Source organism: Kitasatospora sp. NPDC094028 (assembly GCF_049543595.1).
Classification (GTDB): Bacteria; Actinomycetota; Actinomycetes; order Streptomycetales; family Streptomycetaceae; genus Kitasatospora.
In genome coordinates, this window is the sequence record NZ_JBMVFA010000001.1 from 74,838 (window position 1) to 131,109 (window position 56,272).

Sequence of the window (56,272 nt, forward strand, 5' to 3'; positions counted from 1 at the left end):
GCCGGACGGCGCGGCGGGCGGGGTCGGGGGGGTGGCGGGCGGCGGCAAGGGTGCTCCCGGGGGCGCGTGGCTGGCGGCGTGCTCCACCTGTCGACACGAGGTCGGCACGGAGTCGACACGCGGTCGACGTGGTCGGCGTGGCGGGAATCACCAACCCTGGCTCCTGAGCGGAAGCTACGGGCCGGTATCTTCGAGGTCTCTCATTGTTCACACGGTCGATGACGAGTTCCACAGCCACTGAAACCTGATCTACTTTAGCGACCGGCAGCACAGGCCGGGAGTACCGACCGAAACGCCGACGGACGTACCGGCGGCAGCACAGCAGCCAGAGATGAGGGCCCAGGATGACCGCGCAGCCGCTGCGGATTGCCCTGTTGTCGTACCGCGGGGACCCCTTCTGCGGCGGTCAGGGCGTGTACGTACGGCACCTCTCCCGCGAGCTGGCCCGGCTCGGCCACCACGTGGACGTGATCGGCGCCCAGCCGTACCCCGTGCTGGACGAGGTCGACGGCCCCGGCTCGGTGCGCCTGGTCGAACTGCCCAGCCTGGACCTCTACCGCGCCGACGACCCCTTCCGCACCCCCGCCCGCGAGGAGTTCCGCGGCGCGGTGGACGCCCTGGAGTACGCCACCATGCGCACCGGCGGCTTCCCCGAGCCGCTGACCTTCTCGCTGCGCGCCCGCAGCTACCTGGCCGCCCACAAGGGCCGCTACGACGTGGTGCACGACAACCAGACCCTCGGCTACGGCCTGCTGGGCCTGGCCCGGCACGGCTTCCCGCTGGTCACCACGATCCATCACCCGATCACCGTGGACCGGCGGTTGGAGCTGGACGCCGCCACCACCCGGGTCAAGCGCCTCTCGCTGCGCCGCTGGTACGCCTTCACCCGGATGCAGCGCCGGGTCGCCGCCCGGCTGGACCACGTGCTGACCGTCTCCGGCACCTCGAAGCGCGAGATCGCCGAGCACCTGGGCGCCGCGCCGGGCGCGATCTCGGTGGTGCCGATCGGCGCGGACACCCGGCTCTGGTCGCCCTCGGACGGCGTCGAACGGGTGAAGGGCCGGATCGTCACCACCTCCAGCGCGGACGTCCCGCTCAAGGGCCTGGTGTACCTGGTCGAGGCGCTGGCCAAGGTGCGCACCGAGCGGGACGCGCACCTGGTCGTGGTCGGCAAGCCGCAGAAGGGCGACGGGCCGGTGGCCGAGGCGGTGCGCCGGTTCGGGCTGGCGGAGCACATCGAGTTCCGCACGGGCCTGAGCGACGCCGAGCTGGTCGACCTGTACCGCTCGGCCGAGGTGGCCTGCGTCCCCTCGCTGTACGAGGGCTTCTCGCTGCCCGCCGCCGAGGCGATGGCCACCGGTACCCCGCTGGTCGCCACCACCGGCGGCGCGATCCCCGAGGTGTCCGGCCCGGACGGCGAGACCTGCCTGGCCGTGCCGCCGGGCGAGGCGGACCTGCTGGCGGCCGCGCTCGGCCGGCTGCTGGACGACCCGGAGCTGCGCGCCCGGCTCGGTGCGGCCGGCCGGGAGCGGGTGCTGGCCCGGTTCACCTGGGAGCGGGCCGCCGAACTGACCGCCGAGGCGTACCGCGCGGCGATCGCCACCGGTGTCGGTGCCCGGGCCCGCTCGGGGCCGGGGTGGCGGTACGTGGCCTGAGCCGCCGCTCCGGCCGCGCCGTCGTCCACCGTCCTCAGAGTCCTTCATCGTCCCTCACCGTCTTCACCGTCTTCACCGTCCTTCACCGTCCTTCACCGTCGTCCACCGACCGACCGACCGCCCGGTCCCGAGCCCGAGCCCCGAGCCGGAGCCCGGTCCCGGGCCGAGAGCTCAAGTCCCACAACGTGCGCACGACCTGACGAACCGTCAAGAGCGCCTGGTAGCAGTAGGAATGGGAGCCCCGCAGTGCTGACCGTCGATTTCTCGCGCTTCCCGCTCGCCCCCGGCGACCGGGTGCTCGACCTGGGCTGCGGCGGGGGCCGGCACGCGTTCGAGTGCTACCGCCGCGGTGCCAACGTGGTCGCCCTCGACCAGAACGCCGAGGAGATCGCCGAGGTCAAGAAGTGGTTCGCCGCGATGGAGCAGGCCGGCGAGGCCCCCGAGGGCGCCTCGGCGGTCGCCATGGAGGGCAACGCGCTGGCGCTGCCGTTCGAGGACGGCTACTTCGACAAGATCATCATCTCCGAGGTCATGGAGCACATACCCGACGACCGGGGCGTGCTCGCCGAGATGTTCCGGGTGCTCAAGCCGGGCGGCCTGCTGGCCGTCACCGTGCCGCGCTGGCTGCCGGAGAAGATCTGCTGGGCGCTGTCCGACGAGTACCACGAGGTCGAGGGCGGCCACATCCGGATCTACCGGGGCGACGAGCTGCTCGGCAAGCTCAAGGACGCCGGCCTGGAGCCGTACGGCACCCACCACGCGCACGCGCTGCACTCGCCGTACTGGTGGATCAAGTGCGCGGTGGGCGTGGACAACGACAAGGCGCTGCCGGTCAAGGCCTACCACCAGCTGCTGGTCTGGGACATCGTCGGCACCCCGGTGATCAGCACCCTCACCAAGGCCGCCGAGAAGGCGCTCAACCCGGTCATCGGCAAGAGCTTCGTCGCCTACGCGTCCAAGCCCCAGCAGCCGAAGGCGACGGCATGACCGCCGCCGTCCCCGAGGCGCTGCTGCTCGACGGGGTGCTGGACGCCGAGCAGGCCGCCGACACCGTCCGCAGCATTCTGGCCGAGCAGCGGCCGGACGGCGCCATCCCGTGGTTCGCCGGCCACCACCTCGACCCGTGGGACCACACCGAGGCCGCGATGGCCCTCGACACGGCCGGCGAGCACGCCGCCGCCGAGGCCGCCTACCGCTGGCTCGCCGCCGCGCAGAACCCGGACGGCTCCTGGTACGCCGCGTACACCGACGGCGCGGTCACCGACCGGGCCAAGGAGAGCAACTTCTGCGCGTACATCGCGGTCGGGGTCTGGCACCACCACCTCAGCACCGGCGACGACGCCTTCCTGGAGTGGATCTGGCCGGCCGTCCGGCGGGCGCTGGACTTCATCGTCGGCCTGCGGCTGCCCGGCGGCCCGATCGCCTGGCGGGTCGACGAGGACGGCGCCGCCACCCAGGAGGCGCTGCTCACCGGCTCGTCCAGCATCCTGCACGCGCTGCGGTGTGGCCTGGCCATCGCCGAGTACCTGGAAGAGCCGCAGCCCGACTGGGAGTTGGCGGCCGGGCGGCTGCGGCACGCGATCGCCCACCACCCCGAGCGGTTCCTCGACAAGGACCGCTACTCGATGGACTGGTACTACCCGGTGCTCGGCACCGGCCTGCGCGGCGACGCGGCGTTGGCCCGGATCGACCGCGACTGGGAGCGCTTCGTCGTCCCCGGCCTCGGCGTGCGCTGCGTCAGCGACCGCCCCTGGGTGACCGGCGGCGAGAGCGCCGAACTCGCCCTCGCGCTCTGGGCGATCGGGCAGTCCGACCGCGCCGTGGACATCCTGCGCTGGATCCAGCGGCACCTGCGGCACGAGGACGGCTCGTACTGGACCGGGTACGTCTTCGAGGACGACGCGATCTGGCCGGAGGAGCGCACCACCTGGACGGCCGGGGCGCTGCTGCTCGCGGTGGCCGCGCTCGGCGGGGACCCGGCCACCGTCGCGGTCTTCGGCGGTGAGCAGCTGCCCGCCGGCCTGGTGGTCCAGGACTGCTGCTGAGCCACGGCGCACGGGAACGACGAAGGGGGCGGGACCGGAGAGATCCGGTCCCGCCCCCTTCGCGCGTTCCTGCTCGGGCCGATCGGGCGTCAGCCGCGCTGGATGCCCGAGGTGTCGGCCAGCACGCCCTGGGTGCCGTCCTGCAGCTGGGCGACCAGCGCGGCGCCGCGCTGCTCGACCGCCAGGTACCAGGTGCCCGGCACGACCTCGCCGACCGGGGCGCCGGCCGGGTTGTCCTTCGGCGCCAGCGGGCGCGGGGACGGCACGGCGAACCAGAACGGCTGGAAGTCCGCCGCCGGAGCGGTCGGCTGCGGCTGCTGCGCGGCCGGGGCCGGCTGCGGGGCGGCGCTGTCCTGCGGCTGGCCGGGCTGCGCCGGCTGGCCCGGCTGCGGCTGGCCGGCACCGGGGTAGCCGTAGCCGCCGGCGGCGGGCTGGCCGCCGAACGCCGGGTCGTGGCCCTGCGCCGGGTAGCCGTACTGGCCGGGGGCGCCCGGAGCACCCGGGTGGCCGGGCTGGCCCGGCATCGGGTAGCCGCCCTGGTAGGGCGCGGCCGGACGGTCGGTGGTCAGCGGCGCCTTCAGCGCGGGCACCAGCGGCGAGGCCGCGGCCGCACCGGCGAGCACGATCAGCGAGATGAAGCCGAGCCAGGCGCCGAAGCCGTGACCGAAGGCGTTGCTGTTCGGGCCGCCGCCCAGCGACCAGACCGAGGTCCAGAGCGCGGCGACGGAGAAGCCGATGCCCCACTGGTCCAGCCGGAGGCCGAGCACCTGCCGGGTGGCGGCGGCCGGGCCCTGGAAGCGCTGCACCAGGATCAGCACCGCGGCGAGGATGCCGAGGAGGTAGATCGAGGGAAGGACGGGGAACAGCTCGGTGCTCCACGCGTTCAGCGAAGAGGGGCAGTACGGGCTGCCGCCGCAGTCGACGGTGCGGTACGGCAGGAAGGAGGCGATGAAGAGCAGGACGGCCCCGCCTGCGACGGCGGCGTCTCCCCTGGTGAGAGCGCGCAGATTCACTTACGTTCCCCTCGTTGACGTGTCGTGGACGGCGATTCGCGCGGTCGGGCTGACCGGCAGAAACCCCCGAACGGACCAGAAGCCTAGGCCCAACCGTCCCGCCGGTGCACGGCGGGACCGGGAACGGGGCGAATTCGTTGCAAACCGCGCGGGCCGGGGGCGTCCGCGCCCCGCGGCCGCGCGGGCCACGACTGCCCTACCGGGTGGTCAGAAAAGCCGTCAGAGCGTCGGCGATCCCCTCGGCCGCCTGCTGGCGCCACTGAGGGTCCGTCATCCGCTTCGCGTCCGTCGAGTTGCGCATGTTACCGCACTCGATGAACACCTTGGGGACCGCGGAGAGGTTGAGTCCGCCCAGGTCCGAGCGGATGTCCAGGCCCTCGTTCGCGGTGTAGTCGGCGTAGGGCTCGCCGGTCGCGGCGCGGAAGTGCTCGCGCAGCAGCAGGCCGAGCCGGTGCGAGGGTTCGACGATCGCGGAGTTGTCCGCCTTACCCGCGGTGACCTTCGCGGGCAGGATCACGTGGAAGCCGCTGCCGCTCGCCGGACCGCCGTCGCCGTGCACCGAGACCGCGGCGTCGGCGTGCGCGTCGGCGCCGGCCCGGGCGCGCTCGTCGATGCACGGGCCCCACGGGCGGTCGCCGTCCTGCACCAGCACCACCTTGGCGCCCCGGGCGGCCAGCAGGTCGCGGGCCCGGCGGGACACGTCCAGGGTGTACTCGGCCTCCGTGTAGCCGGAGTCGGTCTCGGTGCCGGTGGTGTCGCACTCCTTGCGGGCGTTGCCGATGTCGACCTGGCGGTTGATCTCGGCGGGGTGGGAGAAGTTGCCGGGGTTGTGGCCGGGGTCGAGCACGACGGTGCGGCCCGCCAGGGGCGCGGTGGCGGTGGCGGTGGCGGTCGGGGTGCCGGTCGGCGTCGGCGGCTGCGCCGTGGTCGTCGCCGCGGCGGGGGTGCCGCCGGCCGGCGGGGGAGCGGCGGGCGGGGAGAGCGGCGCGGTCTCGACGGCGGTCGCCCCGGCCGTGGCGCCGGTCGTGGTGGCCGCCGGGCCGGAGTCGTCCAGGGCCCGCCAGCCCAGCCAGCCCGCCGTGCAGAGCGGAACGACCGCGGCCACCACGGTGGTGAGCCGCAGCAGGGCGGAGCGGCGGGGCTGGCGGGAGGTCGGGCCGGTCACGGTGGATCAGATCCTGTCCTGGGTCGGCACGGTGAAGCCGTAACTGGTCGCGATCGGCTTCCACTTGTTGGTGAGGAAGTCCGTCTTCGCCTTGCTGGCCTGCGAGCTGAGGGAGTCGGCGCGGGTCCTGTCCGGGGTGGTCGGCGCCCTGTCCGAACAGCCCTGCTGGGCGATGGCGTGCGCCCACGCCGCGTACGCCTTGTCGGCGTCGGCCGACAGCTGCCAGACGGACTTCAGCGAGTTCACCGCGTCCGCGCCGCCGGGCAGGTCCGTGACGCTCAGCTGGGAGAGCTTGGTGAGCAGCGTCTGGCGCTGGCTGGCGCCGGTGTCGAAGTCCTTCGCCGCGTTCTCGATGTCCGCCTTCGACGGGCAGCTGATCACCTTGGCGAGCGCGCTGCCGATCGGGGCCTTCGCGTCCTCGCCCTGGCCGAGCAGGTCGTTCAGCGCCTGCGCCTGGGTCTGGGCCTGCGGACCGGCGGTGGTCGCGGTCGGGGACGGCGTCGCGCTCGGCGCGGCGGGGGTGGTCGCGGCGCCGGTCGGCGCGGCGTCCGTCCCGGTCGGGGCGGGGGCCGGCTGCGGGTTGCCGCCCGCGGGGGCCGCCGTGGGCGCGGGGGCGGCCTGGCCGTTCTTGTCGGCGTCGTCGCCGTTGGACGCCAGCAGCAGGCCGCCGCCGATCGCCAGCACCAGCAGCACCGCGAAGCCGATCAGCAGCGGGGTGCGGCGGTTGGCGGGGCGGTCCTCGTCCTCGGGGTCCGGGTGGCCGGTCGGGTAGTCGGCCGGCTGGTCGGGCCGGGCGTCGTAGCCGGGCGGCGGGGCGTCGTACGGGGGGCGCGGCGGGCCGGCCGGGGGCGGCGGCGGGGTCGCGTGCGCCGGGAACGGCGCGGCGGGCGCGGCCGGCGGGAAGTCCGCGGTCGGCGGGTCGTAGCCGGGCGCGGTGGCCAGGTAGGGGCGGGCGCCCAGCGGCGGGCCCTGGTCGCCGACCTCGCCCGGGGCGGGCGGCGGCGCGACCGGGCCGGGGGCGGCCTGCGGAGCGGGCTGGGGTACGGGCCGGGGCGTGGCGGGCGGGGCGGCATCCTGGGCGGGCCCGGCGCCGGCCGGCTGCTGCGGGCCGCGCACCCAGCCGCCCGCACCGCCGCGCGCGGTCGGGTCCCAGACCGCCGGTGCGGTGTTGTGCTGGTCCGTCATGTGCCGCTAGCCCCCACCGTCCGCCGATGCTCTGCCTGGTGCTGCGCCGCCACCGTACCGTTCGAACCCCCGCCCGACAGCCCCGGCACGACGTTAGAGCATCGGCGCGGGGCCGTGGGGCCGATCGGGTGAGGCGGTGCCGCGGTCGGGCTCGCGGTCGGGCTCGCGGTCGGGCCCGTGGTCGGGCCCGTGGTCAGGCGGCGGCCCGGCGCAGGACCCGCAGCGAACCGGTGACCGAGACCTCCTCGAAGCCCTCGGCGAGCGCCCGCAGGTAGACCCGGTACGGGGCCTGGCCGCCGTCCGCCGGGTCCGGGAACACGTCGTGCACCACCAGCAGGCCCTCCGGCGCCAGGTGCGGCGCCCAGCCCTCGTAGTCGCCGGTGGCGTGCTCGTCGGTGTGCCCGCCGTCGATGAAGACCAGGCCGAGCGGCCGCCCCCACAGCGCGGCGATCCGCGGCGAGCGGCCGACCAGCGCCACCACGTGCTCCTCCAGCCCGGCCGCGTGCAGCGTGCGGCGGAAGCGCGGCAGGGTGTCCATCAGCCCCACCTCCTGGTCCACCAGCGTCGGGTCGTGGTACTCCCAGCCGGGCTGCTGCTCTTCCGAGCCGCGGTGGTGGTCCACCGTCAGCGCGACCGTGCCGGTCTCCCGGGCCGCCGCCGCGAGCAGGACCGCCGAACGGCCGCAGTAGGTGCCGATCTCCAGCACCGGCGCCCCGGTGCGGCGCGCCGCCGCCACCGCCGCCGCGTACAGCGCCAGGCCCTCGTCCACCGGCATGAACCCGGTGGCCGCCTCGAACGCCGCCAGCACCTCGGGCGCCGGGCGGGCGCTCTCCAGCAGGTCGGACATGCGGTGCTCCTCGGGGTCGTGCGGTCGGACGGACGTGCTCGGACCCTACTCGACGGTAGCGCCGCCCGTCCCCGCGGCCCGGGCGCCGGGAGCTCCCCCGCCGGGCCGCGGCCGCGGCTCAGGCGTTCAGCAGCGCGGCGGCGATCCGGGCGCGGTGCGGCGCGAGTTCGGCGGCGATCGCCGCGGTCTCGGCCGCGTCGGTGGTGACGGCGGCCTCCCGGGCCGGGGCGCGTTCGACCAGCGCGAGCCGCAGGTGGGTCGGCGGGTGGGTGGCGTCCACGGCGGCGCGCTCCCAGGCGCTGCAGCGCCGCAGCCGCTCGTGCTCGGTCGCGGGGACGGAGGCGAGGTGCTCGCGCAGCCGCTCCCAGAGCGCGTCCGGGGCCGTCGCCGCCGCGGGCGTTCCGGCGCCCGCCCGGGTCCGGACGGGCCGGCGCCGGCCCTCCGCGCGGAACCGGCTGACGGCGATGCTCACGGAGCCGTCGAGGAGGAGGGCGGCGAGCACGCCGCGGGCCGCCTCCGTCCCGCCGGCCCGGGCGGCGAGGGTGTCCGCGTGGTACTCCGCCTGGTGGCCGGCCCGCGAGGTGAGCCGGTCGAGCAGCAGCACCACCCGGTGCAGCAGCCAGGCGACGCAGGTCATCAGCGCGTTGGCGATCATCTCGCCGATCAGGATGAACAGCGGGGCGCCGGGGCGGCGCAGGCGGCTCGGGCGGGCCAGGTGGTACCAGGCGACCAGGGTGCCGATCGCACTGCCGAGCAGCAGCGAACGGCGGTGGTCGCCGTTGACGCGGTGGCCGAACTCGTGGCCGAGCAGGGCGATCCGCTGCTGCTCGTCGAGCGACTCCCAGAGCGGCAGGCCGAGGGAGAGGACGGACCGCCGGCGCAGGCCCACCAGCCCGAACGAGGCGTTGAAGTCCGCCTCGACCCGGATCACGTCCACCGGCGCCGCGCCGACCTCGTCGGCGACCCGGTCGGCGAGGCCGTACAGAGCCGGTGCCTCGGCGCGCGTGAGCACGCCGGAGTCGCGCGGCACCCGGCCGAGCCGCGGGCGCAGCAGGACGACGAGCCCGAGGGCGGCGGCTCCGATGCAGCGCAGCGGGGTGTTCCCGGTGACGAGGAGCCAGAGCCCCCAGCAGAACAGGGCGATGGTGCTGAGGTGGACGAGGGCGGCGACCGAGGAGGCCAGCAGCCAGTCGCGCCGTCCGGTGGCGCCGGCCCGCCCCTCCGCGAGCTCCTCGAACAGCCGGTCGGTGCGCTCGACGGCGGCCCGTTCGCGGCGGCCCGCGGTGACGGTCTCCCGGCTCGGGGCGAGGTTCCAGTCGCAGGCCGGGCACCAGGCGGTGAAGCGCGGGTCGGAGGTGAGGGGCTCACCGCACGAGGGGCAGGGCGCGGCATGGACGGCGGCGGGGGCGGGAGCGGGGGCCGCGGCGGGTATGTCGGTGGGCACGACCAGGGATGATGCCAGCGGGCCCGGGCGGTGTCATCACCCGACGAGGGCCGGTCGCCCGGGAGCACGGCTGCGCTGGAACGCGTTCTAGTCGGGTTCCGCCCGCCGTGCCAGAATCGCCCCGACCGTCGATCCGAGGCCCACGAACCACCCCGGGAGCAGCCCCATGCGCGCAGCCGTCCTGCACAAGACCGGCCAGGACACCCTCGACGTCCGCGACGACGTCACGGCGGTCGGCTTCGGCCCGGGCGCCGTACGGGTCCGGATGCGCGCCGCCAGCCTGTGCCACTCCGACCTGTCCGCGATGAGCGGCGTGCTGCCGCAGCCCGCGCCGTTCGTCCCCGGGCACGAGGGCGCGGGGGAGGTCGTCGAGGTCGGCGAGGGCGTCACCGGGCTCGCGGCCGGGGACCGGGTGGTGCTCTGCTGGATGGCCCCCTGCGGCCGCTGCGCGCACTGCGGGCAGGGGCGGGGCCACCTGTGCGTCGCCAGCCTGCGGCGGCTCGGCGCGCCCGGCTTCCGGCTGGAGGCGGACGGCACGGAGGCCTCCGGCTTCTACGGGACCGGGGCCTTCGCCGAGGAGGTGGTGGTCGCCGCGGACGCCGTCATCAAGGTGCCCGCCGACCTGCCGTACGAGGCCGCCGCGCTGATCGGCTGCGGGGTGACCACCGGCATCGGCGCGGCCGTCAACACGGCCCGGGTGGAGCCCGGTTCCTCGGTCGCGGTGATCGGCGCGGGCGGGGTCGGGGTCGCGGCCGTGCAGGGCGCGCGGGTCTGCGGGGCCGCGCGGATCACCGTCGTCGACCCGGTGGCCTCGCGGCGCGAGCGGGCGCTGGCCTTCGGGGCGACCGAGGCGCTCGCCCCCGAGGAGCTGAAGGCCGTCGCGAAGGGCCTGCCGGGCGGCGGCTTCGACTACGTCTTCGAGGCGGTCGGCCGCTCGGCCACCGTCCGGGCCGGCTACGACGCGGCCCGGCGCGGCGGCGCGGTGGTCGTCATCGGCGCGGGCGCGCAGGACGACCTCGCGCAGTTCACCATGGGCGAGCTGTTCTTCAACGAGAAGCGCCTGCTGCCCTCGCTGTACGGCGGGGCGCCGGTGGCGCGCACCATCGGGCTGGTCGTGGACCTGTGGCGGGCCGGGCGGATCGACCTGGCCGGCATGGTCACCCACCGGGTGGCGCTGGCGGACGTCAACCAGGCGCTCGCGCAGATGCGCAGCGGCGAGGCGCTGCGGACGGTCGTCACGCTGGGCGACTGAGCCGCGGAGCGTGCGAGGGCCCGCCGAGCTGTCGCTCGACGGGCCCTCGGCCGTGTGGCGGTGCTACCGGGATCAGACCTGCTGCGCGGCGGCGCGGTGGCGGCCGTGCGGGTCGGACTCCGGGGCCTCGTCGGCGGCGGAACGGCCGCGGTGGCGGCCGTGCGACGCGGTGTCCGCGGCCGTCTTCTCGTCGGCGTCGGTCCCGGTGGTCGCGGGTCCGGTGGTGTCGGTGAGGGTGTCGGACATCAGAATCGTCTTCCGTTTTTCGGTGCGAAGGGTGCAGGTCATCGACGCCCGGCCGGCGCTGTGGGGCGCGCGGCCCGGTCCCCGATCGGGCGCTCGGTACGCGCCCACAGCCGGTGATCGCGGCCCTGACCCGGCCACCATAACCGCCGGGTCGGACGAGATCCTATCGAGATCGTGGCGCCGGGATCATGGCGCCGGGGGGCCGCCCTGGGCCGATGGACCGGGCCCGACCCGAGCCAGTGGCCGACCAACTCCCGGTAGAGCGGGGACAGCACCTGCAGGTCGCCGTGCCGGGCGAGCACACCCCGCCCGCCGTCCACCAGCAGCACCCGGTCCGCCCGCAGCGCCGAACTGATCCGGTGCGCGATCACCACGAGCGTGCCCGGGCGGGCGGCGAAGGCCCGCTCGACCCGCTCCTCGGCGGCGGCGTCCAGGTGGCAGGTCGCCTCGTCCAGCACGACCACCGGGGCGGGGGACAGATAGGTCCGGACCAGCGCCAGCAACTGGCGCTCCCCGGCCGACAGTTCCCCCGGGTCGCGGAGCGTGCCGGCGAGCCCGCCGAGGCGCGCCACCAGCGCGTGCGCGCCCAGCCGGACGACGGCGGCGTGCAACTCGGCGTCCGGGACGGTCTCCGGGGCCGCGGGGTGCGGCCAGCACAGGTTCTCCCGCACCGAGCCGGGGAACACGTACGCCTCCTGCGGGAGCAGCGCCACCTGCCCAGGGCCGGCCGGCGGTGCCCCGTCCACGGTCACGGCGCCGCCGGTCGGCGCCAGCACCCCGGCCAGCAGCGCCGCCAGCGTCGACTTGCCCGCGCCGCTCGGCCCCACCACCGCCACGTGTTCCCCGGCGCGCAACGCCGCGTCCAGCCCGTCCAGGACGGGGGCGGCGGCGGGGCCGTGACCGTACCGGACGGCCCGCAGGCGGATCTCGCCGCCGCCCCGGCGGGCCGCTGCCGGGGGCCCGTCCGGGCGGACCGGCGGCGGCGCCGTCGTGACGGCCAGCCGGTCCAGCACCACCGCGAGGTTGAGCAGCCAGCCGCCGACCGTCCCGGCCAAGGTCCGTACCGCCGGGTCGAGTTGCTGCAGCAGGTAGGTGCCGACGCCCAGCAGCTCGCCCGGCGTCAGTGCGCCGTGCGCGAGCAGCCACGGCGCGGCCGCGAGGACGGCCAGCACCGGCAGCCGGCCGCCGAGCGCCACCACCAACGCGCGCAGCGCCGACGCCCGGCCCAGCGCCCGGGACGCGGCGGCACTGGCCTCGGCCGCCCCGGCCAGCGACGCGGCCACCCGCTTCCCGGTGCCCGTCGCCTGCACGTCCCGCAGCCCCTCCAGCGCGCGCCCCGCCTGCGCCGCCAGCCGCTCCTCGGTCAGGACCACCGCCCGCCGGCGCGCCACCATCGGCCGCAGCAGCCGGACGAACAGCACCCCCGCCGCCAGCAGCGGCAGCAGGACCAGCGGCAGCACGGCCGGCGCCAGCAGCGCCAGCCCCACCAGGGCCGCCGCCAGGGTGACCCCGACCCCGCGCAGGGTGCGCAGCAGGGTCGCGGTCAACTGCCGCGCGGACTCCACCTGTTCGGTGAGGCGGGCGATCTCCGCCGGATCCGCGGACGGCCGGGCCAGCGCGCTGCGGACCACCCGCTCCACCAGCGCGTCCCGCAGCGGCTCCACCACCCCGGCCAGGTACGGGAAACCGGCCCGCGAGGCGTACGCCCGTACGGCCGTCACCGCCCCGAAGCCGCCCAGCCACGCCACCCCGACCCCCGGCCGGCCCGCGAGGAACCCCTCGTCGACCGCCGCCGACACGAACAGCCCGGACAGCAACGGCGGCAACGCCTCCACCCCGGACCACACCGCCAGCCGCACCAGCGCCACCCGCGTGACCGCCAACTGCCGCCCCAGCAAACCCCACCCGGGCCCCACCCGGCCCCGCGCCCGATGCCTGCGCGCACTCACCGCTCCACCACTCCTCACACCCGCTCCCATCCCTTCGTCGCCCCGCCCCGGCCCCGGTCCCGCGGGCGAGCGGTGCGCAGGAAGTCGGCCTGGCCGACTTCCTGCGCGCATCCGCTGCTGCGACCTTCATCGCCGCCGATCTCCCGGCGCCCTTGGGCCCCGCGTCGCCCACCGCGTACCTCCTCTCCCGGCGGCCCCTGGCCGCGCGGTGCGCGAGAAGTCGAACCGGCCGACTTCTCGCGGAGACATCCCTCCGCACGAGCCGCGCGCAGAGAGTCCCGCGCAGGAGGTATGCGGCTCAGGGGCACGGGCGTCAGGCCGTTGCTGCTCGGAGGGCGGTGTCGGAAAGGGCGGCGCGGTAGTCGGGGTGGGGGAGCAGGTCGGCATGGGGGGCGAGGGCGCGGAGGTGGCCGGCGTCGAGCCAGGCGACGAGGTCGGCGCGAGCGGCGGCAGCGGCGCGGTGGGCGACGATCAGCCGGGTGCGGCCGTGGGTGGCGTGGTCGAGGGCCCGGGTGACCTGGTACTCGGTGGCGAGGTCCAGCCCCGAGGTGGCGTCGTCGAGGACGACGACCCGGGCGGGCTGGGCCAGCAGCCGGGCGAGGCCGAGGCGTTGCAGTTCGCCGCCGGAGAGCCGGAGTTCGTCGAGCGGGGTGTCCCACCCGGCGGGCAGCCGCCGCAGGAAGCCGTCCGCGCGGGCGGCCGCCGCCTCGGCCTCGCCCGCGCCGGCCAGGGCGTCGCGGACGGTCCGGCCGACCAGGGCCGGACGGCCGAAGGCGTAGCCGACCGCGTGCCGCAGCTCGGCCGGCGCGAGCGCGTCCACCGGGACGCCGTCGATCAGCACCTCGCCCTCGTCCGGGTCACGCAGCCGCCCGGGCAGCGCGGCGAGCAGGGACTTGCCGGAGCCGGAGCGCCCGACGAGCGCGACCGTGCGGCCGCCGGGGACGGTGAGGTCGAGCGGCCCGAGCAGCACCCGGTCGCCGTCGCGCACCACGACCGCCCGGAACGTGACCTCCCCGGGCCCGCCCGCCGGGAGCGCGGCCGTACCGGCGGGGGACGGCGCCAGCGCGAGCAGTTCGTCCGCCCGGGCCTGCCCGGCCCGTGCGTGCGCCACCCCGACCAGCGCCTCGACCTGCTCGAACAGTCCCGCGCCGAGCGCCGCCCAGCCGGCCGCCGCCGCGAGTGCCCCGGGGGCGAGGGTGCCGTCCGCGAGCAGCGCCCCGGCGGTGGTGAGCACCAGCACCTCGACCAGGGCGATCAGCAGGGTGGCCTGCCAGGCGGTCCGGCGCTGCGCCTCCCACAGTGCGTGCCCGGCCGCGGACAGGTCCGGCAGTGGCGCCAGCACCCGTGCGGCTTCGCGCTGTTCGGCGCCGGCGGCGCGGATGCTGGGCAGCCCGGAGAGGGCGCCGCCGAGCCGGGCGGCGAGGTCGGCCTGCACCTCCTGGTAGCGGGCGAACACCGGGCCGGCCTGGCGCAGGAAGAGCCGGATCAGCACCACCCCGGGCACCACGCCGGCGAAGAAGGCGAGCGCCAGCCAGGGCGACAGCAGGGCGAGCCCGAGGATCGCGCCCGCCGAGGTGAGCAGCGCGGTGGCGGCGCCGAGTACGGCGGGCAGCCGGCCGCCGGCGTCGCCGGCCGAGCCGAGCAGCCGGGCGGCGAGGTCCCCGGGCGGCGGTCCGCCGCGCAGGCGGCCGCCGGGGCCGAGGGCGAGCAGGTGGCGGACGAGGCGTCCACGCAGGTCGGCGGCGGCTTCGGCGGAGCAGGCCGGACCGGCCGCGGCCGCGACGGCGTTGGCCGCGGCGGCCAGCCCGAGGACGAGGGCGAGCAGCAGGGTGGCGTGGCCGGGCCGGTGGCCGAGGGCGGCGTCGACGGCTCCGGCGAGGGCGGCGGGCAGCGCGAGCGTGGTGGCGGCCTCGACGGGCAGGGCGAGGCCGAGCGCGAGGGTCCAGCCGGTGGGTCGCCGGGGCACGTCGGGGCTCCAGTTCAGCGGGTTCGGTGGGGAAAGCGGTGCCGTCCCCGCCTGTCCGGACAGGCGGGGACGGCACCCGGGGCTACTGCGCGATCAGCTGTTGGTGAAGATCAGGCAGGTCAGGATGAGACAGGTGTACTGGCAGCCGCTGCCGTGCCCGGTCAGCTCCACGGACTCGGTCTCCGGCAGGTCCTGCAGCGCCGCGAGGTCGGTCTCGAAGTCCACCATGTTCTCCATGATCGGGTTCCTCCCCTGGGGTTCGCCCGCGGCGATCTGCGTGCGGGCGTGGGGTGTTGCTCCCCGGGCGGCCTCCATCCGCCGCACCGGGGTGGTGCCCCGGGCCGTCGTGGGCCCGGGAGTTCGTGAATTCGGCCGAAGCGGCCGGTCAGCCCGGCCGGCCGGTGCGCAGGAACGCGGCCAGCAGCTCGTGCAGGACGGCGCCGCCCTCCTCGGCGAGCACCTCGTGGCCGGAGCCGGCCGCCTCGACGTACCGGAAGTCCGCGCCCTCCGTCCGGCCGATCCGCAGCAACTCGTGCCGCAGCGACCGGGACTGGCTGACCGGGACGACCTCGTCCCGGTTGCCGTGCACGACCAGCAGGGGCGCGGTGAGCCGGTGCGCGAGCTGCAGGACGTCGCGCGGGCCGCGGGCGTCGGCGATCGGCTCGCCGCCGCCGAGCCGGGTGGTCAACGCCCGTACGGGGGGCGCCGCTTCGGCCAGCAGGCGGGCGCCGGACAGGAACGGTGCGACGACCGCGCAGCGGGCGACCTGCCCGGTGGGCGCGTGCGCGGTCGCCAGCAGGGCCAGGAACGCGCCGTAGCTGACCCCGAACAGGGCCGGCGGTTCCAGCCCGAGTGCCGCCCGCTGCCCGGCGATCCCGTCCAGCAGGTACAGCGCGTCGTCCAGGTCGGGCCCGCCCCAGGCGCCCCGGATGGCCAGCGCGTGCGCCACTCCGTAGCCGGTGGAGCCGCGCTGGTTGGGCGCGACCACGGCCAGGCCTTCGGCGGCCATCCGCTGCAGGGCCGGGTCGAACTCCAGCCGCCAGGCGTCCGCCGGGCCGCCGTGCAGGGCCAGCACCAGGTGCGGGCTGCTCAGCCAGGCGTCCCCGCCATACACCACGGCCTCCAACGGGCCTGCCGGGCCCGCGAGTTCGAGGCTCTGTGCGGGCTGCCAGCGGCCGCCGTCGCCGGGTGGGGTGCTGCCGTCCAGCCGCCAGCCGGCGACCCGCGTCCCGGGCGGCGCGGTCCGGGTGGCGGGCGCCCCGCCGGGCTGCCAGGGCAGTACGGTGTCCCGCCAGGGGCCCGGCAACCCCGAGCCCAGCGGGGCGAGTTGGAGTGGCAGTGGCATCGGTCCGGCGGTGGCCGGGGCCGGGCCGTGGGCCAGCAGCGCGTCCACGTCCAACGTGGCCAGTGCCGCCGGATGGTCGGGGGAGGAGTAGGGCAGCCGCAGCCCCGCGGTGCTCCAGTGCCCGACCGCGCCGAGCCGCCCGGGCGGCACCGGCAGCGGGTCCAGCCGCCCCAGGTCGGGCCGCCACAGGGCGAGCGCCGAACCGGCGCCGTGGTCGATCTGCACGGCGACCCGCGGGCCGTCCGCCGCCTGCCGCAGCGCGACCGGCCGCAGGACCATGCCCGTCACGTGCAGGCACTCCGGGAAGCGCAGCGGCTCCCCACCGCCGAGCACGCCCCAGCCGAGCCGGTCGGTGCCGGGCGCGTCGCTGCGCACCATCGCGAAGCGGCTGTCCGGGTCGAACAGCACCAGCCGGTCGTTGCTGCGCTCGCCGATCTCCAGCAGCGGGGTGACGGCGCCGCTGCGCAGGTCGAGCACCACGCTGCGGACCAGTCCGGCGTTCACCCGGTCCAGCGCGAGCAGCGCGCCCGCGTGGTCCAGCCAGGCGCCGCCGCCGTGCAGCCCGGGGAACTCGGCGACCCGCTCGGGTTCGCTGCCGTCCGTCCGGATCAGCCAGGCGGTGGTGGCCGGACGGGTGTCCGTGCCGAGTGCGACCGCCACCGGCGCGCGCGGCCCGGCGCCGGGCTGGGCGGGGAGCGCGATCAGGCGCAGCCCGGGCATCCGAAGCGTCGCCAACTGCTGCTCCACGGCGGTCGGTTCGCCGTACGAGAGGCGGACCAGGTCGTGCCGCTCGCCGTCGTGCCGGCAGACCAGCACCGAGCCGTCCGGCAGGGCGAGCAGTTGCGAGTGCAACTGCTCCGAGCGGTTCCCGGAGAGCGGCAGTGCGAGCGGCGCGGCCGGCCCGCCGTCCGCCGGGAGCCGCCAGCTCTCCACGTACCAGCCGCCGTCCGCCGCCGAGGCGAGGCAGGCGGCGTGGCTGCCGTCCCCGGCGAAGCCGAAGCTCAGCCGGCGCAGCGCCTGGGTGTCGGTGCCGATGACCACGTTCACGCCCCGCTCCCCCCGCTCGACGCGCCCGCCTCGCACGGGAGCCGGCCGGCGGCGGGCGGCAGCGCGTCCAGCCAGAGCCGGGGGCCGCCGTGCCGCAGCCGCAGCAGGAAGGCCAACGCGCCCGCGGTGCCCGTCCCGTAGCCGGCCGCGCAGCCGGTGCCGGTCTCGTCGGGCAGCACCAGCAGGCCGTCCCGCCGGGCCGACCGGGCCGCGATGAGGTGGGCCAACTCTTCGGCCCCGGTGTGGAATTCGGGCTCCCCGGTGGCCTCGGCGAGGTCCAGCAGGTACTCGCCGTCGCCGGCCAGCCCGTGGCAGGCGCTGACCCCGCTGTGCCAGCGCCCGGCCAGGACGGCCCGCCCGGCGGCGCAGGCCAGCTCCCGGACGGCCGGGTCGCCGGTCGCCTGCCAGAGCCGGAGCAGGAAGCCGCCCGCGCCGGAGGAGCCGCTGCACCAGTGCGAGAGGCGCACGTGCTCCGGGTCGCCCGCGCTCTGCGGCCACCAGGCGGTGTCGCCGGGGCCTCGCCGGACGGTCGCGGCGAGCGTCCGCCCGGCCTCGACGGCGGCGGTGAGCAGCGCGTCGTTCCTCGGCGAGCTGCCCTCCGGCGCAGCGCTTCCCGGTGCCGCGGCCGGCAGCCGGTCGGCGGCGGCCAGCAGGAAGGCGCCCACGCCGGCCGCGCCGTGCGCGAAGCCGAGATGGGTGATCCCGGCGAGCGCGGAGTCGAAGTCCGCCGGCACCGGCCACACCGTTCCGCCCGGCTCGCGGCGCGCGGCGCCGAGCAGGGCGTCGGCGCAGCGGGCCGCGCGGTCGAGGAAGGCGGACCGCTCGTGGACCAGGAACTCGTCGGCGGCGAAGCGGAGTTGGGTGAAACCGGAGCCGGCCGTGCCATGGCAGACGTCCGGGTTGGGCCACTCCAGCGGCAGTCGGCGGGCGAGCCCGGCGGCCCGCCCGGCCAGGCCGGCGTCCTCCAGTGCCCGGGCGGCGTCCAGCAGGGCCCAGGCCGCGCCGGCGCGCCCGAAGTGCAGGCCGGGGAGTATCAGCGGTTCGGCGGCGATCCGGCGTTCGATCCACCCGGCGGCGGTGCGCGCCGTCCGCGCGGCCTCCTCCCGCACCTCGCCGGGCAGGCCCTCGGCCACCACCGCCCGCGCCAGCACGGCCAGTACTCCGGCGGCGCCGTGCTGCACGTTGCACGGGTCCGTCCGCTCCCCGGCGGGCACGGCCGGCCAGAGCCGGTCCCGGCGCTCCGGTGTCGCGGTCGCGGTGAGGTGCCGCAGGCCGTCCTGCAGGACACGGTCGAGCGCCGCGCCGCCGGACGGCGCGCCGCCGGACGGCGTGCCGCCCGGCGCCGGGCGCGCGAACCGGTCGATGTCGGAGGAGCCGCCGCCCGGCCGGGCCGGGGCCTGCCACAGCCGCGTGACCACGGCCTGCCGGGGCCCGGCAGGGCCGCCGCCGAGGCAGGCCCGTACCCGGGCGAACCCCCAGCGCCGCTCGGGCTCCTCGGCGCGCAGCCCGAGGATCGCGGGCGCGAGCCGGCGCGCCGTTTCGCCCGTCCGGGCGGCGAGGTCGAGCCAGCGGCCGAGCCGTTCGGCGACCGGGCGGGCCTGCGGCAGGTCCTCGGGGAGCAGCGGGTCGTGCCCGGTGGCGAGCAGGAAGAGCAGCCCGCCGAGGGCGTAGCGGTCGACGGCCGGGTCGGCCGTGCAGACGGCGCGCGCGCCGCCGAGCAGGCCGAGCCGGCCGGGCCCGTGCTCGGGCGCCCGGTAGCCGGGTGTCCCGGCGGCGCCGACGGTGCGGCCGGCGTCGGCGGCCAGTTCGAGGTCGACGAGCCGCAGCTGCCCGTCCGGTCGGACCATCACATTGCCGGGGGAGAGGTCGCGCAGCACCAGCCCCTGGGCGTGCACCCGCTCGACCAGGTCGACCAGCGCGTGCGCGACCGGCCCGGCCTCGGCCCAGTCGACGTCCGGGCTGCCGTCGCGCCGCAGCCGGGCGGCGACCCAGCTGCCCAGCGGCTGTCCGGCGATTCGTTCCTGCACCAGGAAGACGGAGTCCTCCTGTTCGACCAGTTCCACCGCGCGCGGCGCCAGCTCCTGCCCGGCCAGCCGGTCGAGCAGCGCGGCCTCGTGCCGCAACGCGTCCCGGGCGTCCGTCCCGGCCCGGTCGACCTCGATGTGCGCCCGGGCCTGCTTGACCACGACCTCGGCGTCGCCGTGGGTGTCCCGTCCGAGGAACACCCCGCCCTTGGCGCCGTGCCGTACGGCGGCCGTCACCGCGTACCGCCCGGCCAGCAGCACCCCGCCGGACCGTTTCCCCGGCCGGGCCGCACCCGCGCCCACCCCCGCCAGCGGGTCCCGCGCCCACCCCGGCGCCCGGAACGACCCCCCGCGCACGTCCTCGGCCCGTTCCCCGCCCGGCCCGCGCAGCACCGAGCGGTACTCCCCGTCGTTGCCCAGCTCGGCCGGCAGCGCGATGGCGCCGTACCGGTAGTGCACCCGGCTGCCGGGCCGGTAGGGCCGGTCGGAGAGCACGACGGGCCCGGGCAGTCCGGCCGTCGCCCGGTCGAGTTCGGCGGCGAGCCGCTGGAACTGCGCCTCGCCGGCCGGGTACACGGTGATGAACTTGCCCGCCGACCCGCGGTCGCTGTTGCGCGAGTTGAGTTCGTGCAGCCGCTCCTGCCGGGCGGCGAACTTGAAGGCGCACGGGTCCTGGGCGAGCACCCGGACGACGGCCGCGAGGACGGCCTCGCCCGCCGCCGAGGCCGCGCTCACGTGCAGTTTCCACCCCTGCCCGGGCAGGGGTGCGGACGCGGACGGCCTGGCCGTGCACCAGAAGCCCTCGACGGTGACGTCCCAGCCGCCGTCGTCTCCCCGGCCGCCGGTGCCGGCCAGCGCCGCCCGCGTCGCGTCCGGCCACGTCCCGGCCGCACCCGGCCCGTGGCCCACCGATCCCCCGCCGCCGGCCGTACGCAGCGATGTGCCCGCTTCCATCCGCCACCACATCCCTTCGTCTCCGCCGCCGCCCCGGGTGCCCACTGCTTCCGGCACCCGGCGCGCGGCCCGGCCTGATCGGTCTCCTCGGGGAGCGTCGGCGCTCCCCGGCGGGGCCCCGTCGCGCCGCCGGCCCTTCGTGGGGCCGGTGGTGACCGGGGCAACTCCCGTTCGCAGGACTGAAGTTAGTTTCGAAAATTCCGGTGGTTCAACGCGCGGCCACTCCCTTCACTCGTAAGGGTGATCCGGGAGCGGTTTCGAATTCGTACGAAGACCATGCTGTGAGTAACGGGCGCCCGGCGTGCGGGCGCGCGCGGCCCGCGCACGGCGTCCCGGGCGCTCCGCCGGCGCCTCCGCCGCAGGTTGACGCGCATCCGTACGCCCCTGGCACCGGCGTCCGAAGCCAGGAAGGGGGCCGAAGCTCCGGTCCCCCGAACGGCCGAGGCCCGACCGCCCCCGCGCGCACGGTAGTCTCGACAGGTGCCGAAACTGTCCGACGTCATCACCGCGCTCGAAGAGGTCTACCCCCCGCAGTGGGCGGAGTCCTGGGACGCAGTCGGCCTGGTCTGCGGGGACCCCCGGGCCGAGGTCGGCCGCGTGCTGTTCGCCGTCGACCCCGTGCAGGCGGTCGTCGACGAGGCCGTGGCGTGGGGCGCCGACCTGGTGGTCACCCACCACCCCCTGTACCTGCGCGGCACCACCAGCGTCGCCGCCACCTCCTTCAAGGGCCGGGTGGTGCACACGCTGATCACCAACGGCATCGCCCTGCACGTCGCGCACACCAACGCCGACCACGCCGACCCGGGCGTCTCCGACGCGCTGGCCGAGGCGGTCGGCCTGCGGGTGACCGGCCCGCTGGTGCCGGACCCGACCGACCCGCTGGGCCGTCGCGGCAGCGGCCGGATCGGCCTGCTGGAGCCGCCGCTGACGGTCTCCGCCTTCGCCGCGCAGGTCGCCAAGGGCCTGCCGGCCACCGCCGCGGGCGTCAGGGTGTCCGGCGACCCGAACCGGCTGCTGAGCCGGGTCGCGGTCTGCGGCGGCTCGGGCGACGGCTTCTTCGCCGACGTCCGGGAGGCCGGCGTGGACGCCTACCTGACCGCCGACCTGCGTCACCACCCGGCCTCCGAGGCCGCCGAGGCCGCGCCGGTCGCGCTGTTCGACGCCGCCCACTGGGCCACCGAGTGGCCCTGGCTCACCCTGGCCGAGCGCTCCCTGCACGCCGCCGCCGACCAGCGCGGCTGGGCCGTCGAGACGAAGGTCTCCCACCTGGTCACCGACCCGTGGACCGCGCACGCCCCGATGTCCTTCCCCGCCTGACCCGATTCACAGGAGCTTTCCGCTTGAACGCCGCGCCCGCCGACCAGATCCGCCTGCTCGACCTCCAGGCCATCGACTCGAAGCTCGACCAGCTGGCCCACCGGCGCCGGAGCCTGCCCGAGCACGCCGAGATCGACAAGGCCACCGCCGACCACACCGCGCTGAAGGACCTCGTCGTCGCCGCCGAGGCCCAGCAGGGCGACACCGCCCGCGAGCTGACCAAGGCCGAGGGGGACGTCGAGCAGGTCCGCGCCCGCGCCGCCCGCAACCAGCAGCGCCTGGACTCCGGCGCGATCACCTCGCCGAAGGACCTGGAGAACCTCCAGCACGAGATCGGCTCGCTCGCCAAGCGCCAGGCCGACCTGGAGGAGGTCGTGCTGGAGATCATGGAGCGCCAGGAGACCGCCAAGACCCGGGTCGACGAGCTGTCCGCCCGCCTGGAGCACTCCACCGTGGTGCTCAAGGAGGCCGAGGCCCGCCGCGACGCCGCCTTCGGCGAGATCGACGGCGAGGCCGAGAAGGTCCAGCGCGACCGCGAGGCCGTCGCCGCCGTCATCCCGGCCGACCTGCTGAAGCTGTACACGAAGCTGCGCGACACCCAGGGCGGCGTCGGCGCGGCCCGGCTCTACCAGCGCCGCTGCGAGGGCTGCCGCACCGAGTTCTCGATCACCGAGCTGAACGCGATCAAGGCCGAGCCGAAGGACAAGGTCGTGCGTTGCGAGAACTGCTCGCGGATCCTGGTCCGCACGGCCGACTCGGGCGTCTGATCCGGTGGCGGCGCGCTTCATCGTCGAGGCGGACGGCGGGTCCCGGGGCAACCCGGGGCCGGCCGGCTACGGCGCGGTCGTCCGGGACGGCGACACCGGGCAGATCGTCGCGGAAGCCGCCGAGTTCATCGGGCACGCCACCAACAACGTGGCCGAGTACCGGGGCCTGATCGCCGGCCTCGCCGCGGCCCGGGCGCTCGACCCGGACGCCTCGGTGGACGTCCGGATGGACTCCAAGCTCGTCGTCGAGCAGATGTCCGGGCGCTGGAAGATCAAGCACCCCGACATGCAGCCGCTCGCCGCCGAGGCGCGCACGCTCCACCCGCGCGGCCGGGTCACGTACACCTGGATCCCGCGCGAGCGGAACAAGGACGCCGACCGGCTGGCCAACGAGGCGATGGACGCCGGCCGGGACGGCCGCCAGTGGGAGCCCCGGAAGCCGCCGGTCGCCGTCGAGGAACCGCCGCTGGAGACCCCCGCCCCCAAGGCCGGCTGGGCCGCCCCCGCCGACCTCGGCACCCCCACCACCTTCGTCCTGCTGCGCCACGGCGAGACCCCGCTCACCCCGGAGAAGCGGTTCTCCGGCAGCGGCGGCAGCGACCCGGAGCTGTCCGAGAAGGGCCGCTGGCAGGCCGAGCGGGCCGCCGAGGCATTGGCGGCCCGCGGCAGCATCCAGGCCGTCGTCGCCTCCCCGATGCTCCGCACCCGGCAGACCGCCGAGACCGTCGCCGTCCGCCTCGGCCTGGAGGTCCGCTACGAGGACGGGCTGCGCGAGGTCGACTTCGGCGACTGGGAGGGCCTGACCTTCGCCGAGGTGCGGGAACGCCACCCGGAGGACCTGACGGCCTGGCTCTCCAGTGCCAAGGCCAAGCCGACCGGCAGCACCGAGAGCTTCGCGACGCTCACCCACCGGGTCGGCGTCGCCCGGGACAAGGTCCTGGCCCGGTACGCGGGGAAGACGGTGCTGGTGGTCTCGCACGTCAGCCCGATCAAGACACTGGTCCGGCTCGCGCTCGGCGCCCCGCCGGACTCGATGTACCGGATGGAGCTCGCGGCCGCCTCGGTGTGCGCCGTCCAGTACTACGCGGACGGCAACGCCTCGCTGCGGCTGCTCAACGACACCTCGCACCTGCGCTGAACACCCGCGCCGAACACCTGCGCCAAGCCGCGCAGACCGCCTGTGCCGACCGCCTGCACCGGCCGCCCGGTCCGGGCGGTCAGTGCACCTCGGTGACCACCACGTCCAGCTGCCACGGCTTGCGTGCCGTGCCCTCGGCGGCCAGTTCGACGTGGTGGCCCAGCTCCCGCAGCGCGTCCATCAGCTCGCCCGGCGTCTTCGGCTCGGCGCCCGCGACCAGCAGGTCCCGGACGATCCGGCCCTTCGTCGCCTTGTTGAAGTGGCTGACCACCGTGCGCTTGCCGTTGCGCTCCTGCAGCACCCGGACGGTCGCCGTGCGGGCGGCCACCTCGCCGGCCGGCTTCCACGCCGCCGCGTACGCCGAGCTGCGCAGGTCCAGCACCAGCCCGTCCGCGACCTCCGGGAGCACGGGCGCCATCGCGCTCCGCCAGTGCGCCCCGAGCGCCCCCGGGCCGGGCAGTTTCACGCCCATCGAGCAGCGGTAGGACGGGATCCGGTCGGAGATCCGCACCGCGCCCCACAACCCCGAGAAGACCAGCAGTGCCCGCTCGGCCCGGTCGTACGCGGCCGCGTCCAGGGTGGCCAGGCCCAGGTTGTCGAACAGCACCCCGGTGTACACCTCGCCCGCCGGACGGGCGCCGGCGCCGAGCAGCCCGGCGTTCTTGCCGACCTCGCCGCGCAGGCCGGGGGAGAGGCCGAGCACCTCGGCGGCGGCCTCCTCGTCCCCCCGGCAGAGCCCGACCAGCGCGTCCAGCACCGCACCGCGCGCCGCCGTCAGGCCGGGCAGCGACAGCCGGTCGAGCGCCACCGGCGCTCCGTCCCCGGACGCGGCCTTGCCCTCCGAAGGCGGCAACAGCACCAGCACAGCGGGACTCCTCGACGGTTTGTGGCGGACGAACCCCGCCACCCTACTGCGACCGGTCCGCCGCCCGGGCCGCGACCAGGGCCGTCCCGGCGCCCAGGGCCAGGCAGAGCGGCGAGTAGTAACGCCGGTCCAGGCGCTTGAACCGCTCCGTGCGCTCGATGACCGTCCCGAACAGCGCCAGCCCGCCGATCCCGCGCCCCAGCATCACCGTGGAGACCGTCCGCAGCCCGAGCCGCCGCAGCCGCTTCGGCCCCACCGCGGGCACCACCCCGGCCTCCGACGCCACCAGGTACGCGGCCGTCCCCAGCATCCCCGTCACCGCCAGGCAGGCCACCGCCGGCGGCACCTCGTCGCCCGCACCGATGAACGTGTCCGCGAACTCCTCCGGCGTCCGGATCGGCCATGTCGTCACCGCCCACATCGCGTGCAGCGCCCCCACCGCCGCCATCCCGGAAGCCACCGCCACCCCGGTCGCCTTCACCACGCTCATCGCCAAACCCCCTCCGCGAACGGACACTTGAGCCCAGCCTACGGGCCCCTTACGGCGCCCCCGACCGGCCCCGGACCGCGGCGCCCGCCCCGCTCGCGGCCCCGGGGCCGGCCCGGTGGCCCGCGGCCCCGTAAAGCGGTGGGCCGCCGCGCCGTTCCGCACTACCGTGACCTGCGAGGAGAGTGAGTGAGATGACCCTGCGACCCCTGGACCTGGTGCCCGACGACGGCGACGCCGTGGAGGAGTCCCTGCCTGTACGCCTGCCCGCCGGGCTGCCGGCGGAGACGCGGCAGGCGCTGGAGTTCGCCGTGCGGGCGGCCGCGGAGGCCGTGATGGCCGGCCGGGTCCGGGTGACGGAGGCGCCGACCGGCTCGGACACCGCCGAGCTGGCGTTCGAGGTCCGCCAGTCCGAGGTGCCGGGCGCTCTCACCGAGCCGCAGCCGCAGTCGCAGCCGCAGCCCCGGTCCCAGCCGAGCCGCGCCGAGCGCCGGGCCGCCATGGTGGCGCGGATCCGCGAGGCCAACGCCGAGACGCTGGAGAGGCTGAAGGACCTGTGACCGAGCCGACCCGGCACACCGAGTACCTCGACCTGGAGGACGTCACCTATCTGGCCGGCGGCGCGTGGAACATCCGCGACCTCGGCGGCCTGCTCTCGGCGCTGGCCCGCCCGCAGGCGAGCCTGTTCGGCGGCGACGCCTACCCGGACCTGTGGACCAAGGCCGCGGCCCTCGGCCAGAGCCTGGCCCGCAACCACCCCCTGGTCGACCGCAACAAGCGCACCGCCTTCGAGGCGATGCTGCTGTTCCTGGACTACAACGGCGAGCCGTACACCGACCCGCACCCGGACGACGCGGTCGCGTACGTGCTGCGGCTGGCCACCGGCGGCTACGACGACGCCGTCGCGCTCGCGGCGAAGGACCTCAAGTCCCTGCTCGGCCGCTGACGCCCCGCCGGACGCCCCGCCGACGAGCCGCGCCACGGCGCGTCCGGCGGCGGCGTCCGTCCGGAATCACCCGATTCGCCCTACGCTGGCCTGCATGCCTCGCCGAAAACTGCGCGTCAAGGCCGCCGACTCCGCCCGGATCAACACCGAGCTCACCGAACTCCGCACCCGCCTGGAGATCCACACCGAGTGGCCCGAGGCGGTGCTGGCCGAGGCGGAGGAGGTGGCCGAGCGCCCCCGGATGCCCGAGCAGGACGCCACCGACCTGCCGCTGTTCACCGTCGACCCGCCCGGCTCGCGCGACCTCGACCAGGCCATGCACCTCACCCACCGCCCGGGCGGCGGCTACCGGGTGCACTACGCGATCGCCGACGTCGCCGCCTTCGTCCGCCCCGGCGGCGCGATCGACACCGAGGCCCGCCGCCGGGTCGAGACCCTGTACTTCCCCGACCACCGCGTCCCGCTGCACCCCGCCCGGATCTCCGAGGACGCCGCCAGCCTGCTGCCCGGCGAGCCCCGGCCCGCCCTGCTCTGGCAGCTCGACCTCGACGCGGACGGCGCCCTCGTCCTCGCCGACCTGCGCCGCGCCCTGGTCCGCTCGCACCGCCGCCTGGACTACGCGGCCGTCCAGCGCGCCGTCGACCTCGGCGGCGCGGACGAACAGCTCGCCCTGCTCGCCGTCGTCGGCCGGCTGCGCGAGCAGCGGGAGCGCGAGCGCGGCGGGGTCAGCCTGCCGGTGCCCGAGCAGGAGGTCGAGGAGACCCTGCACGGCTACGTCCTCGGCTTCCGCGCGCCCAGCCCGGCGGACGGCTGGAACGCCCAGATCTCGCTGCTCACCGGCATGGCCGCGGCCGAGCTGATGCTGGACGCGGGCATCGGCCTGCTGCGCACCCTGCCCGCCGCGCCCGCCCACGCGTACGAGCGGCTGCGCCGGATCGCCGCCGCGCTGGACGTCGACTGGCCGCAGGCGCTCCCGTACCCGGAGCTGATCCGCTCGCTGGACCCGGACGCGCCGCTGGACGCCGCCTTCCTGAACGCCTGCACCGGCCTGCTGCGCGGCGCCGGCTACCACGCCTTCGACGAGTCCCGCGGCCTGCCCGCCCCGGCGGACCCGGGCCACGCCGCGCTCGCCGCCCCGTACGCGCACTGCACGGCGCCGCTGCGGCGGCTCGGCGACCGCTTCGCCCAGGAGGTGTGCGCGGCCGTCGCGGCGGGGGAGGAGGTGCCGGCCTGGGCGCGCGAGGCGCTGCCGGGCGTGCCGGCGCTGATGGCGAGCGGGGACCGCCGGGCCGCCGAGGTTGAGCGGGCCTGCGTGGACCTGGTGGAGGCGGAGCTGCTCGCGGGCCGGGAGGGCGAGGAGTTCAGCGCCGTGGTGATCGACGTGGACGAGCGGCGGCCGGCCTCCGGCACCGTGCAGCTGCGCGAGCCGGCCGTCCGGGCCCGCTGCGACGGCGCGGCGGCGGGCGGGCCGGGGCTCCCGCTGGGCCGGGTGATCGACGTCCGGCTGACGACGGCCGATCCGGGGACCCGCACGGTCCGCTTCGCCGCCGTCTGACCGGGCCCGCCGACAGCTCCCGCGGACAGCTCCCGCGGACCGTACCAGCCGCCGACCACCCCGCCACCCGTACGGTCCGCCTCCGGCCCCCACCCGCCACCGGGGGTGGGAGGATCGGTCCGTGCCCGATGCTCCCGCGCCCTCCGCTCCTTCCCCCACCGCCCTGTCCGGGCCCGTCCCCGACCGGCGCCGCCGCCTGCTCGTCCTGGCGATCTGCTGCCTGAGCCTGTTCATCGTCGGCCTGGACAACACCGTGGTGAACATCGCGCTCCCCGCGATCCAGAAGGACCTGGACGCCCCGGCCTCCGGGCTGCAGTGGATCATCGACGCCTACACCCTGGTGCTGGCCTCGCTGCTGATGCTGTTCGGCTCGGTGGCCGACCGCTTCGGCCGCCGCCGGGTCTTCCAGACCGGCCTGTTCTGCTTCGCGCTCGGCTCGCTGCTGTGCAGCCTGGCGCCGAGCCTGGGGTGGCTGGTGGCCTTCCGGGCGGTCCAGGCGGTCGGCGGCTCGATGCTCAACCCGGTGGCGATGTCGATCATCACCAACACCTTCACCGACCCGCGGGAGCGGGCCCGGGCGATCGGCGTGTGGGGCGGGGTGGTCGGCATCTCGATGGCGCTCGGCCCGCTGGTCGGCGGCTTCCTGGTGGACGGCGCCGGCTGGCCGTCGATCTTCCTGATCAACGTCCCGGTGGCGCTGCTGGCCATAGGGCTGACCGCCCGTTACGTCCCCGAGTCGCGCGCGCCGCGGCCGCGCCGGCCGGATCCGGTGGGCCAGCTGCTGATGGTCGTGCTGCTCGGCTGCGGCACCGCCGCGATCATCGAGGGCCCGGGCAACGGCTGGACGTCCCCGCTGATCCTCGGCCTCGCGGCGACGGCCGTCGCCGCGCTGGTCGCCTTCCCGCTCTGGGAGCGGCGGGTCGCCGAGCCGCTGGTGGACCCGCGGTTCTTCGCCAGCGCGCCGTTCACCGGCGCGACCCTCACCGCGGTCTGCGCCTTCGCGGCGCTCGGCGGCTTCCTCTTCCTCAACACCCTCTACCTGCAGGACGTCCGGCACTACGGCCCGGTGGAGGCGGGCCTGTGGACGCTGCCGATGGCCGGGATGATGCTGGTCTGCGCGCCGCTGTCCGGACGGATCGTCAGCAGCCGCGGCCCGCGCCTGCCGCTGGCCGTGGCCGGGTCCTGCCTCGCCGCGAGCGGGCTGCTGCTGACCCGGCTCACCGCCGACTCCCCGGCGGCGCTGCTGCTGGTCGCGTACGCGCTGTTCGGCTTCGGCTTCGGCATGGTCAACCCGCCGATCACCAACGCGGCCGTCTCCGGGATGCCGCGCGCCCAGGCGGGCGTGGCCGCGGCGGTCGCCTCGACCAGCCGCCAGGTCGGCCAGTCGCTGGGCGTGGCGGTGATCGGCACGGTGGTCACCGCGGCCGTGGTCGGCCCGGTCGCGACCGGTTTCGCCCCGGCCAGCCACGCCGGCTGGTGGATCCTGGTCGGCCTCGGCGCCGCGATCCTCACGCTCGGCCTGCTCACCACCACCGCCTGGGCCACCGGCACGGCCGCCCGGGTGGCGGCCCGGCTCGGCGCGGAGCCGCCCGTCGTCCGCTCCGGTGTACGGGAGGCCCCGCCCGAGCGGCTACGATGACCACTACGGCGGAAGAGCCGGCCGGGCGGTCGCGACGGGTCCCAGACCCGCCGAGGAACGTCCGGGCTCCACAGAGCAGGGTGGTGGGTAACGCCCACCCGGGGTGACCCGCGGGACAGTGCCACAGAAAACAGACCGCCCACCGCTTCGGCGCGTGGGTAAGGGTGAAACGGTGGTGTAAGAGACCACCAGCGACCGGGGTGACCCGGCCGGCTAGGTAAACCCCACCTGGAGCAAGGTCAAGATCGGTGCCCTCGGGCACCGTGCGCGGATGCTTGAGGGCTGCTCGCCCGAGTCCGCGGGTGGACCGCACGAGGCTGTCGGCAACGGCAGCCCTAGATGGATGGCCGCCTCCCCGGGCCGCGCGAGCACCCCGGGAGACAGAACCCGGCGTACAGGCCGACTCTTCCGTCGCCTAGCTGAGGGAAGGCCCCTGATCTGCAAATTCGCAGATCAGGGGCCTTTTCATGTCTCGAAGATCTGTCATTGCTTGCTGACTCTTCGTGCCTGCCGCAGCCTGTTTCTGGGTGTGCGGTGGCGATCGTGTGGCGGTGAGAACGGTCGAAGCAGCCGTCCAAGAGCCCCCCGGTAACCTCGTTGCAGCTAGCTGGCCAGCGCCTCCCCGAGCAGCGCGTACGGCCGGCCGGTGAGCTGGCGATGCAGCGTCTCGGTGCGGGATCGGATCAGGCCCTCACGGTAGGCGGCCGGCAGCCGCTCCCACACCCCGGACGCCATCTCGGCCGCACCGGTCGGGTCGCCGTCGACGCGCAGGCACTTGGCGGTGTCCACTGCCAGCAGGGCGCGCGCCATTACCGACGGAGAGTCCGTGAGCGCCAGGGCGTCCTCCTGTGCCTGGTAGGCGCTGCCCGTGTCGCCCAGCAGTGTGTATGCCTGCGACAGGTGCACGTGGTGCTTCTGCTCGGGGTAGCCGAACCAGGTGTCAGCCGCCTCGGCGCCCTCCAGTCGTTCCGCCAGATTCCGCACGTCGTCCACTGCTCGCCGGGCTGCTTCGAGGTCGCCGGAGGCTGCCAGAGCCCGCGCTGTGACGGCTGCAGCGAGTGCTCCGGCCGCAGTCGGGCTGCTCCCCGCCTCCCGCCGAGCCTGCTCGGCGATCCGAGCGGCAGCCCCGGGAGCGCCGTAGTTGAGCGGGACCATGGCATGCCGGGCCAGTACCCAGGCGATCATCCGCTGATCACCGGACTCCCGCGCGGCCTGCTCGGCGGTGGCGAACCACGAGTAGGCGTCGCGCTGGTCACCGCGGTCATGTTGGACGATCGCCACCAAGCCCGCGATGCCTGCCGCTGTACGGGCGAGGTCCGCACGGGTACGCGCCGGGTGGGGGCGGTTCAGTACTTCACCAACCAGATTGAGATCACCCGTCATCTCGGCTAGCACCGCCTCCGGCGCCCGGCCACGGTAGCCGCCCCGGTGCCGCTCGAACGCCGATTCCAGGTAGGCGAGATCGCCCTCTCCGGAGGTCCCGAGCGCGGCCGTGATCCCCTCGCGGGCCTGCGCGATACCGGGCAGCACGACGATGCCGGCGGCTGCTCCTATCCCTGCTCCGATGAACTTCCGCCTGTCCACGCTGTTGCCCTTCGTGCTGCACTCACTCCGGTACCGCCGCGAGGCGGCGGCGGCCTCGGCCACCTGCTCCACGGTCAGACCGTAGGCGGCGGCGATCCCGTGGTACGAGGGTTTCTGCGGAATTCGTTTCTCCGTTTCCCACCGCTTGATGGTCTCCCAATCGCACCACTCACCACTTGCTGCGGCGACTGACTCTGCCTGCTCGGCGCGTGTCTTCGTCGGATGCGTTTCGCGGATCTCCCGCAGCAGCCGGCCAATCCCGTCCGGGCTGACACCGCTCACAGACGGCCCCCTCGAATCGAAGCTGACAGTGGCTCAAGTCTGGCCCCGTTGGCGGCCCCCCGACAGAAAACGCACCCCTTCGTGGCCCCTCTCCTACGGCATGCCCGCGCCGTTCAATGACTAACAGCCGCCCAGCGCGAGGAATCACCGATGCTCCTCGGGTCTGTGGAAGAGGGCCGGGCGGCCCCTGACTACCGGAGGCTGCCGTGACGACCAGGACGACGCTGCTGCATGCCGAGCACGGCCCGATCCATGCTGACACGGCCGTGGTGGCCAAGGCAGTTGACGTGCCCACCAGCCAGCGCCACCGCTGCACGCGGCACATGCCCTGCGCCCCCGAGTCGGCGAGGAGCGCTCGACTCCTGGTCCAGGAGAAGCTGATCGAGTGGGGCCGTCTCGATCTGCTGGAAGATGCTCGGCTGATCGTCTCGGAGCTGGTCGGCAACGCAGCCCGGCATACCGGTTGCACCCGGCTGTGTGTCGCACTCTGCCTGGACGGTGACCGGCTCCGACTGGCGGTCCGCGATTCGTCACGCACCCTGCCTGTAGTCATCAAGACCGGGGTCACCGAGACGTCCGGGCGCGGCATGGGCCTCATCGACAGCATCGCCAACCGCTGGGGCGTCGACGAAGCCCCGTTCGGCAAATGGGTCTGGGCCGAGATCGGCTGACTCCACCGAACACCCTGCGGCAAGCAGGCCGGTAGGGCGTCACAGCGACCGAATACCGCTCAGCGAAGGAGGGAAACACGTGCACGAGCTGATCGCCAGTCCGTTCCTGGACGAATACCTGTTGGTGCGCCCCGGCGCCCGGGGTGGTCTCCGGCTCCCACAGGCCAACTACGAGGAGCTGTGTGCTCTCAACCCCGCTCAGGCGGCTCCCTCGTGGCTCGCGGACGCCGTGCGCGCCCAGTGGGCGGACCTGGACGTGACCAGTCGTCCTGCGGGTGACGTCCTGCTGGTCCGACAGCCCTCCGCGTGGGGATACTCGCGAGCCAGTTGGGAGATCAACCTCGGCTGCAACTACAAGTGCAAGCACTGCTACCTCGGGCTCAAGGTCAACTCGGGCATGCCGCTCGCGGACAAGCTCACCTGCCTGGGCATCATGGCCGAGGCCGGCGTCCTCTGGCTCCAGATCACCGGGGGCGAGCCCACCGTGGACCGGGACTTCATGCCCTCGTATCGCCGCGCGTTCGAGCTGGGCATGATGATCACCGTCTCCACCAACGCCTCGTTGCTGTGGCGGGAGAACCTGCTGGAGATGTTCCGCGAGTGCCCGCCCTACCGGGTCACGGTGTCGATGTACGGGGCGACCAAGGCCAGCTACGACGAGCTGACCCAGCGGCAGGGCGCCTGGGACCTGTTCATCCAGGGCATGAACGCCGGCCGCCGGGCCAAGCTGCCGCTTCGGATGAGCATCATCGTCACCGAGGACAACGCCACCGAGGAACAGGCGATGATCGACCTGTGTGAAGGCTGGGGGCTGGAGTACAACGTCTTCACCAACATGACTCCGACGATCTACGGCGGGGCGGAGTCGCTGACCGCGCAGTCCAAGGAGCACCTGCGGATGCGCAAGCCGTTCGGCGGCTGCAACGCCGGACACACCTTCTTCCACACCGACCCACACGGGCTGGTGTCCATCTGCAAGATCGGCCGTGACGACCAGATCAGTCTCCCCACCGAGGGGATCAACGGCCTCGCCCGGCTCGGCGCCATCGCCGACCGCCTCATGCTTCGCACCGGTGGATGCTCCGGCTGCCAGCTCTCCGGCGCGTGCACCGTGTGCCGGCCGCTGGCCAAGCACTACCAGGAGGCGAAGGCACCACTCGCAAGTTACTGCCAGCACGGGATCAAGAAAGCAGGGTGACATGACCGCTGTAGCTGTCGAACTCTCCCCGAGGCGTCCGCTCCCGGACGACGGCCCGGCCCAGCGCCTGCCGTACCTCACGCGGCCGATCGCGGCCCCGACCCCGCCCGTCACCGAGATCATCGCCGTCGGCGACCTGGACGACGTCATGGACAGCGTGAAGTGCTCGTGCAACGCGGGCGACGACAACCCCCACTGAACCACCCGCTGATCGCACCTGATCAGTAACGCTCAGGCCCCGGCGCTCTCCGCGTCGGGGCCTGAGCCGTGCGGGGCCGGCGAGTAGGGTGCGGGTATGGATCTGCGCTGGGACTTGCTGCGCCCCGTGATGTGCGTCCCGTATTTTCCGACGCTCGGGCCGCTCCACCCCGAAGCTGTTTCCGCTGAGCTTCTGGCCGAGGTGTTCGCCGTCGCCGGCACTGGAGAATTCCTGCCGCACGACAAGGACCGGCGGTGGTCCGACCACAAGGACGAGCATGTCCTGGTGGACGCCGTCGTTCAGGACCAGGCTCGCACGCTGATCCCCACCATCACCGGTCGCGGCATCCTGCGCGTCCATCTCTACGGCGCCCGCGAGCACCGGCAGGAGGCCGAAGAGTTGGCCGCCAAGCTCGCCGCCGGGCGCGACGCGTCTCAAGCCCGCGTGGTGTGGTTCCAGGACACCGCCGACCCAGTGGCCGCCTCTACCCGTGTACAGCTACGTACCTTCGACCAGGACGCACCAGCCGTCGAGGGAATCGAGGCCCTCGGCCAACTGCCCGAAGCCATCCGGACCTCCTTCCCCGAGTTCGCCGAGAAGCTGGCCGGCGAGGGCTTCGTGTTCCTGCACTCCCGGATCGACAGAGTCGGCCCCGTTCTGGTCGTTGTCCAGGACGAGCGCGTGGTAGGCGCAATCGGCCCCATGGAGACCATGGCCGACCCCATCGGTAGGCGACGACTCCTCCCGCAGTACTTCGTTGTTCTGCCGGAATACCGCAGCCTCGGCCTCGGGCGGCTCCTGTGGCGCTCGGCGATGCACTGGGGCAAGGAGTACGGCGCCGACTACCAGCTCTTGCAGACAGCTGCCGGGGGCGCATCCGACCGGCTGTGCCAGAGCGAGGGCCTGGCCGACCTCGGCTTCGTCTGCACCATCACGGTCTGACGAGGCCATCTGAAGAAGCCAACTGAGTGGCGGTCGCCGAAGGTGTGGCGATCTGGTGGCGATCGGACTGCCAGGAACGGCGTTTCCGCAGGTCGCTGCTGGTGAAGAGACTGTTCCCGGCGTACAGGCCGACTCTTCCGCCCCCTTCCCCCCTGACCGGCTCAGGCGGGGTGCGCGCCGATGGCGTCGCGGATCTGCGAGCCCAGGCCGCCGTTGACGCGGGCGCAGTTGGCGCAGCAGAAGAACATCCCGGCCACCTCGACGCCGTGACCGACGATCCGGACGTTGCAGTGCTCGCAGCGCGGCGCCAGCTTCTCCATGGCGCACTCGAAGCTGTCGAAGGTGTACGTGTCGCCGGTGATCGTCTTGATCTCGAAGGCGAGCCAGTAGTCGTTGCCGCAGGTGACGCAGATGGCCATGGTGGCCGGCTCCTTCCGCCGGGGCCGCCCCCGCGGGTCGGCCTCCCTCCAGTGTCGAAGGGCCGACCGGGGGCGGCCACCCGGCGGGACCGTCAGGCGGAGCGGGCGGCGAGGGCCTCCAGGGCGCGGACGGCGCGTTCGGCGTCGTCGGCGCCGACGAAGAGGTGGTCGTGGTGGAAGCCGGCCACCACGTTGCAGCTGATGTCCTCCTCGGCCAGCCGGGTGGCGACGGCGGCGGTCAGGCCGACGGCCTCCAGCGCGGAGTGGATCTGCAGGGTGATCCAGGCGGCGACGTACTCGTAGCGCAGCCCGAGCGCGTCGGCCTCCTCCTTGGCGACCACCACCGTGACCCCTTCGGGCTCGGCGACGGTCACCACCGGCCGCATCCCGGCGGGCACCTTCGCGGGGAGGGTGCAGTAGACGTAGCGCCCCGGGTTGAGCACGGGGCGCATGCCGCGCAGCAGCGTCGCAAGATCTCGTTCACCGGCCATGCCCGCCACCGTAGCGGCTGGCCCCCGCCCGTGCCGCGCGTTTTCGCGGCTACCCGGTGGTGTCGTCCGCGGGCTTCGTGTGCAGGACCTGGCGGCCCTGCTCGGCGGCGCGGGCGATGCTCTCGGAGACGAAGTCGAGGAAGCGGGCGATGTTCTCCAGCCGCTCGGCCGCCGGGGTGCCGGGGCCGAGGACGCCGACGCCCTCCCGCGCCGTCCCGACGAGCTGGGCGGTGCCGTGGACGCTGGCCATCATCGACCGGTACCAGATGTCGTCGTCGACGGAGTAGCGCTCGCGGCGGCGCTCGTCCCGCTCCCGCAGGACCATGCCCTGGCCGTCCAGGTACGCGATCGCCTTGGAGACGGACGCCGGGCTGACCTGCAGGCGCTGGACGAGTTCGGCCGCGGTCAGGCTGCCCGCGTCGGTCATGTAGAGGCAGGCCATCACCCGGGACATCATCCGGGGCATCCCGGTCGCGGTGAGGACGGCGGTGAAGGTCTCCTCGTAGGCGCGCACCGCCTCCGGGTCGCGCCCGTGGGCCTGCGGCGGCGCCGGTGCGTCGGCGGGGGCGGCGGCGGGCTTGCGCCGCTGGGCGCGTCGGCCGGTGGCGCGCTGGGCGAGGTCGGCCCGGTAGGAGGCGGGGCCGCCGTTGCGCAGCACCTCGCGGGTGACCGTCGAGGTCGGCCGGTCGAGGCGCCGGGCGATCTCCGCGTAGGCGAGGCCGTCGGCGAGGCCCTGCGCGATCTGCTGGCGCTCCTGCTGGGTGAGTCGGCCTCCGGGCACGGCGGTCCCTCCTTCGTGGGCGCGGGGCTGCGGCTGTGGGTGAACCGTAGCGTTTCGCGCTCCGGAAACGAGCGGCCGGGTATCGGGATCCGTTGACGAGTGACAGTCTGCGATATATCGTCGAGCTATCGAGACAGTGACTCGACTGTCTCGCCGACAATCGAGGAGGTGGGCGCGATGCGCTCAGGAACGCGATCTCGCTGGGAGGGGCCGCGCGGCGGTGGACGCCGCCGCGGTCCGGGCCCGGAGTTCCGGGGGATGCCCGGCGACGGCTTCGAGGGGCGGGAGGCCTTCGGCGGCTTCGGCCCGCCGCGCGGCGGCCCGTACGGGCACGGCTTCGGCGGTCTCGGCGGCCGGCGGGGCGGACCGCACGGGCGGCGCGGCGGCCGGGCCCGGCGCGGGGACGTGCGCGCCTCGCTGCTGGCGCTGCTCAAGGAGCGGCCGATGCACGGCTACGAGATGATCGCCGAGATCACCGAGCGGACCGGCGGGGCCTGGCGGCCCAGCCCCGGCTCGATCTACCCGAACCTCCAGCTGCTGGAGGAGGAGGGCCTGATCATCGCGGAGGTGGTCGGCGGCAAGCGGCTGGTGTCGCTCACCGATGCGGGCCGGGCCGAGGCCGAGGCCGTCCCGGGCGAGCCGTGGGCGGAGGCCGGCCGCGAGGTCGACTGGGAGGCCGTCCAGGAGATCGGCCAGACGCTGGCCTCGGTCGACCAGGCGATCCAGCAGGTCATGCGGAACGGCACCGAGGCGCAGCGCGCCAAGGGGCTGGCCGTGCTGGTCGAGGCCCGCAAGAAGCTGTACCTGATCCTCGCCGAGGATGACTGACCGGCGCGGGGGGACCGGAACCACAGGCGGTGCCGCTGCCCGCACGGGCGGGGCCCGGCGGAGTCAGCGCACCACGAACAGTGCCGCGCAGGCGAGCAGCAGCACCGCCCACCCGAACCAGAGCCAGCTGTTGGGGCCGATCACCACGGTGTAGAGGGAGACCGCCAGCAGCAGCGCCCCGGTGACGCCGGCGATCTGCCGGTTGTGGTGCGCGACCGCCTGCGCGCGGCTCCTGGAGTGCCGCGCGGGGTGCCGTACCCGCCGTACCGTCCTGGCCATGCCGACCTCCCGGGGAGGCGATGCGGGCGGGCGGTCCGTCAGCCGGAGGCCGCCTCGTCGTACTCGTAGCGCCAGAACCAGCTGAGCCCCCGCACCTGCTTGCTGCGGACGTACACCAGTGTGCGCGCGGGAGTCGTGCCGTGCGCGGGGACGGGCACCCGGTACTTCTTCGGCACGCCGAGCATCGGGCCCAGCGGGATGGGGAGGACCTGCCCGTCCAGGGGGCCGCCCACGAATTCGGTGTCCGCGCTCTTCACCCCTCCAGGGTCTCACCTCCACGGGGTGGCCACGCGGAGACGGAGGCCCGGTGAGGGCGCAGTGCCGGGAGTGTGACCGGGCAGGCACCGCCCCCGGTCAACCGGAGGCCCCGCGCACCCCTATCCTTTCCTGTACGCCCTCGGGAATCACCCGGGTCAGCGGGCCCCGAACGGGCCGGGCGGGGTGCGGATCGGCGTGCCCTCCGGCCGGAGCCGGCGCGGACAGCGTGCTGCCGCGACTTCCCTCCGCCCTCCGTGCCGCGGGCCCGGCGTCGGTCGTCCGGTGATCCCGGGCCGCGGTCGGCGGGGCGCGGACGACAGGGCCGAACACCGCCCCGGGAACCGGGAAGCAGCGGCGGGCGCTGGGCGTTGCGTCGGAGTGGTACGTCGAACGCTGTGTCGCACCAGGCACGGCAGTTGCGCGGAAGGGGCCCGATGGAAGCCGGCAGCAGGTGGACGACCTGGTGGCAGAAGCGTGATCGTCAGCGTCCGGGCGGCGCGGACAGCCCGGCCGCCAGACTGGATCAGCTGCTCGGCGCCGTGCGCGCCGGCTTCCCGCTCGCACCCGCGGCCCATCCGGCCGGCTACCGGTGCTCCTGCGACCGGGTGGCCTGTCCGGCCCCGGCCCGGCACCCGGTCTCCTTCGCCTGGCAGACCCAGGCCACCACCGACCCCGAGCAGTTGTCCCGCTGGCTCTCCCGCGACCCGCAGGCCAACTTCATCACCGCCACCGGCCGGGTGCACGACGTGCTGGACGTCCCGGCCGAGGCCGGACGGCTGGCGCTGGAGCGGCTGACCGCGCTCGGCGTCGAGGGCCCGGTCGCCGCCGTGGGCGAGGACCGCTACCTCTTCTTCACCGCCACCCGCGGCACCCCGCAGGACGAGGACGAGTGGTGGGACAGCGCGCTGGACTCCACCCCGGACACCGTCTCCGAGCACCCCGGCCTGCGCTGGCACTGTCGCGGCTCGTACACCCTGCTGCCGCCGGCCGCGCTGCCGGACGGCTCCCAGGTGCGGTGGCTGCGCGGGCCCGAGCAGCCGCTGCCGGACCCGCTGCGGGTGCTGGACGTGCTGACCGACGCCTGCACCGAGGTGGGCGCCGTCGCCGAGGAGCAGTGGATCATCGGCTGACGACGCCCGAGCGGGGTCACGGCAGGGTGAGGATCTCCGCGCCGTCCGCCGTGACCACCAGGGTGTGCTCGAACTGGGCGGTGCGCTTGCGGTCCTTGGTGACCACCGTCCAGCCGTCCGGCCAGATCTCGTAGTCGTACGTGCCCAGGGTCAGCATCGGCTCGATGGTGAAGGTCATGCCGGGCTTGATGACCTCGGTGGCCCGCTCGCTGTCGTAGTGCGGGACGATCAGGCCGGAGTGGAACGACGTGTTGATGCCGTGGCCGGTGAAGTCCCGCACCACGCCGTAGTCGAAGCGCTTGGCGTAGGACTCGATGACCCGTCCGATCACGTTGATCTGACGGCCCGGCTTGACGGCCTTGATCGCCCGGTTGAGCGACTCTTCGGTGCGCTCGACCAGCAGCCGGGACTCCTCGTCCACGTCGCCGACCAGGTAGGTGGCGTTGAGGTCGCCGTGCACCCCGTGGATGTACGCGGTGGCGTCGATGTTGACGATGTCGCCGTCCTGGAGGACGGTCGAGTCCGGGATGCCGTGGCAGATCACCTCGTTGATCGAGGTACAGACGGACTTGGGGAAGCCCCGGTAGCCGAGGTCGGACGGGTAGGCGCCGTGGTCGCACATGTACGCGTGGGCGACGGCGTCCAGCTCGTCGGTGGTGACGCCGGGGGCGATCAGCTTCGCGGCCTCCGCCATCGCCCGGGCGGCGATCCCGCCCGCGATCCGCATCTTCTCGATCGTCTCGGCGGTCTGCACCTCGGGCCCGGTGTACGGCGTCGGGGCGGGCTTGCCGACGTATTCGGGGCGCGCGATGTGCGCCGGGACCTTGCGCTGCGGGGACTGGATGCCGGGTACGAGAGCCATGCTCCGGAGTCTAGTCGTCGGCCCGGCGGCGGCCCGGTGGTGTGCGGAGCCGCCCCGGGCGGGGAATGATCGGACCGACCCACCCCAACGGATCGGGAGCGCACCATGCCCATCGGATTCCGCCGCAAGCCGACCGGTCAGCCCGGTGAGTGGTTCTACTGCCTCAAGCACGGCAAGGTCGAGGAGGGCCCGGAGTGCCCGGCCAAGGACCGCCTCGGCCCGTACGCCAGCCCCGAGGAGGCCGCGCACGCGCTGGACCTCGCGGACGAGCGCAACCGGGAATGGCGCAACGATCCGCGCTGGAGCGACAAGCCGAAGGACGGGGCGTAGTAGCCGCCGTCGTTGTCGGTGCGGTCCGCCGGCTTGTGGCCGTGACGGTTCGACAGGTTGCGGGGGATGCCGGGTACGCTCGGTGCACCTTCCGCCTGCGTCGGTCATGAACGACCGTCCGCGGGCGGCGACTTCGGTGCCGCAACGGGTGTTTCACCAGCGGCCGATCGGGGGTGGTGCGGTCAGCCGGCCGGCCAGTTCGGCGAGGCGGCCGAGCGCGGAGCGGCGGGTCGGCCGCTGTCCGGCGGCGGCGCTGACCAGGTGTTGGGCCAGGTCGAAGGGCTCCTCGGCGGCGGTGCCGACCGCCAGCCGCTCGTGCGCCAGCCCGGCGAGGTCCTCGGACGGGGCCTGCGCGGCGCCGTCCAGGGCGAGGACGGTCGCGCCGTGCCGCCGGGCGTCCCGCACCCGCTCCAGCAGCGGCCCGCCGGCCGCCCCCGGGGCCACCACCAGGACGGTGGCGCCGCGCCCGGCCTCGGCCAGCCGGCGCAGACCGTGCCCCAGGTGGGCCGGGGCGCCGACGGGCGGGCGGTGCCGCAGCAGGGTGGGCGCCAGCCGGGGGACGGCCGACCAGGCGGCCTCGTCCTCCAGGTGGGCGGCCAGGTGCCAGGGCTCGTACGCCTCGGTGCCGACCAGCAGCAGGCCGCCCGCGCCGCGCCGCTCCACCGAGCGCCGCAGCGACCCGGCGAAGCCGCCGACCGCCTCCAGCCAGCCGGTTCCCACCAGTTGCTCCCGGATTGCCGCCACCCGCACCGCGTCCATGCGGGTCAGGATGTCGCCTCCGGTACGGGGTTTGGCAGGATCGGCCCATGACTTCCCTCGATTCAGCGACAGATCCGGCGTCGAAGCCCGCGCCGAAGCCGGCCCGTGAACTGCCGGACGTCTCGCAGCTGGTGGTCGGCGTCCTCGGCGGCACCGGCGACCAGGGGCGGGGCCTCGCCCTGCGGCTGGCCCGGGCCGGCCAGCAGGTGATCATCGGCTCCCGCGACGCCGCCCGGGCCGAGGCCGCGGCGGCCGGCCTCGGCGACGGCCTCGGCGTGCGCGGCGCGGACAACGCCACCGTCGCCCGGGAGAGCGACGTGGTGATCGTCGCGGTGCCCTGGGACGGGCACGCCGCGACCCTGACCGCGCTGCGCGAGGAACTGGCGGGCAAGATCGTCGTCGACTGCGTCAACCCGCTCGGCTTCGACAAGCAGGGCGCGTACGCGCTCAAGCCGGAGGAGGGCAGCGCCGCCCAGCAGGCCGCCGCGCTGCTGCCGGACTCCCGGGTCACCGCCGCGTTCCACCACCTCTCGGCGGTGCTGCTGCAGGACGAGTCGGTGGAGCGGATCGACACCGACGTCATGGTGCTGGGCGAGGAGCGGGCCGCCACGGACATCGTGCAGGCGCTGGCCGAGCGGATCCCCGGCATGCGCGGCGTGTTCGCGGGCCGGCTGCGCAACGCCCACCAGGTGGAGGCGCTGGTGGCCAACCTGATCTCGGTCAACCGCCGCTACAAGGCCCACGCGGGCCTGCGGATCACCGACGTCTGAGCCGGACGCCGTGTCGCCCTCACCTTAGGGGCCCGTCTTCGAACGCCCGCCCTCCGGGCGGACGACGCGAGTTCGAACACGGGCCCCTGGGCCCACCCCCGGGGTGAGGTCGGCGACAATGGGTCCCGGCCGCGACCGGCCGGCCGTACCCCCGCCCCAGGAGCCCCCGCCATGCCCCGCACGTCCCTCTTCGCCCTGATCGTCGTCGTCCTCGCGCTGGCGGCCACCGTGATCTCGGCGGTGGTGCAGTTCTGGTGGGGCCTGGGGCTGTGGCCGCTGATGGCGGGTGTGGCGAGCAACGTGATCTGGATGGACCGCCGCCGCGCCAGGATCCTCCAGGCGATGGCCGAGCGGGGCTGAGCCCCGCCCGGGCCCGCCGCGCCCCGCCGGTTCCGGCCGGTTCCTACTGGACCCAGAAGCGGAACAGCTGGTAGCCGAGGTCGCCGAGGAACCCGGGCACCCCGAACAGGTCCATCACGCCGCGCACCGCGTCGAAGAACACCTGGTTGACCTGCGGCTGCCACAGCAGCACGAACACCGCGAGCATGCCGTACGGCGCGAACGGCTCGATCGCCCGCCTGGTCCGGTACGACAGCCAGGGCTCGACGATCCCGTAGCCGTCCAGGCCGGGCACCGGCAGGAAGTTCAGCAGCGCGGCGCTGATCTGCAGCATGCCGAGGAAGGACATCGCCGAGACGAGCCCCGTGCCGTCGATCCAGCCCGCGCCGACCGGGATCAGCAGCGCCGCCGCGCAGGCCACGTTCACCAGCGGGCCGGCCGCCGAGATCAGGCTGTGCTTGAGCCGGCCGTGGATGCGGCTGCGCTCGATCCACACCGCGCCGCCGGGCAGGCCGATGCCGTTCAGGATGATGAAGACGAGCGGCAGCACGAAGCTGAGCAGCACGTTGGTGTACTTCAGCGGGTTGAGCGTGAGGTAGCCCTTGGCGCCGACCGTGATGTCGCCGCCGTGCAGCGCGGTGCGCGCGTGCGCGTACTCGTGCAGGCAGAGCGAGACCATCCAGCCGGACACCACGAACAGGAAGACCCCGAACCGCATGTTGCCGTAGTCGGCGTGCAGGGCCCAGCCGGAGGTGCCGAGGACGGCCAGGAGCACCCAGAACACCGGGCTGATCCGGCGGTCCTCGCTGCGGGAACGCTGCATGGCGGCGAAGGTCATGGTGTGGGTGCTCCGAGGGGCGGGGGAGAGGGTTTCGGGCTCGATCATGCCGGGCGGGCCGGTGGCCCGACAAGCCGTGCCGGGTGAACGTCCGAGGCCCCGCCCGGGTTCCGGCGCGGGCCGGGCCGCGGCAGCCGACCGGTGTGATCGTGTGCTCGCGGGCCCGCCGATCGACCAGAATGGTCCGGTGCACTACGGGATCCTCGGGACGACGACCGCTCACCGCGACGACGGCACGCCGGTGCCGCTGGGCGGCGCCCGGCTGCGGGCCCTGCTCACCGCGCTGGCCCTGCGCCAGGGCCGGCCCGTCCCGGCCGACCTGCTGGCGGACGAGGTGTGGGACGACGAACCGCCCCAGGACTCCTCGGCCGCCCTGCAGACCCTGGTCGGCCGGCTGCGCCGCACCATCGGCCGGGACGAGGTCGGCTCCGGCCCGGCCGGGTACTGGCTGACCGCCCCCGCGAGCGACCTCGCCGACTTCCAGCGCCTGAGCGGCGAGGGCCGCCGCGCCCTCGACGCCGACGACCACGCGCTCGCCGCCGAGCGGCTGCACGCCGCCCTCGCCCTGTGGCGCGGCCCCGCCCTCGCCGACCTGCCCGACCGCACCGGCCCGGCCGCCCGGCTGGAGGCCCAGCGCGAGGAGGCCCGCCGGCACCGGATCACCGCCGACCTCGGCCTCGGCCGGGCCGCCGACCTGGTCGCCGAACTCGCCGAACTGTGCGAACGGCAGCCGCTGGACGAGTCCCTGCAGGCGCTGATGGTCCGCTCGCTGCACCTCAGCGGCCGTACCGCCGAGGCGCTGCGCCACTACGAGCGCACCCGGCGCGCCCTCGCCGAGCAGCTGGGCGTCGACCCGGGCCGCCGACTCCAGGAGCTGCACGCGGAGTTGCTGTCCTCCACGACGGCCCCCGCGCCGCCGGCGCCCGCCGCACCCGTGGCCCCCGCGCCGCAACCGCCGCGCACGGTCGGTAACTTGCGCGGACGGCTGACCAGCTTCGTCGGCCGCGACGCCGATCTCGCCACCCTGCACGGCCTGCTGGCGGATCGCCGGCTGATCACCCTGACCGGCCCCGGCGGCTCCGGCAAGACCAGCCTGTCCGTCGAGGCCGGCCGCGCCCAGCAGCCCACCGGGGCCTGGCCGGGCGGCGTGTGGATCGCCGAACTCGCCCCGCTGGAGAGCCCGGAGGCCGTCCCCGCCGCCGTGGTCTCCGCGCTCGGCCTGCGCGAGCTGGTGCTGCACACCAGCAGCAGCATGGTCGCCGAGGTGATCGACAAGCGCGTCGAGGACCCGGTGCGCCGCCTCGTCGAGCACTGCGGCCACCGCCGGATGCTGCTCGTCCTGGACAACTGCGAGCACCTGATCCAGGCCGCCGCCGACCTCGTCGACGTGCTGCTCGCCGAGTGCCCCGGGCTGACCGTGCTCGCCACCAGCCGCGAGCCGCTCGGCGTGCCCGGTGAGACGGTGCTGCCGGTCGAGCCGCTGCCCGACCCGGTCGCGCTGCGGCTGCTCGCCGAGCGCGCCGCCGCCGCCCGTCCCGGCTTCGACCCGGCGAGCGACCCGCAGGCCTGCGCCGAGATCTGCCGCCGCCTCGACGGCCTGCCGCTCGCCATCGAACTGGCCGCCGCCCGGCTGCGGGTGATGACGGCCCGCCAGATCGCCGACCGCCTGGACGGCCGCTTCGCGCTGCTCACCGCCGGCAGCCGCACCCTGCTGCCGCGCCAGCAGACCCTGCGCGCGGTGGTCGACTGGAGCTGGGAGCTGCTGGGCGACCAGGAACGCGCCGTGCTGCGCCGGCTCTCGGTGTTCACCGGCGGCTGGCAGCTGGAGGACGCCGAGGCGGTCTGCGCGGACGGCGCCGAGGTCGCCCCGGAACAGGTCGCCGACCTGCTGCTCTCCCTGGTCGACAAGTCGCTGCTGGTGGCCGACCTGGAAGCCGCCGCCCTGCCGCGCTACCGGATGCTGGAGACCATCCACGAGTACGCGACCGAGCGGCTGGCCGAGTCCGCCGCCGAGCGCGCCGCCGCCGAGGCCCGCCACCTGGCGCACTTCCGGGCCGTCGTCGCGGACGCCGCCGAGGGCTTCCACGGCCCGGAGCAACTGCACTGGCTCACCGTGGTGGACCGTGAGCTGGACAACATCCGGGCCGCGCTGCGCCGCGCGATCGACCGCGCGGACGAGCAGCAGGCGCTGACCCTCGTCCTCTGCATGGCCTGGTACTGGTCGCTGCGCGGCTACAACCAGGAGGCCTCGGCCTGGTACCGGTCGGTCGACGCCCTCGGCCCGGACCCGTTCGCCCCGGGCACGCCGCCGCCGGTGCCGCTGGAGCGCAGCGTCGCCGCGTACGGCCTGCCGATGCCCGAGGGGGTGGTCGAGGAGGCCCGCCGGCTGCTGGTGCTGTACCGGCTGCTCGGGCTGTTCGAGGGCAACCTGGAGGTGCTCGGCGACCCGGAGGCGGTCGCCGTCGCGAACCGCCTGCTCGACGTCTACAGCCCGGAGCTGCCGCAGTCCTACCGGTTCCCCGCGCTGATGCGGGTGTTCGGGGCCTTCCTGGCCGGCCGCCTGGAACTGATGAAGGATCTGCTGGACGACACCGTGCGCGGCTGCGAGGTCCACGGTGAGCCGAACGACCTGGCGTTCATCCTGCAGGTGCGGGCCAAGGCGCTGAACGACTGGCCGGGCGGGCAGGAGCAGAGCATCCGGGACGTCGAGCGCTCGCTGGAGATCTTCGAACGGGAGGGCAACCTCTGGGGGCTCTCCCAGGCCCTCGCGGCCCAGGGCGAGGCGCTGGCCAACCGGGGGGACGACGAGGGCGCGGGCCGGGCGTACCGGCGCGCGATCGAGCTGGCCGAGCGGCTGGGGGCGCCGCAGGAGGTGCCGGTCCTGCGGGTGAGCCTGGCGGGCACCATGCTGGCGCGGGACCTGGCGGCCGGCGAGCGGATGATCCGGGAGGCGCTGGCCGGTTTCGATGGTCCGCCCACCGATCAGGCGGCCACCGGGGCGGTCCTGCTCGGCCACCTGACGCTCAGCGGCATCCACGCCCAACGCGGCGAGTTCGCCAAGGCGTTGGCGGAGCTGGACGTGTTGGACGGGACCAGGGTCGGCTGGTTCGCCCCGAGCGTGACCGCCGGGCTGCTGAGCGCCTCCCGGGGCTGGATCATCGCCCGGTCCGGTGATCCGGACACCGGGTTCGCGATGATCGGCGAGGGCTGGCGGATGCTCAGGTCGATGCAGACCGCCTCCGGCTTCGCCGAGCAGATGACGGTCATGGTGGTGCCGGCCGTGGTCGGGGCGCTGGTCGGCTTCGCCCAGCGCGACGGGGACCTGGACCGGGCCCGGCTGGCGGCGCGGCTGATCGGCGCGCGCAGTGGGCTCAACGGGCCCAAGGGCGGCTATCTGGAGCAGGCGGAGGAGGACAGGTCGGTCGCCGTGCTGCGCGACCTGCTGGGCGCGGAGGCGTACGAGGCGGCCCGGGCGGCGGGCGACGGGATGACGCAGGGCCAGACCCACGAGTTGCTGAGGGAACTGCTCGGCTGACGGACGCGGGTGCGCGGGAGGGCCGGCCGGCGCCCGTCCCCAGGTCGCCGTCCGGCCCTCCCTTTCTCCGCGCGGGCGGCCTGTCCCGGGCCGCCCGCCGTCCTGCGCGCCGGCCGTCACCCCCGCGGACGGCCGGCCGGTCCGCCGGGGGTCACACCCGCTTGCGGAAGCGGGCCACCGCGAGCGGGGCGAAGATCGCGGTCGCGGCGGCGGACCAGATCAGCACGATCATCACCGGGTGGGCCAGCGGCCCCTCGCCGTTGAGCAACGAGCGCGAGGCGTCGGCCAGTTGGGACAGCGGGTTGACCTTGGTGAAGGCCTGCAGCCAGCCCGGCATGGTGTCGGTCGGCGCGAAGATCGAGCTGCCGAACTGCATCGGCATCAGGACCAGCATGGAGACGCCCTGCACGGCCTGGGCGCTCTTCATCGACATGCCCAGCAACATCGAGATCCAGACGATCGACATGCCGAACACCAGCGACAGGCCGACCGCGGCCAGTAGCTCCGGCACGCCGGTCTTCAGCTCGAAGCCGAGGATGAAGGCGAAGGTCAGCAGGATCGCGGAGGAGAGCAGCGCCCGCAGGGTCTCGGCCGTGATCTTGGCGAGCAGGACGGAGGCCCGGCCGATCGGCAGGGTGCGGAAGCGGTCCATCACCCCGGTCTGGAAGTCGCTGTTGAGCCCGGTGCCGACGGCCAGCGCCAGCGTGATGCCGGTCTGCCCGAGCAGGCCGGGGATCATGAACTGCTTGTACTTGTCCTGGTCCCCGGCGAACATGGCGCCACCGAAGACGTAGACGAACAGCACCGTGAAGACGATCGGCATCAGCACGGCGTCGAACATCGACTCCGGGTCCTCCTTGATCCGCATCAGGTTGCGCCTGGTCAGCGCACCGATGTGGCGCAGGTGGTCGCGCAGGCCGATCCGGGGGTCCTCCGTCCGGACGGCCGCGGGGGTGCGGGTGAGCGTGGCGGTGGTCATGCGACGGTCTCCTCGACGGGCTGGGCGTGCTGGGCGGCGGCAGCGGTGGCGGGCTTGCCGGTGATGGCGAGGAAGACCTCGTCCAGGCTGGGCACCTTGGTGTCGATCCCGGCGATCGCGAAGCCGCGCCCGCCGAGCACCCCGATGACGGCGGTCAGCTGCGTCTCGTCGGCGATGGGCACCGCGAGCAGGCCGGTGTCGGCCGAGTAGGTCGCGGTGGTGACGCCGTGCTCGTGCAGGCAGCGGGCCATCTCGGGCAGCTCGGCCGGGTGGGCCGGGCGGACCTGCAGGGTCTGGCCGCCGACCTTGGCCTTCAGCTCGGCGATGCCGCCGTTGGCGATGACCCGGCCGCGGTCGATGACGGTCAGCTCGTCGGCGAGCTGCTCCGCCTCCTCCATGTACTGGGTGGTGAGCAGCACGGTGCTGCCCTCGGCGACCATCCGCTGCACCTCGTCCCACACCTCGTTGCGGGTGCGCGGGTCCAGGCCGGTGGTGGGCTCGTCCAGGTAGAGCACCCGGGGGCGGCCGATCATGCTGGCGGCCAGGTCGAGGCGGCGGCGCATGCCGCCGGAGTAGGTCTTGGCGGCGCGCTTGGCGGCCTCGGTGAGCGAGAAGCGCTCCAGCAGCTCGACGGCCCGGGCCCTGGCCTCGCGCTTGGGGAGGTCGAGCAGCCGGCCGATCAGGTAGAGGTTCTCGTAGCCGGAGAGCAGTTCGTCGACGGAGGCGTACTGGCCGGTCAGGCCGATGGTGCGGCGCAGCTGCTTGGGTTGGCGCACGACGTCGTAGCCGCCGACGAACGCGGTGCCGGCGTCCGGCTTGATCAGCGTGGAGAGGACCCGGACGAGGGTGGTCTTGCCGGCGCCGTTGGGGCCGAGCAGGGCGAGGACGGTGCCCTCGCGGACGGTGAGGTCGACCCCGTCGAGGGCCTTGGTGGTGCCGAAGTGCTTGACGATGCCCTGCACCTCGACGGCGTTGCCGGCTGTTCCCCGCGTGTTCGGGGCGGTGGCGATTCCTGTCATGCCCCCAAGGTGCCCGCCCCGCCTGTCACCCCCCTGTCGCGGGCCCGGCGCCGCTGTCAGCCCGCTGTCACGGCCTGCCCGGGCATGACAGCGGCCCTGCTCCCGGGGGAACAGGGCCGTGCGGAGAACCGTCAGTGGAAGCTGTGCTCCGCCGCCGGGAAGGCGCCGCTGCGGACGTCCTCGGCGTACTCGCGGGCGGCGTCGCCGAGCACGGCGCGCAGGTTGGCGTACTGCTTGACGAACTTGGGCACCCGGCCCGCCGTCATGCCGGCCATGTCCGTCCAGACCAGCACCTGGGCGTCGGTGTCCGGCCCGCCGCCGATGCCCACGGTCGGGATCGCCAGCTGCTCGGTGACCTGGGCGGCCAGCTCGGCCGGGACGGCCTCCAGCACCACGGCGAAGGCGCCGGCCTGCTGCACGGCCTTGGCGTCGCGCAGCAGCTGGTGCGCGGCCTCGTCGCCGCGGCCCTGGACGGGGTAGCCGCCGAGGGCGTGCACGGACTGCGGGGTGAGGCCGATGTGGGCCATCACCGGGACGCCGGCCTCGACCAGCAGCTCGATCGAGCGGGCGCTGCGCTCGCCGCCCTCCAGCTTGACCGCGCCGACCCCGGCGTCCTTCATCAGCCGGGCCGCGTTGTGCATGGCCTGCGCGGGGGACTCCTGGTAGGAGCCGAACGGCAGGTCGGCGACGATCATCGAGCGCTTGGTGCCCCGGACGACGGCGGCGGAGAGCATCACCATCTGATCCATGGTCACCGGCACGGTGGTCTCGTAGCCGAGGTGGCAGTTGCCGGCGGAGTCGCCGACCAGCAGGACGGGGATGCCGGCCTCGTCGAACACCCCGGCGGTGAGGGCGTCGTAGGCGGTCAGCATCGCCCACTTCTCGCCGCGCTGCTTGGCGGCGGCGAGGTCGCGGACGGTGACGCGGCGGTTGGTCACCCCACCGTAGAGGGTGGCGGTCGACGCCTGGTTCTGGGCAGGCGAAGGCGAAGAAGCGTTCATCGAACGGGCTCCTGAAGGGTTGTCGTCTCGAGGCGCCGTGCGGCGTCCCCGGATCACCTCCATGCTTGCACGCCCCGGCGTGCGCGCAAAGAGGGGCGTGCGCGGGCAGGTGCGATCCGCGCCACACCGGACGGTCACTCCCGGTTTTGCCCCCGTTTTGCGAAACGGAGTCGTCTCGTATCGAAATGAGCGGTACTCTGGCGCGGGGGGATACGAGACGCCTGCGGCTCGAAAATTTCCCGCCAGTGCAACGCCAACACGGACGGGGAAGACCCATGACCACCGCAGCCGCGCCGCCTCGCGTGCCGGAAGCCATCCACCGCCGGCGCTGGGCGATCCTGGGCAGCCTGCTGCTCGCCCTGCTCGTCATCGTGCTCGACAACTCGATCCTCAACGTCGCGATGAAGACCATCGCGACCCCGGCCCCGGTCGGCCTGGGCGCCACCCAGAGCGACCTGGAGTGGGCGATCAACTCGTACACCCTGGTGTTCGCCGGGCTGCTCTTCACCTCCGGCCTGCTCGGCGACCGGTTCGGCCGCAAGCGCGCGCTGCTGGCCGGCATGGTGGTCTTCGGCATCGCCTCGCTGCTCTCCGCGCTCGCCTCGTCGCCCGGTGAACTCGTCGGCTACCGCGCCCTGATGGGCGTCGGCGGCGCGCTCGCGATGCCCGCCACGCTGGCCATCATCATGAACGTCTTCGAGCGCTCCGAGCAGCCCAAGGCGATCGGCATCTGGGCCGGCGCGGTCGGCCTGGCCATCGCCATCGGCCCGATCACCGGCGGCCTGCTGATCGAGCACTTCTGGTGGGGCTCGGTCTTCCTGGTCAACGTCCCGGTCGTGATCATCGCGCTGGTCGCGATGGTGGTCCTCGTCCCCGAGTCCAAGGACCCGAACCCGGGCCGGATGGACCCGGTCGGCGTGCTGCTGTCGATCATCGGCCTGGTCGCGCTGATCTACGGCATCATCAAGGGCGGCGAGCTGGCCGACTTCACCGCCGCCGAGGCCTGGGTGCCCACCCTGGTCGGCGTGGTCGCGCTGGTCGCCTTCGTCTGGTTCGAGCGCCGGACGGCGTTCCCGGCGCTGGACGTCACCTGGTTCCGCAACAGGGTCTTCAGCGCCTCCGTGGCGGTCGTCGGCGTGATCTTCTTCGCGCTGATGGGCGTCTCCTTCTTCGGCGTCTTCTACATCCAGAGCGTCCGCGGCTACAGCGCGCTGCAGGCCGGCCTGCTGATGCTGCCGCTGGCCGCCGCCCAGCTGCTGTTCGCGCCGCGCGCCCGGCTGGTGGTCGAGCGCTTCGGCGTCGCCGCCACCGCCGCGGGCGGCATGGCCCTGGTCGCCCTCGGCTTCGTCGGCTACGTGGTGATCACCGCGACCAGCCCGATCTGGGTGCTGATCGTGATCGGCCTGGTCATGGGCGCCGGCATGGCGCACGTCATGCCGCCGGTCACCGTCGCGATCATGGGCTCGCTGCCGCGCGAGAAGGCCGGCGCCGGCTCGGCCGTCAACAACACCTTCCGGCAGGTCGGCGGCTCGCTCGGGGTCGCCGTGCTCGGCGCGGTGCTCTCCACCGTCTACCGCGACGGCATGTCCGACACGCTGCAGCACCTGCCCGCCGAGTACCGCGACAAGGCGGGCGAGTCGCTGGAGGCCACCCTGGCCGTCGCCGGGCGGATGGGCGCCAAGGGCGAGGCCCTGATCGCCCCCGCCAACGACTCCTTCATCCACGCCATGCACGTCGTCGCCGGGCTCTCCGTGGGCGTCTCGGTGGTCGGCGTGCTGGTCGCCTGGTTCCTGCTGCCGGGCCGCGTCGCCGCCCCCGGCGGCCCGGCCCCCGCCGGGCAGCCCGACCGCTCCCGCGAGACCGCCGACGCCTGACGGGCAATCGGTTCGAAACACCTCTGAGCGACAATGGCCCTGTCGGCCGGGCGCAGCCCGGTCGGCGGGGCCTCGGTCCGCGCCGGGCCCCACCCGGCCGCGGACGGCCGGCACGGACGGAACGGCAGAGACGACAGTGGCGCCCGCGCGCCCCGGACAGCGAGGGAGACCAACGCGGTGAAGACGGAGACCCCGGCCGCCGGAGCAGACGACCCGACCGCCACCACCGGGCAGCCCTGCCCGGCCGCGCGCCGCGGCCGACCGCGCAGCGAGGCCGCCGAGCAGGCCATCTTCACCGCGGTCGAGGACCTGATGGCGGCCGGCACCACCATGTCCGAGCTGACCATCGAGGGCATCGCCACCGCCGCCGGCGTCGGCAAGGCCACCATCTACCGGCGCTGGCCCAACAAGGAGGCCCTGCTGGTCGACGTCGTCGGCCGGCTGGAGCTCCAGATCCCCGAACCGACCGGCGGCACCGCCCGCGACGACCTCATCTCGATCGTCGACTACACCCGCCGCCGCGGCCTCGCCAAGCGCAGCGCCTGGGTCCTCAAGGCCGCCTTCGGCCAGATGCAGAGCCTGCCCGGGCTGCACCTCGCCTACCGCGAGCGGGTGATCAAGCCCCGGCGCGAGGCGGCCCTGCAGGTCATCCGCAGGGCCGTCGACGAGGGCGTGCTCCGCGCCGACCTCGACGTCGAACTGCTCGGCGACCTGCTGATGGGCCCGATCGTCTACCGCAGCATGCTCTGGGACGACTCCGACCTGGAGGACCCGGACCTGGCCCGCAAGATGATCGACTCGCTGCTCGACGGCCTCGCACCCTAGACCGTCCTCCCGTCGCCCGGCGTGGCCAAGCTCACGGAACGGGCCGCGCCGGAACCCGAGCGGCCGGGCCCCACGTCTGTCCCGGCATAGGCTGAGCCGGGTACCCGATCAAACCGGTACCGATCCGGCTTTTCGTCCGCGCACCACGCGGACCGGGAGCGGACCGGCGGACGGCACGAGCGACGGGAGTCACGGATGACGCAGGCGGACAGGACCGAACGGCTCGGGGCCGTCGAAGACGCCCCGGCCCAGGCGGCCCGTCCCGGCGGCTTCCTCGGGCTCCGGCAGTGGGGGCGCGACGGGCGCGGCAGCGGTACGTGGCGGCGCGGCCTGGTGGTCGCCGCCCTGGCCGTGGCCGTCGGCGCGCTGCTGGCCTTCCACGCCGAGGCGCCCAACGGCGTCGGCAACCTCGGCAGTCTGCTGGAGACCTTCCTGCCCTGGCTGGGCCTGGCCGTCCCGGTGCTGCTGGTGCCCGCGCTGCTGCGCCGCTCCGCCACCGCGCTGATCGCCCTGCTGCTGCCCGCCGCGCTGTGGGCCAACCTGTTCGGCGGCCTGCTCACCGACAAGAGCGGCGGGAAGGCGGACTGGACGGTGGTCAGCCACAACGTCGCCGCCGACAACACCGACGTGCCCGGCACCGTGCGCGGCCTGGTGGACTCCGGCGCGCAGATCGTCGCCCTGCAGGAGCTGGCCGGCCGGGCGCTGCACACGTACGAGACCGGGCTCGCCGCGGCCTACCCGTACCACGCGGTGCAGGGGACGGTCGGCCTCTGGTCGAAGTACCCGATCGGCGAGGTGGCCCCGGTGGACCTCAGGATGGGCTGGACCAGGGCCTTCCGGGCCCAGGTGACCACCCCGCAGGGCCCGCTCGCGGTGTACGTCGCGCACCTGCCCTCGGTGCGGCTGAAGGCCGAGGGCGGCTTCACCGTCCACCAGCGGGACGTCAGCGCGCAGGCCCTCGGCGACGCGATCCAGGCCGAGCCGCTGAAGAAGGTGCTGCTGCTCGGCGACCTCAACGGCACGATGAACGACCGCAGCCTGGCGCCCGTCACCTCGCAGATGCGCTCGGCCCAGGGCGCCGCCGGGGACGGCTTCGGCTTCAGCTGGCCGTCGTCGTTCCCGATGGCCCGGATCGACCAGATCATGAGCAAGGGCGGGCTCCAGCCGGTCGACTCCCGCACCCTGCCCCGGGACGGCAGCGACCACCTCCCGGTGGCCGCCGCCTTCCGGTACCAGGGCTAGCGGCTGCTAGCCGCGCCGCCAGCGGTTGGTGATCGGCAGGCGGCGGTCCCGGCCGAAGTTCTTCACCGAGACCTTCGGGCCCGGCGGGTACTGGCGCCGCTTGTACTCGGCGGTGTCGACCAGGCGGACCACCCGGTCCACCACCGCCGGGTCGAAGCCGGCCGCGACGATCGCGTCCCGACCCTCGTCGCCCTCGATGTAGCGGTCCAGCACGCTGTCCAGCAGGTCGTAGTCGGGCAGCGAGTCGGTGTCCACCTGGTCCGGCCGCAGCTCGGCGGACGGCGGCTTGCTGATGGTGTTCTCCGGGATCGGCGGCACCTCGCCGCGCCGCTCGGCCTCCTCGTTGCGCCAGTGGGCCAGCCGGAAGATCAGCGACTTGTAGACGTCCTTGATCGGGCCGTAGGCGCCCACCGAGTCGCCGTACAGGGTCGAGTAGCCGACCGCCAGCTCGCTCTTGTTGCCCGGCGCGAGCACGAGGTGCCCCTCCTGGTTGGAGATCGCCATCAGCAGGGTGCCGCGCAGCCGGGACTGCAGGTTCTCCTCGGCCAGGCCGGTCAGTTCGGTGGCGCCCATGTACGCGTCGAACATCGGGGCGATCGGGACCGTCCGGAAGTGCAGCCCGGTGCGGCGGGCCAGCTCGGCGGCGTCGTCCCGGGAGTGCTGCGAGGAGTAGCGGCTGGGCATCGAGACGCAGTGCACGTTCTCGGCGCCGATCGCGTCCACCGCGATCGAGGCCACCAGCGCCGAGTCGATGCCGCCGGACAGGCCGATCAGCACCGATCGCATGCCGTTCTTCTCTACGTACGCCCGGGTGCCGGCGACCAGCGCGGCCCAGACCTCCGCCTCGTCGGAGAGCCGCGGTGCCACCTCGGCGGTCAGCTTTCCGGCGGGCGCCGGCCGCGGCTCGTCGCCCAGCTCGGTGCGGACCAGGTGCAGGCCGTCGCTCAGCAGCAGCCCGTCGGTGTGGTCGCTTCCGGCGTGCGGCAGGTCGAGGTCGAGGACCAGCAGGTGCTCCTCGAACTGCGGTGAGCGGGCGAGGACTTCACCGTCCGCGTCGACCACGATCGAGTCGCCGTCGAAGACCAGCTCGTCCTGGCCGCCGACCATGTTGACGTACGCCAGGGTGCAGCCGGCCTCGGCCGCGCGTCGCCGGACCAGCTCCAGCCGCTGGTCGTCCTTGTTCCGCTCGTACGGCGAGCCGTTGATCACCAGCAGCAGCCCGGCCCCGGCCTCGCGGGCGGCCGTCACCCGGCCGCCGTCCTGCCAGATGTCCTCGCAGATCGCCAGCGCGACGTCCACCCCGCCGACCCGCAGCACCGGCAGCTGGTCGCCGGGGACGAACCAGCGGTACTCGTCGAACACGCCGTAGTTGGGCAGGTGGTGCTTGGCGAAGCGGGTCGCCACCTCGCCGCCGTACAGCACCGCCGCGCAGTTCTGCGGCGACCCGGCCGGCCGGCCGAAGCGCGGCGAGGCGTGCTCGGACCGCCCCAGGTAGCCGACCACCACCGGCACCCCGCCCAGCCCGTCGTCGGCCAGCCGGCCCGCCAGCTCGACCAGCGCGCCGCGGGAGGCCTCGACGAAGGAACGGCGCAGCGCGAGGTCCTCGACCGGGTACCCGGTCAGGGCCATCTCGGGGAACGCGACCAGCTGCGCACCGGCCTCCACGGCCTGCTTGGTCCAGCGCACCACCTCATCGCTGTTGCGCGCGATGTCACCGACCCAGGGGTCGATCTGGCTCAGGGCGAGACGGAGATTGGGCATGCCACGAGTGTAATCGTCTAACTGACGCGATGTCCCGCGCGGGGGCCGGTGCCGGGCGCGCTGTCGGGCTCCGCGCCCCGGTCGGGGCCGGGGTCGGCGGTGCCGTGCCGGGCGGGGATCGGCCATGATGGGGGCAGTCGCTCCACGAGGTCCCTCCGCGGCCTCCGGGGCGTAACACGCGCGTAAAGAGCAGAGGTGAGACTGTCCCCATGGGCAAGCAGCAGCAGTTCGTGCTTCGGACGCTCGAAGAGCGTGACATCCGGTTCGTCCGGCTGTGGTTCACCGACGTGCTCGGCTATCTGAAGTCGGTGGCGGTGGCGCCGGCCGAGCTGGAGCAGGCCTTCGAGGAGGGCATCGGCTTCGACGGGTCGGCGATCGAGGGCTTCGCCCGGGTGTACGAGTCGGACATGATCGCCAAGCCGGACCCGACCACGTTCCAGATCCTGCCGTGGCGCTCGGAGACCCCGGGGACGGCGCGGATGTTCTGCGACATCCTGATGCCGGACGGCTCGCCCTCCTACGCCGACCCCCGGTTCGTGCTCAAGCGCACCCTGGAGAAGGCCTCCGACCAGGGCTTCACCTTCTACACCCACCCGGAGATCGAGTTCTTCCTGCTGAAGAACCTGCCGGGCGACGGCACCCCGCCGATCCCCGCCGACCAGTCCGGCTACTTCGACCACACCCCGCGCGGGGTGGGCCACGACTTCCGCCGCCAGGCGATCACGATGCTGGAGTCGATGGGCATCTCGGTGGAGTTCTCGCACCACGAGGGCGCGCCCGGCCAGCAGGAGATCGACCTGCGCTACGCGGACGCGCTGTCCACCGCGGACAACATCATGACGTTCCGTCTGGTCATGAAGGAGGTCGCGCTGGAGCAGGGCGTGCACGCGAGCTTCATGCCCAAGCCGTTCTCCGAGCACCCCGGCAGCGGCATGCACACCCACGTCTCGCTGTTCGAGGGCGACCGCAACGCCTTCCACGAGTCCGGCGCCGAGTACCAGCTGTCGAAGGTCGGCAGATCCTTCATCGCCGGCCTGCTGAAGCACGCCGCCGAGACGGCCGCCGTCACCAACCAGTGGGTGAACTCGTACAAGCGCATCTGGGGCGGCTCGCAGCGCACCGCCGGTGCCGGCGGCGAGGCGCCGTCGTACATCTGCTGGGGCCACAACAACCGCTCGGCGCTCATCCGGGTGCCGATGTACAAGCCGGGCAAGCAGGGCTCCACCCGGATCGAGGTCCGCTCGCTGGACACCGGGTGCAACCCGTACCTGGCCTACGCCGTCACCCTCGCGGCCGGCCTGAAGGGCATCGAGGAGGGCTACGAGCTCCCGCCGGGCGCCGACGACGACGTGTGGGCGCTGACCGACTCCGAGCGCCGCGCCCTCGGCATCCAGCCGATGCCGCAGAACCTGGGCGAGGCGATCGACCTGATGCAGCGCAGCGAGCTGGTCGCCGAGACGCTGGGCGAGCACGTCTTCGACTTCTTCCTCCGGAACAAGCGTCAGGAGTGGGAGGAGTACCGCTCCGAGGTGACGCCGTTCGAGCTGCGGAAGAACCTCCAGGTGCTCTGAGCGGACGACCACCGAGGGCCCGCCCGACGACCTGTCGCCGGGCGGGCCCTCGCGTGCTCCGGCCCCTTCGGATTACCACGAACGGGCCAGACCCGTCGCCGACGCGTGTGTCGCCTTGCGGCGACCCGGGCAGGGCCGCTGGAGTGGCCGCGGCAGTCGGGCCGACGGGCGAAGGAGGACCGGGGTGGCGAAGCGGCGGAACGTCGGTGCGGCGGTGCGTGCGGTGGGACAGGTGGCGGGAGATCTGCTGCTGACCCTGGGCGTCGTCCTGGTGCTGTTCGTCGTGTACGCGGTCTGGTGGACCGACCTGGCGGCGAACCGGGAGGCGGGCGGTGCCGAGGCCCGGCTGCGCGGCGACTGGGCGGTCGCCGCGCCGGCGGCCGCCGCGACACCGGGGGCGCCGACCCCCTCGGCCGAGTCGGCGCCACCGGACCAGGGGGATCTCGGATTCCTGCACGTGCCGGCACTGGGCCGGGACTACGCGGTGCTGATCAGGCTCGGCACCGACGAGGAGACCCTGTCGGCGGGCGTGGCCGGGGTGTACACCGCGCCGTACCGCTCGGTGCCGCCGTGGGCGGGCGACGGGAACTTCGCCCTGGCAGCGCACCGGGACGGCCACGGAGCGAAGTTCCACGACCTGGACCGGGTCGGCCC

Annotated in this window: 53 protein-coding genes and 1 other RNA gene (2 of these 54 only partly in view); 27 read left to right on the forward strand and 27 right to left on the reverse strand. The window is 74.6% G+C overall.

The features are described 5' to 3' along the window. Positions 1–48, reverse strand: the beginning of a protein-coding gene (locus ACPC54_RS00345; RefSeq protein ID WP_498959526.1) for a TetR family transcriptional regulator. The gene continues 573 nt to the left of window position 1, outside the view; the window shows 48 of its 621 coding nt (coding positions 1–48); the start codon lies at positions 46–48; its stop codon lies off the left edge, out of view. Positions 49–344: 296 nt separating this feature from the next. On the opposite strand from ACPC54_RS00345, the gene ACPC54_RS00350 reads away from it, so the two are divergent. From ACPC54_RS00350 to ACPC54_RS00360, 3 genes are all read left to right on the forward strand, one after another. Further along, positions 345–1,655 carry a glycosyltransferase family 4 protein gene (locus ACPC54_RS00350; RefSeq protein ID WP_498959528.1) on the forward strand — a complete coding sequence of 437 codons (1,311 nt, stop codon included), beginning with the start codon at positions 345–347 and terminating at the stop codon, positions 1,653–1,655. Between the two features lie 246 nt (positions 1,656–1,901). Beyond that, the gene (locus tag ACPC54_RS00355; RefSeq protein ID WP_498959530.1) at positions 1,902–2,642 is read left to right on the forward strand and encodes a class I SAM-dependent methyltransferase; all 741 of its coding nucleotides are present in this window, start codon (positions 1,902–1,904) and stop codon (positions 2,640–2,642) included. Continuing rightward, a complete protein-coding gene (locus ACPC54_RS00360; RefSeq protein WP_498959532.1) occupies positions 2,639–3,700 on the forward strand; it encodes a prenyltransferase in 1,062 nt (353 codons plus the stop codon). Before ACPC54_RS00355 ends, ACPC54_RS00360 begins: the two co-directional genes overlap by 4 nt. A gap of 89 nt (positions 3,701–3,789) precedes the next feature. On the opposite strand, the gene ACPC54_RS00365 is transcribed toward ACPC54_RS00360, so the two are convergent. The 5 genes from ACPC54_RS00365 to ACPC54_RS00385 form a co-directional block, all read right to left on the reverse strand. Beyond that, positions 3,790–4,713 carry a hypothetical protein gene (locus ACPC54_RS00365; protein ID WP_498959534.1) on the reverse strand — a complete coding sequence of 308 codons (924 nt, stop codon included), beginning with the start codon at positions 4,711–4,713 and terminating at the stop codon, positions 3,790–3,792. 196 nt (positions 4,714–4,909) lie between these two features. Continuing rightward, on the reverse strand, positions 4,910–5,878 hold the full coding sequence (locus tag ACPC54_RS00370) for an N-acetylmuramoyl-L-alanine amidase (protein ID WP_498959536.1): 969 nt from the start codon (positions 5,876–5,878) through the stop codon (positions 4,910–4,912). 6 nt (positions 5,879–5,884) lie between these two features. Next, on the reverse strand, positions 5,885–7,063 hold the full coding sequence (locus ACPC54_RS00375; protein WP_498959537.1) for a hypothetical protein: 1,179 nt from the start codon (positions 7,061–7,063) through the stop codon (positions 5,885–5,887). 193 nt (positions 7,064–7,256) lie between these two features. Beyond that, entirely contained in the window at positions 7,257–7,910 is a 654-nt protein-coding gene (locus ACPC54_RS00380) for a class I SAM-dependent methyltransferase (protein WP_498959539.1), read from the reverse strand. 118 nt (positions 7,911–8,028) lie between these two features. Next, on the reverse strand, positions 8,029–9,354 hold the full coding sequence (locus tag ACPC54_RS00385) for a M48 family metallopeptidase (RefSeq protein WP_498959541.1): 1,326 nt from the start codon (positions 9,352–9,354) through the stop codon (positions 8,029–8,031). A gap of 166 nt (positions 9,355–9,520) precedes the next feature. On the opposite strand from ACPC54_RS00385, the gene ACPC54_RS00390 reads away from it, so the two are divergent. Continuing rightward, positions 9,521–10,606 (forward strand): alcohol dehydrogenase catalytic domain-containing protein, encoded by a 1,086-nt coding sequence (locus ACPC54_RS00390; RefSeq protein ID WP_498959543.1) that lies wholly within the window; start codon positions 9,521–9,523, stop codon positions 10,604–10,606. Between the two features lie 72 nt (positions 10,607–10,678). On the opposite strand, the gene ACPC54_RS00395 is transcribed toward ACPC54_RS00390, so the two are convergent. The 6 genes from ACPC54_RS00395 to lanL form a co-directional block, all read right to left on the reverse strand. Further along, a complete protein-coding gene (locus tag ACPC54_RS00395; RefSeq protein ID WP_498959545.1) occupies positions 10,679–10,852 on the reverse strand; it encodes a hypothetical protein in 174 nt (57 codons plus the stop codon). 38 nt (positions 10,853–10,890) lie between these two features. Then, positions 10,891–12,735 carry an ATP-binding cassette domain-containing protein gene (locus ACPC54_RS00400; protein WP_498959547.1) on the reverse strand — a complete coding sequence of 615 codons (1,845 nt, stop codon included), beginning with the start codon at positions 12,733–12,735 and terminating at the stop codon, positions 10,891–10,893. Positions 12,736–13,114: 379 nt separating this feature from the next. Beyond that, on the reverse strand, positions 13,115–14,767 hold the full coding sequence (locus ACPC54_RS00405; RefSeq protein WP_498959549.1) for an ATP-binding cassette domain-containing protein: 1,653 nt from the start codon (positions 14,765–14,767) through the stop codon (positions 13,115–13,117). Between the two features lie 93 nt (positions 14,768–14,860). Continuing rightward, entirely contained in the window at positions 14,861–15,004 is a 144-nt protein-coding gene (locus tag ACPC54_RS00410; RefSeq protein WP_157882160.1) for a VenA family class IV lanthipeptide, read from the reverse strand. Positions 15,005–15,152: 148 nt separating this feature from the next. Then, positions 15,153–17,159, reverse strand: a complete 2,007-nt coding sequence (locus ACPC54_RS00415) for an alpha/beta hydrolase family protein (RefSeq protein ID WP_498959552.1) — start codon at positions 17,157–17,159, stop codon at positions 15,153–15,155. Beyond that, on the reverse strand, positions 17,156–20,137 hold the full coding sequence (lanL, locus tag ACPC54_RS00420) for a class IV lanthionine synthetase LanL (protein WP_498959553.1): 2,982 nt from the start codon (positions 20,135–20,137) through the stop codon (positions 17,156–17,158). The genes ACPC54_RS00415 and lanL overlap by 4 nt, the downstream gene beginning before the upstream one ends. Before the next feature lie 480 nt (positions 20,138–20,617). Between lanL and ACPC54_RS00425 the strand changes: the two genes are divergently transcribed. Genes ACPC54_RS00425 through ACPC54_RS00435 form a run of 3 tightly spaced genes read left to right on the forward strand, consistent with a single transcriptional unit; the run spans position 20,618 to position 23,359 of the window. After that, a complete protein-coding gene (locus tag ACPC54_RS00425) occupies positions 20,618–21,454 on the forward strand; it encodes a Nif3-like dinuclear metal center hexameric protein (protein ID WP_498959555.1) in 837 nt (278 codons plus the stop codon). A gap of 23 nt (positions 21,455–21,477) precedes the next feature. After that, the gene (locus ACPC54_RS00430; RefSeq protein ID WP_498959557.1) at positions 21,478–22,221 is read left to right on the forward strand and encodes a zinc ribbon domain-containing protein; all 744 of its coding nucleotides are present in this window, start codon (positions 21,478–21,480) and stop codon (positions 22,219–22,221) included. A gap of 4 nt (positions 22,222–22,225) precedes the next feature. Beyond that, positions 22,226–23,359 carry a bifunctional RNase H/acid phosphatase gene (locus ACPC54_RS00435; RefSeq protein ID WP_498959558.1) on the forward strand — a complete coding sequence of 378 codons (1,134 nt, stop codon included), beginning with the start codon at positions 22,226–22,228 and terminating at the stop codon, positions 23,357–23,359. Between the two features lie 79 nt (positions 23,360–23,438). Here the strand turns inward: ACPC54_RS00435 and yaaA are convergent, their stop codons facing one another. Continuing rightward, positions 23,439–24,224 (reverse strand): peroxide stress protein YaaA, encoded by a 786-nt coding sequence (yaaA, locus tag ACPC54_RS00440; RefSeq protein ID WP_498959560.1) that lies wholly within the window; start codon positions 24,222–24,224, stop codon positions 23,439–23,441. Positions 24,225–24,267: 43 nt separating this feature from the next. Then, entirely contained in the window at positions 24,268–24,714 is a 447-nt protein-coding gene (locus ACPC54_RS00445) for a DUF3995 domain-containing protein (RefSeq protein ID WP_498959562.1), read from the reverse strand. 191 nt (positions 24,715–24,905) lie between these two features. Between ACPC54_RS00445 and ACPC54_RS00450 the strand changes: the two genes are divergently transcribed. The 5 genes from ACPC54_RS00450 (at position 24,906) to rnpB (ending at position 29,262) form a co-directional block, all read left to right on the forward strand. Further along, a complete protein-coding gene (locus tag ACPC54_RS00450) occupies positions 24,906–25,271 on the forward strand; it encodes a hypothetical protein (protein ID WP_498959564.1) in 366 nt (121 codons plus the stop codon). Then, positions 25,268–25,657 (forward strand): type II toxin-antitoxin system death-on-curing family toxin, encoded by a 390-nt coding sequence (locus ACPC54_RS00455; RefSeq protein WP_498959566.1) that lies wholly within the window; start codon positions 25,268–25,270, stop codon positions 25,655–25,657. The genes ACPC54_RS00450 and ACPC54_RS00455 overlap by 4 nt, the downstream gene beginning before the upstream one ends. Positions 25,658–25,751: 94 nt before the next feature. Then, positions 25,752–27,212 (forward strand): RNB domain-containing ribonuclease, encoded by a 1,461-nt coding sequence (locus tag ACPC54_RS00460; protein WP_498959569.1) that lies wholly within the window; start codon positions 25,752–25,754, stop codon positions 27,210–27,212. A gap of 163 nt (positions 27,213–27,375) precedes the next feature. Then, a complete protein-coding gene (locus ACPC54_RS00465; protein ID WP_498960526.1) occupies positions 27,376–28,851 on the forward strand; it encodes an MFS transporter in 1,476 nt (491 codons plus the stop codon). Between the two features lie 13 nt (positions 28,852–28,864). After that, an RNA gene (rnpB, locus tag ACPC54_RS00470) (RNase P RNA component class A) lies at positions 28,865–29,262 on the forward strand. Positions 29,263–29,454: 192 nt separating this feature from the next. Here the strand turns inward: rnpB and ACPC54_RS00475 are convergent. Then, on the reverse strand, positions 29,455–30,717 hold the full coding sequence (locus ACPC54_RS00475; protein WP_498959571.1) for an NsdA family TPR-like regulatory protein: 1,263 nt from the start codon (positions 30,715–30,717) through the stop codon (positions 29,455–29,457). Between the two features lie 206 nt (positions 30,718–30,923). Between ACPC54_RS00475 and ACPC54_RS00480 the strand changes: the two genes are divergently transcribed. From ACPC54_RS00480 to ACPC54_RS00495, 4 genes are all read left to right on the forward strand, one after another. Further along, positions 30,924–31,388 (forward strand): ATP-binding protein, encoded by a 465-nt coding sequence (locus ACPC54_RS00480; RefSeq protein WP_498959573.1) that lies wholly within the window; start codon positions 30,924–30,926, stop codon positions 31,386–31,388. A 79-nt stretch (positions 31,389–31,467) separates the two neighbouring features. After that, entirely contained in the window at positions 31,468–32,586 is a 1,119-nt protein-coding gene (locus tag ACPC54_RS00485; protein ID WP_498959575.1) for a radical SAM protein, read from the forward strand. A gap of 1 nt (position 32,587) precedes the next feature. Then, positions 32,588–32,785 carry a hypothetical protein gene (locus ACPC54_RS00490; RefSeq protein ID WP_097238145.1) on the forward strand — a complete coding sequence of 66 codons (198 nt, stop codon included), beginning with the start codon at positions 32,588–32,590 and terminating at the stop codon, positions 32,783–32,785. A gap of 96 nt (positions 32,786–32,881) precedes the next feature. Continuing rightward, on the forward strand, positions 32,882–33,727 hold the full coding sequence (locus ACPC54_RS00495) for a GNAT family N-acetyltransferase (RefSeq protein ID WP_498959578.1): 846 nt from the start codon (positions 32,882–32,884) through the stop codon (positions 33,725–33,727). 161 nt (positions 33,728–33,888) lie between these two features. Here ACPC54_RS00495 and ACPC54_RS00500 read toward each other — a convergent pair whose 3' ends face one another. The 3 genes from ACPC54_RS00500 to ACPC54_RS00510 all read right to left on the reverse strand — a co-directional run bounded on the left by ACPC54_RS00500 (position 33,889) and on the right by ACPC54_RS00510 (position 35,418). After that, positions 33,889–34,146, reverse strand: coding sequence for a metallothionein (locus tag ACPC54_RS00500; RefSeq protein ID WP_498959580.1), 258 nt, complete (start codon positions 34,144–34,146; stop codon positions 33,889–33,891). A 92-nt stretch (positions 34,147–34,238) separates the two neighbouring features. Continuing rightward, positions 34,239–34,637: an ACT domain-containing protein gene (locus ACPC54_RS00505; protein WP_498959582.1), complete on the reverse strand. Its 399-nt coding sequence runs from the start codon at positions 34,635–34,637 to the stop codon at positions 34,239–34,241. A gap of 49 nt (positions 34,638–34,686) precedes the next feature. After that, a complete protein-coding gene (locus ACPC54_RS00510) occupies positions 34,687–35,418 on the reverse strand; it encodes a GbsR/MarR family transcriptional regulator (protein ID WP_498959584.1) in 732 nt (243 codons plus the stop codon). Between the two features lie 258 nt (positions 35,419–35,676). On the opposite strand from ACPC54_RS00510, the gene ACPC54_RS00515 reads away from it, so the two are divergent. Next, positions 35,677–36,246, forward strand: coding sequence for a PadR family transcriptional regulator (locus tag ACPC54_RS00515; RefSeq protein WP_498959586.1), 570 nt, complete (start codon positions 35,677–35,679; stop codon positions 36,244–36,246). A 63-nt stretch (positions 36,247–36,309) separates the two neighbouring features. Here ACPC54_RS00515 and ACPC54_RS00520 read toward each other — a convergent pair whose 3' ends face one another. Together ACPC54_RS00520 and ACPC54_RS00525 are read right to left on the reverse strand one after the other, a co-directional pair. Then, the gene (locus tag ACPC54_RS00520; RefSeq protein ID WP_498959588.1) at positions 36,310–36,525 is read right to left on the reverse strand and encodes a hypothetical protein; all 216 of its coding nucleotides are present in this window, start codon (positions 36,523–36,525) and stop codon (positions 36,310–36,312) included. Between the two features lie 38 nt (positions 36,526–36,563). Continuing rightward, positions 36,564–36,782 (reverse strand): DUF8847 domain-containing protein, encoded by a 219-nt coding sequence (locus ACPC54_RS00525; protein ID WP_498959590.1) that lies wholly within the window; start codon positions 36,780–36,782, stop codon positions 36,564–36,566. Positions 36,783–37,217: 435 nt separating this feature from the next. On the opposite strand from ACPC54_RS00525, the gene ACPC54_RS00530 reads away from it, so the two are divergent. Beyond that, complete coding sequence (locus tag ACPC54_RS00530; RefSeq protein ID WP_498959592.1) at positions 37,218–37,913, forward strand: bifunctional DNA primase/polymerase; 696 nt, start codon at positions 37,218–37,220, stop codon at positions 37,911–37,913. Between the two features lie 16 nt (positions 37,914–37,929). On the opposite strand, the gene map is transcribed toward ACPC54_RS00530, so the two are convergent. Next, complete coding sequence (map, locus tag ACPC54_RS00535; RefSeq protein ID WP_498959594.1) at positions 37,930–38,775, reverse strand: type I methionyl aminopeptidase; 846 nt, start codon at positions 38,773–38,775, stop codon at positions 37,930–37,932. Between the two features lie 105 nt (positions 38,776–38,880). On the opposite strand from map, the gene ACPC54_RS00540 reads away from it, so the two are divergent. Next, the gene (locus ACPC54_RS00540) at positions 38,881–39,105 is read left to right on the forward strand and encodes a hypothetical protein (RefSeq protein WP_498959596.1); all 225 of its coding nucleotides are present in this window, start codon (positions 38,881–38,883) and stop codon (positions 39,103–39,105) included. 153 nt (positions 39,106–39,258) lie between these two features. Here ACPC54_RS00540 and ACPC54_RS00545 read toward each other — a convergent pair whose 3' ends face one another. Next, on the reverse strand, positions 39,259–39,864 hold the full coding sequence (locus ACPC54_RS00545) for a hypothetical protein (protein ID WP_498959598.1): 606 nt from the start codon (positions 39,862–39,864) through the stop codon (positions 39,259–39,261). 47 nt (positions 39,865–39,911) lie between these two features. Here ACPC54_RS00545 and npdG point away from each other — a divergent pair, with 47 nt between their 5' ends. Continuing rightward, positions 39,912–40,634, forward strand: a complete 723-nt coding sequence (gene npdG / locus ACPC54_RS00550) for an NADPH-dependent F420 reductase (RefSeq protein WP_498959600.1) — start codon at positions 39,912–39,914, stop codon at positions 40,632–40,634. Positions 40,635–40,805: 171 nt separating this feature from the next. Further along, a complete protein-coding gene (locus ACPC54_RS00555; protein WP_498959602.1) occupies positions 40,806–40,994 on the forward strand; it encodes a hypothetical protein in 189 nt (62 codons plus the stop codon). 43 nt (positions 40,995–41,037) lie between these two features. Here the strand turns inward: ACPC54_RS00555 and ACPC54_RS00560 are convergent, their stop codons facing one another. Continuing rightward, a complete protein-coding gene (locus ACPC54_RS00560; protein ID WP_498960528.1) occupies positions 41,038–41,811 on the reverse strand; it encodes a site-2 protease family protein in 774 nt (257 codons plus the stop codon). A 187-nt stretch (positions 41,812–41,998) separates the two neighbouring features. Between ACPC54_RS00560 and ACPC54_RS00565 the strand changes: the two genes are divergently transcribed. Further along, a complete protein-coding gene (locus tag ACPC54_RS00565) occupies positions 41,999–45,346 on the forward strand; it encodes an ATP-binding protein (protein ID WP_498959604.1) in 3,348 nt (1,115 codons plus the stop codon). 151 nt (positions 45,347–45,497) lie between these two features. On the opposite strand, the gene ACPC54_RS00570 is transcribed toward ACPC54_RS00565, so the two are convergent. From ACPC54_RS00570 to panB, 3 genes are all read right to left on the reverse strand, one after another. Next, the gene (locus tag ACPC54_RS00570; protein ID WP_498959606.1) at positions 45,498–46,325 is read right to left on the reverse strand and encodes an ABC transporter permease; all 828 of its coding nucleotides are present in this window, start codon (positions 46,323–46,325) and stop codon (positions 45,498–45,500) included. Further along, entirely contained in the window at positions 46,322–47,344 is a 1,023-nt protein-coding gene (locus ACPC54_RS00575) for an ATP-binding cassette domain-containing protein (protein WP_498959608.1), read from the reverse strand. Before ACPC54_RS00575 ends, ACPC54_RS00570 begins: the two co-directional genes overlap by 4 nt. Positions 47,345–47,475: 131 nt before the next feature. Next, positions 47,476–48,345, reverse strand: coding sequence for a 3-methyl-2-oxobutanoate hydroxymethyltransferase (gene panB / locus ACPC54_RS00580; RefSeq protein WP_498959610.1), 870 nt, complete (start codon positions 48,343–48,345; stop codon positions 47,476–47,478). Between the two features lie 275 nt (positions 48,346–48,620). On the opposite strand from panB, the gene ACPC54_RS00585 reads away from it, so the two are divergent. The 3 genes from ACPC54_RS00585 to ACPC54_RS00595 all read left to right on the forward strand — a co-directional run bounded on the left by ACPC54_RS00585 (position 48,621) and on the right by ACPC54_RS00595 (position 52,286). Beyond that, positions 48,621–50,219, forward strand: coding sequence for an MFS transporter (locus ACPC54_RS00585; protein ID WP_498959612.1), 1,599 nt, complete (start codon positions 48,621–48,623; stop codon positions 50,217–50,219). A 177-nt stretch (positions 50,220–50,396) separates the two neighbouring features. Then, positions 50,397–51,044: a TetR/AcrR family transcriptional regulator gene (locus tag ACPC54_RS00590; RefSeq protein ID WP_498959614.1), complete on the forward strand. Its 648-nt coding sequence runs from the start codon at positions 50,397–50,399 to the stop codon at positions 51,042–51,044. 195 nt (positions 51,045–51,239) lie between these two features. Further along, positions 51,240–52,286, forward strand: a complete 1,047-nt coding sequence (locus ACPC54_RS00595) for an endonuclease/exonuclease/phosphatase family protein (RefSeq protein ID WP_498959616.1) — start codon at positions 51,240–51,242, stop codon at positions 52,284–52,286. A gap of 6 nt (positions 52,287–52,292) precedes the next feature. On the opposite strand, the gene ACPC54_RS00600 is transcribed toward ACPC54_RS00595, so the two are convergent. Beyond that, positions 52,293–54,047, reverse strand: a complete 1,755-nt coding sequence (locus ACPC54_RS00600; protein WP_498959618.1) for an NAD+ synthase — start codon at positions 54,045–54,047, stop codon at positions 52,293–52,295. A 209-nt stretch (positions 54,048–54,256) separates the two neighbouring features. On the opposite strand from ACPC54_RS00600, the gene glnA reads away from it, so the two are divergent. Together glnA and ACPC54_RS00610 are read left to right on the forward strand one after the other, a co-directional pair. Continuing rightward, positions 54,257–55,618, forward strand: a complete 1,362-nt coding sequence (gene glnA / locus ACPC54_RS00605) for a gamma-glutamylpolyamine synthetase GlnA2 (protein WP_045699350.1) — start codon at positions 54,257–54,259, stop codon at positions 55,616–55,618. A 184-nt stretch (positions 55,619–55,802) separates the two neighbouring features. Next, positions 55,803–56,272, forward strand: the 5' portion of a protein-coding gene (locus ACPC54_RS00610; protein ID WP_498959620.1) for a class E sortase. It continues 262 nt past the right edge of the window; 470 of the gene's 732 nt are visible here — the first part of the coding sequence; it begins with the start codon at positions 55,803–55,805; the stop codon falls past the right edge of the window.

Coding starts and splice junctions, on each gene's coding strand:
- ACPC54_RS00520 (WP_498959588.1), bottom strand. CDS start 36,525: ATGGCCAGGACGGTACGGCGGGTACGGCACCCCGCGCGGCACTCCAGG.
- ACPC54_RS00545 (WP_498959598.1), bottom strand. CDS start 39,864: ATGGACGCGGTGCGGGTGGCGGCAATCCGGGAGCAACTGGTGGGAACC.
- ACPC54_RS00395 (WP_498959545.1), bottom strand. CDS start 10,852: ATGTCCGACACCCTCACCGACACCACCGGACCCGCGACCACCGGGACC.
- ACPC54_RS00495 (WP_498959578.1), top strand. CDS start 32,882: ATGGATCTGCGCTGGGACTTGCTGCGCCCCGTGATGTGCGTCCCGTAT.
- ACPC54_RS00350 (WP_498959528.1), top strand. CDS start 345: ATGACCGCGCAGCCGCTGCGGATTGCCCTGTTGTCGTACCGCGGGGAC.
- ACPC54_RS00380 (WP_498959539.1), bottom strand. CDS start 7,910: ATGTCCGACCTGCTGGAGAGCGCCCGCCCGGCGCCCGAGGTGCTGGCG.
- ACPC54_RS00585 (WP_498959612.1), top strand. CDS start 48,621: ATGACCACCGCAGCCGCGCCGCCTCGCGTGCCGGAAGCCATCCACCGC.
- ACPC54_RS00515 (WP_498959586.1), top strand. CDS start 35,677: ATGCCCGGCGACGGCTTCGAGGGGCGGGAGGCCTTCGGCGGCTTCGGC.
- ACPC54_RS00450 (WP_498959564.1), top strand. CDS start 24,906: ATGACCCTGCGACCCCTGGACCTGGTGCCCGACGACGGCGACGCCGTG.
- ACPC54_RS00570 (WP_498959606.1), bottom strand. CDS start 46,325: ATGACCACCGCCACGCTCACCCGCACCCCCGCGGCCGTCCGGACGGAG.
- ACPC54_RS00390 (WP_498959543.1), top strand. CDS start 9,521: ATGCGCGCAGCCGTCCTGCACAAGACCGGCCAGGACACCCTCGACGTC.
- ACPC54_RS00540 (WP_498959596.1), top strand. CDS start 38,881: ATGCCCATCGGATTCCGCCGCAAGCCGACCGGTCAGCCCGGTGAGTGG.
- ACPC54_RS00505 (WP_498959582.1), bottom strand. CDS start 34,637: ATGGCCGGTGAACGAGATCTTGCGACGCTGCTGCGCGGCATGCGCCCC.
- ACPC54_RS00360 (WP_498959532.1), top strand. CDS start 2,639: ATGACCGCCGCCGTCCCCGAGGCGCTGCTGCTCGACGGGGTGCTGGAC.
- npdG (WP_498959600.1), top strand. CDS start 39,912: ATGACTTCCCTCGATTCAGCGACAGATCCGGCGTCGAAGCCCGCGCCG.
- ACPC54_RS00560 (WP_498960528.1), bottom strand. CDS start 41,811: ATGACCTTCGCCGCCATGCAGCGTTCCCGCAGCGAGGACCGCCGGATC.
- ACPC54_RS00595 (WP_498959616.1), top strand. CDS start 51,240: ATGACGCAGGCGGACAGGACCGAACGGCTCGGGGCCGTCGAAGACGCC.
- ACPC54_RS00445 (WP_498959562.1), bottom strand. CDS start 24,714: ATGAGCGTGGTGAAGGCGACCGGGGTGGCGGTGGCTTCCGGGATGGCG.
- ACPC54_RS00410 (WP_157882160.1), bottom strand. CDS start 15,004: ATGGAGAACATGGTGGACTTCGAGACCGACCTCGCGGCGCTGCAGGAC.
- ACPC54_RS00375 (WP_498959537.1), bottom strand. CDS start 7,063: ATGACGGACCAGCACAACACCGCACCGGCGGTCTGGGACCCGACCGCG.
- ACPC54_RS00555 (WP_498959602.1), top strand. CDS start 40,806: ATGCCCCGCACGTCCCTCTTCGCCCTGATCGTCGTCGTCCTCGCGCTG.
- ACPC54_RS00530 (WP_498959592.1), top strand. CDS start 37,218: ATGGAAGCCGGCAGCAGGTGGACGACCTGGTGGCAGAAGCGTGATCGT.
- ACPC54_RS00500 (WP_498959580.1), bottom strand. CDS start 34,146: ATGGCCATCTGCGTCACCTGCGGCAACGACTACTGGCTCGCCTTCGAG.
- ACPC54_RS00490 (WP_097238145.1), top strand. CDS start 32,588: ATGACCGCTGTAGCTGTCGAACTCTCCCCGAGGCGTCCGCTCCCGGAC.
- ACPC54_RS00460 (WP_498959569.1), top strand. CDS start 25,752: ATGCCTCGCCGAAAACTGCGCGTCAAGGCCGCCGACTCCGCCCGGATC.
- lanL (WP_498959553.1), bottom strand. CDS start 20,137: ATGGAAGCGGGCACATCGCTGCGTACGGCCGGCGGCGGGGGATCGGTG.
- panB (WP_498959610.1), bottom strand. CDS start 48,345: ATGAACGCTTCTTCGCCTTCGCCTGCCCAGAACCAGGCGTCGACCGCC.
- map (WP_498959594.1), bottom strand. CDS start 38,775: ATGGCTCTCGTACCCGGCATCCAGTCCCCGCAGCGCAAGGTCCCGGCG.
- ACPC54_RS00575 (WP_498959608.1), bottom strand. CDS start 47,344: ATGACAGGAATCGCCACCGCCCCGAACACGCGGGGAACAGCCGGCAAC.
- glnA (WP_045699350.1), top strand. CDS start 54,257: ATGGGCAAGCAGCAGCAGTTCGTGCTTCGGACGCTCGAAGAGCGTGAC.
- ACPC54_RS00600 (WP_498959618.1), bottom strand. CDS start 54,047: ATGCCCAATCTCCGTCTCGCCCTGAGCCAGATCGACCCCTGGGTCGGT.